Here is a 55733-nt window from a genome sequence, read left to right as displayed (position 1 = left end):
CGTCATCCTCGGCGCCGACGGCGCCGCCGTCGAGGTGCCGCACGGCTCGAAATCGGCCCTGGCCCACCGGATCTGGGACGAAGTGGCGCGCCGATTCACCAACTGAGACGGCTGTCTTGCATCCTGATCGTGCTGCACTGTGTAGAGAAACTCATCGGAACAAGAGTGGAGAAGAGACCGTGACAGGACGCCTGTTCACCTCGGAGTCGGTGACCGAGGGTCACCCCGACAAGATCGCCGACCGGATCAGCGACACGGTCCTCGACTACCTCATGGCCAACGACGACAACGTCGCGGACCTGCGCGTCGCCGTCGAGACGCTGCTCACCACCGGCCTGGTGGTCGTGGCGGGCGAGGTGCGCACCAATGCCTACGCGCCGGTGGCCGACCTGGTCCGCGCCGCGATCCTCGAGATCGGCTACGACTCCTCCGAGAAGGGCTTCGACGGCACCACCTGTGGCGTCCAGGTCGCGATCGGCGCGCAGTCCAGCGACATCGCCCAGGGCGTCGACTCCGGCATCGAGCAGCGCGTCGGCGCCTCCACCGACGAGCTCGACGCCCGCGGCGCGGGTGACCAGGGGCTGATGTTCGGCTACGCGTGCGACGACACCGACGTGCTCATGCCGCTGCCGATCGTGATCGCCCAGCGCTTGTCGGAGAAGCTCACCGAGGTGCGCAAGAACGGCACCATGCCCAACCTGCGTCCCGACGGCAAGACCCAGGTCACCATCGAGTACGACGAGGACGACCGTCCGGTCCGCATCGACACCGTGGTCCTGTCCACCCAGCACTCCGAGGACACCGACCTCGCCAAGCTCGAGGCCGAGATCCAGCAGCACGTCGTCGACCCGGTGCTGGCCACCATCGACCTGCCCTCCGAGGGCTACCGGCTGCTGGTCAACCCCACCGGGCGCTTCGTCGTCGGGGGTCCGATGGGCGACGCCGGCCTGACCGGCCGCAAGATCATCGTCGACACCTACGGCGGGATGGCCCGCCACGGCGGCGGAGCGTTCTCCGGCAAGGACCCGTCCAAGGTCGACCGCTCGGCCGCCTACGCCATGCGCTGGGTCGCCAAGAACGTCGTCGCGGCCGGCCTGGCCCGGCGCTGCGAGGTCCAGGTCGCCTACGCCATCGGCAAGGCCCAGCCGGTCGGCGTGTTCGTGGAGACCTTCGGCACCGGCATCGTGCCCGACGAGAAGATCCAGGAGGCGGTCCTGGAGGTCTTCGACCTGCGCCCCGCCGCGATCCTGCGCGACCTCGACCTGCTGCGCCCGATCTACGCCAAGACCTCGGCCTACGGTCACTTCGGCCGCGAGCTGCCCGAGTTCACCTGGGAGCGCACCGACCGCGCCGACGCCCTCAAGGCCGCCGCCACCGCCTCCTGACCCCGGTTCCCTCCGATTCCCATCGAGTCGAGGTGAGTCGGATCAGATCTGCGCCGACTCACCCCGATGTCTGCGTGCGCTGGTAGACAACGCCTCGTGAGTGCCGATGACTGAGGGTCGTACCGAGCCCGCGGAGCAGGCCGAGCTGCTCCCGGGGATGGTGCGCGCCAGCGTCAAGCAAGCCCAGGCCAAGGCGCGGGCCACCCGGGCACGCAAGGCGGCCGAGGTTCCGATCTCCGACGTCGAGCCGGTGGCGCGGGTGCTCGTCGACGTCCCGCTGGCCCATCTGGACCGCCCGTTCGACTACGCCGTCCCGGCCGCGTTGGCCGACGACGCGGTGCCGGGAGCGCGGGTGAAGGTGCGCTTCGCCGGCCAGGACGTCGACGGCTTCGTCCTCGAGCGCAGCTCCACCACCGATCACACCGGGCGGCTCAGCCCGCTGCGCCGGGTGGTCAGCGCCGAGCCGGTGCTCACCCCGCAGATCGCGGCGCTCGTGGCCGACGTCGCCGAGCGCTACGCCGGCTCCCGCTCCGACGTGCTGCGCCTGGCGATCCCGCCGCGACACGCGACCACCGAGAAGCAGCCCTCCCCGGCACCGGCCGAGCCGCCGGTAGCGGCGCCGAGCCAGAGCCGGTGGACCGGCTACGACCGGGGCCCCGCGTTCCTGGGCCACCTCACCGACGGCGGATCGCCGCGCGCGGTCTGGTCGGCCGCCCCCGGAGACGAGTGGCCCACGCTCATCGCCGAGGCCGCGGCCGCCACGCTGCGGTCCGGTCGAGGGGTGATCGTCTGTGTGCCCGACGGCAAGGACGTCGCCCGGGTCGACGTCGCCCTCGCCGAGACCCTCGGACCCGATCGGCACGTCGTCCTCACCGCCGATGCCGGTCCGGCCCGGCGCTACCGCGACTTCCTCGCGTTGAGCCGAGGAGCCAGGCGTGTCGTGGTGGGCACCCGAGCCGCGGCGTTCGCACCGGTGACCGATCTCGGGCTCGTCGTCATCTGGGACGACGGCGACGACCTGTTCGCCGAGCCACGTGCCCCCTACCCACACACCCGCGAGGTGCTGCTGATGCGCGCCGAGCGGGAGGGCGCGGCCGCGCTGGTCGGCGGCTTCTCCCGCAGCGTGGAGGCGGCCTATCTCACCCCGGCCGGCTGGGCGCACGAGCTCACCGCGCCTCGTGATCGACTGCGCCAGGCGGCGAGGATCGCGATCGCCGGAGCCACCGACTTCGAGCTCGCCCGCGACCCCCAGGGGGCGGGGACGCGGATGCCGAAGCAGGTGCACGAGGTCGTCAAGGCGGCGCTGACCGACGGTCCCGTGCTGGTGCAGACCCCGCGTGCCGGCTACGCGCTCGCCCTGGCGTGCGAGCGCTGCCGCACCCCGGCGCGGTGCGACACCTGTGCCGGTCCGCTTGCCCTCACCTCGCCCACCACACCGCCGGCCTGTCGCTGGTGCGCGACTCCCGCCGTCGGGTGGACCTGTCGCGAGTGCGGCGCCGCGGGGCTGCGGGCGCCGGTACTGGGAGAGGCCCGCACGGCCGAAGAGCTCGGTCGGGCGTTCCCGCGGGTGCGGGTGCGCAGCTCGGCCGGCGACCACGTGCTCACCGACGTGCCCGGCACCCCGGCCATCGTGGTCGCCACGCCGGGCGCCGAGCCGGTCGCGGAGGGTGGGTACGCCGCCGTCGTCCTGCTCGACACCTGGCTGCTCCTCGGCCGTGACGACCTGCGCGCCACCGAGGAGGCCCTGCGCCGCTGGAGCAATGCGGTGGGCCTGGTCCGCCCCGGCGGACGGGTGCTCGCCGTCGGGGACCCCGCGCACCCGGCGCTCCAGGCTCTGGTGCGCTGGGATCAGTCCGGGTTCGCCGCGCGCGAGGCCGCCGACCGTGCCCAGGCACACCTACCGCCCGCCACCCGCCTGGCCACGATCACCGGCGAGCCCGGCGCGCTCGACGACGTCCTCGCCCTGCTGGCGCCGCCCGACCATCTCGAGGTGCTCGGCCCCGTCCCGGCGGCCGACGACGAGGAGCGGCTGGTGCTGCGCACGCCTCGCGCGCAGGGCGCCGACCTGTCGCGGGCCCTCGGTGAGCTGCAGCGGATCCGGTCGGCCCGCAAGCTCGACGCCGTCCGGGTGCGCGTCGATCCGCCGTCGGTCTGAGAGGCACCGCCGGCCGCCGGCATCGCCTGCGCCGCTCGACATCGCCTGCGAGGCGGGCCGGTCGCGGATCCCGACCCGGTCTCAGCCAGCAAGACGCCGTCGGTGACTGGACGGCCGAAACCTGAACTTGTCGACCGGGATATCGGCCGCCAAGTTCAGGTTTCCCCGGTCGACCGGGGAAATCCCGCCCCGGCCACCCACCGCCCAGGCCGTCAACCGAGCGCCGACACTAGGATGAAAGCCCGTCCGCCGAACCGTTCTAGGAGACACGTGGCGATCCAGCCCATCCGGCTCTTCGGCGACCCGATCCTGCGCAAGCCCGCCCTCGAGGTCGTCGACTTCGACAAGGAGCTGCGCACCCTCGTCGGGGATCTCACCGAGACGATGCTGGAGGCGCCCGGTGCCGGGCTCGCGGCACCGCAGATCGGCGTCGGGCTCCGGGTCTTCACCTGGAACGTCGACGGCGAGGTCGGCCATCTCATCAACCCGGACCTGACGCTCTCGGAGGAGATCCAGGACGGCGACGAGGGCTGCCTGTCGCTGCCGGGTCTCACCTACGACTGCCGGCGGGCGCTGTCGGTCGTGGCGCGCGGATGGAACATGCACGGCGAGCCGGTGACCATCGAGGGCTCCGAGCTGCTGGCGCGGGCGATCCAGCACGAGACCGACCACCTCGACGGCATCTTGTTCATCGACCGCCTCGACACCGCCGCCCGCAAGGCCGCGATGAAGGAGATCCGCGAGTCGGAATGGTTCGGGCTGGAACGACCCCAGGTCAAGATCAGTCCCCACGCGACGCGGGGCCTGGGCATCTGATGCGCGTGGTGTTCGCCGGCACGCCCGAGGTGGCGGTGCCGTCGCTGGAGGCGATCGCGGCCTCCGAGCACGAGCTGGTCGGAGTCGTCACCCGCCCCGACGCACCGGCCGGCCGGGGTCGGCGGCTCGTCGCGAGCCCGGTCGCCCAGCGCGCCGAGGAGCTCGGCGTCCCCGTCCTCAAGCCCGACCACCCGCGCGATCCCGCGTTCCAGGATCACCTGCGCGCCCTCGCGCCCGAGTGCTGCCCGGTGGTGGCCTACGGCGCGCTGCTGCCGCAGTCGGCACTGGACATCCCGCCGCTGGGCTGGGTCAACCTGCACTTCTCGTGCCTGCCCGCCTGGCGGGGCGCAGCTCCCGTGCAGCACGCGATCTGGGCCGGCGACGAGGTCACCGGCGCCACCACCTTCCGCATCGTCAGGCAGATGGACGCCGGCCCGACGTTCGGCGTGATGACCGAGCGGATCCGCCCCACCGACACCGCCGGCGACCTGCTCGGCCGACTGGCCGAGGGCGGCGCCGGGCTGCTCGTCAGCACCCTGGACCATCTGGCTGCCGGGGACATCGAGGCCCGCGAGCAGCCCGCCGACGGCGTGAGCCTGGCGCCGAAGATCACCGTCGAGGACGCCGAGGTCGACTGGTCCGAGCCGGCCGTCGCCGTCGACCGGCGGATCCGCGCCTGCACCCCCGCGCCGGGCGCCTGGAGCACCTTCGCGGGGGAGCGGATCAAGCTGGGGCCGGTCACCGTCGCCGGCTCCGATCTCGACCTGCCGCCGGGCGAGCTCGCCGTCGGCAAGCAGGAGGTGCTGGTCGGCACCGCCACGACTGCCGTCCGGCTCGGCGAGGTGAAGGCATTCGGCAAGAGGCAGATGGACGCCGCCGACTGGGCCCGCGGCGTCCGGCTGCAGTCCGGTGCGCGGTTCGGGGACGCCGATGCCTGATCCGACGGCTGACCGGCCCGCGACCCCCGACGACGTCGACGCGATCTGCGCCGCCCTTCCCGACACCGAGCTCGGCACCTCCTGGGGCGACGTCCCGACGTGGAAGGTCCCCGCCGGAGAGAAGGGCAAGGGCTTCGTGCTCTACCGCCAGCCCCACTCGACCGCGATCGACCCGGCCACCGGCGAGCCCTACGACGACCTGCTCGTGATCATCACCCCGACGCCGGCCGAGAAGGCCGCCCTGGTGCAGGACGCCGACAACCCGTTCTTCACCATCGACCACTTCCGGAACTACTCCGCGGTGCTGGTCCAGCAGTCGCGGCTCGGCGAGATCACGCGTGCCGAGCTCGCCGAGATCATCACCGACGCCTGGGCCACCCGGGCGCCCAAGCGGCTCTCGAAGGCGTACTTCTCAGGAGCCGGCGGATGACCGGGCGGCCCGCGAAGCCACGTCCACGGGGGAGGACGAAGGCGCGCGGGCCCGTCGACACCCCACGCCTGGCCGCCTTCGAGGTGCTCAAGACCGTCCGGGTCGACGACGCCTACGCCAACCTGGTGCTGCCCGCGGTCATCACGCACTTCTCCCTCGACCCGCGCGACGCCGCGTTCACCACCGAGCTCGCCTCCGGCACGCTGCGCCGCCGCGGCACCTATGACGCCATCCTGGCCCGCTGTGTGGACCGCGGGCTCGGCAAGGTCGAGGCCAAGGTTCTCGACGCACTCCGGTTGGGCACCCACCAGCTGCTCTCGATGCGGGTGCCGGCCCACGCGGCCATCAGCACCACCGTCGACCTGGTCCGTGGCGTCGGACACGAGGGGGCGGCGGGTTTCACCAATGCCGTGCTGCGCAAGGTAGCGGCCCACGATCTCGACGCCTGGCTCGCCACATTGGCCCCCGACGACAGCGATCGCTCGATGTCGATCGCCTACAGCCATCCGGAGTGGATCGTCGGTGAGCTGAAGCTGGTCGCCGGCGCAGAGGTGGGGGCGCTGCTCGCGGCCGACAACGAGCCGCCCACGGTCACGCTGGTGGCCCGGCCGGGACGCTCGACCCCGGCCGAGCTTCCAGGCGTTCCCACCCGGTACTCGCCGTACGGCGTGGTGCTCGACGGCGGCCGCCCCGACGCCGTCCCGGCGGTGGCCGAGGGCCGCGCCGGCGTCCAGGACGAGGGCTCCCAGCTGGTCGCACTCGCACTGGCCCGGGCCGAGGTCGCCGACGACGCCGGTCGTTGGGTCGACCTGTGTGCCGGCCCCGGCGGCAAGGCGGCCCTGCTCGCCGCCCTGGCCGTCGAGCGCGGGGCTCGCCTGCTGGCCCTGGAGGTCGCTCCGCACCGGGCTCGGCTGGTCACGCGCGCTCTCGACGGCGCCGCCGGAGTCGCCGGCGTCGCCGTGGCCGACGGCCGGCGGCCGCCCTTGGCGCCCGGATCGGTCGACCGGATCCTGCTCGACGCCCCGTGCACCGGTCTCGGCGCCCTGCGGCGTCGGCCCGAAGCGCGCTGGCGTCGTCGGCCTGAGGACCTTCTCGACCTGGTGCTGCTCCAACGCGAGCTCCTCGGCCGCGCCCTCGACACGGTGCGCCCGGGCGGGGTGGTGCTCTATGCCACCTGCTCGCCGGTCCTGGCCGAGACCTCGGGCGTCGTGCGCTCGATCCTCGACACCCGCGCCGACGTCGTCCTCGAGGACGCCGCAGCGCTGCTTCCCGAGGTGCCCGACGCCGCCGGCCCGCTCCCCGGCACCCTCCAGCTCTGGCCGCACCGGCACGGCACGGATGCGATGTTCCTGGCTCTGCTGCGGCGCACGGCCTGACCATCCCCCTCTTTCCGAGTTCGGCAGCCTGACGCGCACCGGACCACTAGCCTGCCGCGGTGGGTAGACGCTTGGGCGACGCAGCCACACTCGCGTCGCTGGTGGCCGTGCGCCTGGCGATCTACTCGGTCGTGGGCCTGCTCGCCGTCGCCGTCGTGGCCTCCCTCCCGATCGCAGTCATCGCCTTGCGCGGGCTCGACGTCCCCTCCCACATGTTCGGGGCGATCGGGTTCGCCCTGGCATCGATGAGCTACGGCGTGGTCGCGGAGTGGCGTTCTCGCCGGATCGAGTGGGCCGGTGTCGTGGTGTCCGACGACTCGGATCTGTGGGCCGAGGTGGCCGCGGTTGCGGAGGCGGTCGCCGCACCGGTGCCGGACGAGATACGCATCGTCGCGCACGATGAGATTCGAGTGGTCGATCTGGGTCGCGTCGGCGGGCTGCTCCCAGGGCGGCGGCGACTGTTCCTCGGCTCGGCGCAGTTGGCTGTTCTCGATCGCGATCAGCGACTTGGCGTGATAGCTCGCGAGCTCGCGTTGTACAGCACACGCTCGGGCCGCCTCCGGCCTGAGATCTATCGTGCCCGCCTCTCGCTCACCTACGAGGAGCGCCCTCCGGTCAACGCCAGGTCGCGGTGGTGGAACCGGGCAGTCGGCCAGATCAGACGACTCGGGGCGACGGTCTGTCGCGAGCAGGAGGCGCAGGCTGAACGCCTCGCGTCCGAACTCACGAGCAGCGACTCCTTACGCTCCGCGCTCGAGGTACGACCAGTCGTCAGCCTCGTGTGGCCGGGCTATGTCACGGGGCAGATGAGCTCCGGCTTCCATCTGGGCATACGTCCCGCCCATGCGTCGCGGGACTTCGGCGACTACTTCGCCGCGATGACCGAGGATGACGAAGCAGACCTCGACGCTGCTGTGGCGGCTCTGGACGCCGGGAGCGGGGTCGACACCACTGAGGCAGGCCCTTACTCAGCGCCCGCGTCGTGGTCGGACCTCGAGCTCGGTGAACTACTCGATGCGGCCGACGAGGAGTGGGCACGTGGCACGGTGCTGGAACCGGTGGCTCTCCCTGAGTTCGTCCATCAGATCGCGCTGGATCGTGCACGGCATGCCGCAGCCCATCTCTACTGGCCGATCGCTCAGGCGGCCGCGGTCTTGTCGTGGGGTGGTGCCCGGGCGCTGGTCGAACGTCTCACCGGTCCGGACGCGTCCGAGGCCGACATGGAGGAACTCGCCACAGACCTGTTGACGGCGGCGCTCGAGGTCGCCTTCGTCGACCGTGCAGGTGCGAGGTATCACTCGTCGTGGGAGTCTCCCGTCGAGTTGCGCGACTCGGGAGGACAACGACTCGACGTACGCTCCTTGGTCGCAGCGAGCGCTGCGGCCGACGCCGGTGTCGCACCCCGGAAGGCTCTGGCGGCGGTCATCGCCGATCTCGGCCTGGACGAGGTGGTCCCGAATATCGGGCCGCTCTTCGCGGCTCCCGTCGTGCTCAAGGACGGGTTCCTCAGCCTGGCCTACATCGGACGGTCCCGCGTCTTCGCCGTCACCGTCGATGCCTTGGTGATAGCCCGGGTGCGCACCGGGCTGCGAATGACCGAGGAGGCGATCCTCGCAGGTGTTGATCGCGCGGGCCCCGAAGCGCTGATCGCAACGCCCGGGGCGCGGGTGATCCGTTGGGTGGAGGTGAGCGAGGTCCGGTGGACCAGGTGGCGGCGCAGGATGCGGGTCAAGTCTGCGCTCGGCGGCATCGTCAGACTCCCCTACACCGGCGCCCCGTATGGCGACCTTCACGAGGCGTTGCGGCTGGTTGTGGGTGATCGACTGGTGGTCGGCCGCTTCCTTGGTCGAACTGCCCCACGACGGCGTCGAGCGCGAACGTGAGGTCGAGCATCCGATCCGGTAGCGATCGGTGTTCCCAACCGCCTGCGCGGCACGACGAGCAGACCTACCCTTCGCCCATGAGCGGATCGCGATGGGACGGCGCAGTGCTCGCGGTGCTGGTGGCCGCGAGGGCCGGCGGTTTGGTGCTGCTCGGCATCCTCTGCGTCGCGATCTCCGTCGCGATCTCGGTGCTCTACCGCGACGACTACCTCGCCGGCCTCCTGAGGGGTCTGGTGCTGACCCTGGCCTTCGCGGCGATCGCGCTTCTGGTCGGGCGCCGCGACCGTCAGGCCGACAACGAGCACCCGCCCGGCCTGCTTGCGGAGGACCAGGCGGAGCTGAGGGCGGTGGCTGCCGAGGCGGCGACCGCCGTCGACGCGGTCGCACCGGACGAGATCCGAATCGTCCCAGGCAGCGCGGTCCGGGTCGAGGACGACGGCGTGCTCGGTGGTCTCAGACAGGGCCGGCGCCGGCTGCTGATCGGTGCGGCAGCGCTGGTGGTGCTCAGCCGCGATCAGCTACTGGGCCTGACCGCTCACGAGTTGGCGCACTTCAGCACCGGAGAGGGACGACTGCGCCCTGTCATCTATCGGATGCGCGACCGGATACTCCGGGCCGAGGAGCCGATCATCGGCGACCGCCTCGCGCTGGCTGTGTCCGCCAGGGTCTGCGCCCGGCAGGAGATCTGGGCAGATCGCTCCGCGTCCGAGCTGGTGGGCAGCGAGATGTTCGCGTCCGCGCTCGAGGCGCACGTGCGGATCTCCCGTGCGTGGGTCGAGTACCACCGTCGATTCCTCCTAGCCGGCCAGGAAACCGGACTCCGACCACTTCCGGCGGCTCTGGCCTTCGGGTCGTACTTCGCCTCGACGTCCAGCCCGGCCGACGACCCGATCGGCCAGGACCCGAAGCCTGCGAGACCCCGAGTCGAGTCGCACCTCCCGTTGGGAGATCGGGTGGCACAGGTGCGGTCGTGGGGGCTGCCCGGCCGGGTCGGTGGTGAGGCCGGCGCATGGCGGATGCTCGGCGACGCCGACCGAGTGCTCGGAGACGTCGATGAGCTTCTGTTCGGCGGGACGGTTCTCGCCGCGACCCCGTGGGCGGAGTTCGTGCACCGGGTCGGCCTCGACCGAGCCCGTCGCGACGCCGTCGATCTGCGCCAGTCCCTCGGAGACGCCGCGACCATTCTGGAGCAGGGCAGCGCGCGGATCCTGGTCGAGCATCTCGTGGGCACCGGCGTCTCCGATGCCGTCTCCGAGGCTGTGGCGACCAACATGCTGACCGGTGCCGTCGAGGCGGAGTTGGCCGGCCGGTGTGGCGCGTCGTACCGACTGTCGTGGATCGGCGGGCCCGAGCTCCACGACGTCGAGGGTCGTCGCCTCGACGTCCGCTCGCTTGTCGCTGCGTGCGCATCGAGGAGCGCGCTGCCCACGCAGCACGCCACGCTGGCCGCCGTGATCGATGGTGCGGGGATCGCACACGTGATTCCCGACCCGAGTCGGGCCCCGGTACGTCCGGCCGTGCTCAAGTCGGGTTTCCTGAGCCTGGCCTACTCCGGCCGGTCCAGGGTGTTCGGCGTCACCGAGGCGGGGCTCGTGGTCGCGCCGATCCCGCGCGACCTGCGGACGCGAGGCATCGACCTGGTCGGCCTGATGGAGCTTCGTCCCCTGCGTTCGCTCGAGCGCGTCGACCGTGCTGGTCCCGAGGCACTGCTGCACGGTCGTGGGGCGAGCGTCACGAGCTGGGACGGCGTCAGCGAGGTACGCGTACGCCCACGCGTCCGGCGCGTCCGCGTCCGACTGGACACCGGCCGCACCCTCAAGCTCGCCTACATGACCAAGCCGCACGGCGACCTGCGGGAGTCGTTGCGGGTCGTGGTCGGCAACCGGCTGCGTTAGTGCCGCGTGGCGACAGTTCCTGAGCGCTTCGCGCCACCACGGCACGCACCCCGCGGCACCGGGAATCCGCAGGGGACGGCCGGCACGACTGCGGATCCCCGGCACCCTGATGCATTCACCTTGAAGACGCCAACCGTCCAACAACTTCCGACCGGCGCCACGAGACACCTCACCCGGCCTGGTCGTAGGTCTCCACGATCGCGACGTCGAGGGGGAAGGTGATCGGGTTCGGGCGATCGGGTTCGCCCTGGCGTCGATGAGCTACGGCGTGGTCGCGGAGTGGCGTTCTCGCCGGATCGAGTGGGCCGGTGTCGTGGTGTCAAGGTGCCCCGCACGACGCTCAGATCTGCCGCAATGCCCTTCCGTACCGCGCCCGGGGTGGACTCGTATGAAGTCGACGGCCTGACGACAGAACTCCTCGGAGTAGTTCGTCCTGGCCCTGGTTCGTCGATCATCCGGCCTCTCCAGCAAGTGCTGGATTCAGCTGTCCAAGAACCGGGGTCATGCCCTGTGGCCCGTCATCTATGGTCGCGGCATGCACTACGAACTCGCAGAGGTGAACATCGCACGGCTCGCCGACGATCTCGACAGCCCGCGCCTGTCCGACTTCGTCGCACAGCTCGAGCCGATCAACGCGCTTGCCGATGCCGCCGACGGCTTCGTATGGCGCCTGCAGACCGAGGACGGTGACGCCACCAGCATCGTCGCGTTCGCGGACGAACAGCGGGAGGGCGTGGGCGTGATCACCAACCTGTCGACGTGGCGCGACATGGAGTCGATGACGGCCTACGTGTACCGCTCGGCGCATGCCGAGGTGATGCGGCGGCGCCGCGAGTGGTTCCTGCCCATCGCCGAGGGGTACCTCGTGTGCTGGTGGGTGCCCGCCGGTCACCGCCCCTCCACGGCCGACGCCGAAGAGCGGCTGGCGCACCTACGTCGGCACGGCCCGACCCCCTACGCGTTCACCATCAAGCAGCACTACCCGGCCCCCGGCGCCGTCGCGGCGGATCGTGAGCTCGGTCCATCGCGCGACTGGCAACCCTGCCGGGCCTGAGTCCGGCCCTGCTGTTCGGCTCGGTGATCGGCTTCTGAAACCGGTGCTCAGCGCAGCATCAGCGTGAGCGAGGTGTGCGTCCGCCCACTCGTCCGGCGCCTCCGCATCCGACTGGACACCGGCCGCACCCGCAAGCTCGCCTACATGACCAAGCCGCACTGCGGCCTGCGGGAGTCGTTGCGTCTCGTGGTCGGCAACCCGCTGCGCTCGACACCTCACCCGGCCTGGTCGTAGGTCTCCACGATCGCGACGTCGAGGGGGAAGGTGATCGGGAAGGTCCCGAACATCAGCCGCCCGGCCGACTCGGCGGCCTCGACGACGAGGTCGCGCACGTGCTCGGCGACCTCGGCGGGGGTGTGCACGACGATCTCGTCGTGGAGGAAGAACACCAGATGGGGGCGGCCGCGGCCCGGCGCGAGCGACGTCGAGCCACCGACAGGTGCCAATGCCTCCAGGCGACGGCGCAGGCCGGCCATCCAGCACAGCGCCCACTCGGCCGCCGTGCCCTGGACGACGAAGTTGCGGGTGAAGCGGCCCCAGTCGCGTGCCTGGCTGCGGGCTCGGCGCTCGTCGGAGTCGGAGGCATCACCCTGTCCGGCGCGGTCCTGCACCTCGCGCCAGGCCGAGCCGGGTGGGGGAGAGGTGCGCCCGAGCCAGGTCCGCACCACCTGTCCGCGCTCGCCGTCCGCGGCGGCGCGATCGACGTAGCCGACGGCCTTTGGATAGGCGCGCTTGAGGCGTGGGAGCAGGAGGCCCGCCTCGCCCGAGGTGCCGCCGTAGAGCGCCGAGAGCATCCCGATTTTGGCGTGGTCGCGGGTGTCGACGACCCCGGAGTCGACCAGCCCCTGATACAGGTCGCCGCGACCGGCGGTGGCCAGGGCGACGTCGCGCGCCATCGCGGCGAGCACGCGCGGCTCGATCTGGGCGGCGTCGGCGACGACGAGCCGCCAGCCGGGATCGGCGACGACGGCGCCCCGAACGGACTTGGGGATCTGCAGGGCGCCCCCACCGCTGGTGGCCCAGCGGCCCGTCACCACACCACCGGGCACGTAGTCGGTGCGGAACCGGTCGGCGCGGTCCTCGCGACCCGGCGCCACCCAGGCGTCGAGCCAGGCCCAGCCGTTGGCCGCGAGCAGTCGCGCGAGCGACTTGTAGGCGAGAAGGGGCTCCACGACCGGGTGGTCCAGACGCCGCAGCTCCCACTTCGACGTCGACTCGACCGAGAGGCCGGCACGACGTAGCGCCTTGAGCAGTGCCACGGGGGAGTCGAGGTTGAGCCGGGGGGCCTGGAGGAGATCGGCGATCTCGGTCGCCAACCGGTCCATCTCGCGCGGCCGGAACCCGGCTGGCGGACGCGGCCCGAGCCGGTCGGCGAGTATCTCGTCGTGACGGGCGCGGGACCACGGCATCCCGTCGGCGCGCATCTCCGCGGCGATGAGCGCGCCGGCCGACTCGGCCGCGCAGAGCAGTCGGAGCCGCTCGGGGTCCCTCACCTGCGCGATCCGCCGGGCCTGGTCGGCGACCTCGGCCGCCAGGTCGTCGAGGGTGGCCTCGACGCGAGGCAGGTCCAGCAGGGTGCCCTCGGTCTCCTCGCGGCGCTCCAGCCAGACCGGGACGACGTCGCCGGGCTCGATCCGGTCGAGGATCGTGCGGGTCAGGCGCAGGTCGAGGCAGCGTGGCACTCTCACGCCGCGGGCGAGCAGCGGCGGATACAGCGACGCGGTGTCGGGCCAGACCCAGCGAGCCTCGGCCCATTCGCCGTCCGCGCGGACGGCGAGTTCGTCCCAGCTCAGCGAGGCTCGTTCGGTGGGCGAGCCGAGGACGCCCGCCTGCACCCCTGAGGAGTCAGGGGCCAGGAGGACGTCCACAGCTCATTGTGACCTCAGCGCCAGACGGCAGACTTGGAGGCCAGGCGGTACTTGCCCTTGGGGCCCTTGAAGGAGATGCCGACCGCGCCCTTCTTCGAGGTGCAGACCTTGTAGGCGCGGCCGACGACCCACTGGCCGTCGGGGAGCGCGACGGGTCCGACGGTCTGCTTGCCGGCGGTGCCGGTGATCCGCTTGACCTTGGCGATGGTCATGCCCTTCTTGAGCTTGCGGTACTCCTTCTTGGAGACGCAGCCCTTGGCGGCGGCACGGTCGGAGTGCTCGACAGCGCCGGCGGTGCTCACCGGCGCGAGGGCTCCGACGGTGGCCAGAGCGGTGGATAGGACGAAGGCTGCAGCGGTGCGCCGCATCGACACGATGACTCCTGAGATGTTGGTGATCGGAGGGAACTTCCGGGCGAGTTCTAGCACGGATCACTCGCGCGCTCCGAAAGCCGGAACCGCTATGTCACCGGGATGTGTCGAGGACCACGGACTTGCCGGGCGATGGCCGTTTCGAGGCCTAGCCACGTCCGCGCCATACGGAGTTCACTCGCGGCGTGCCGGTAGCCCCGCCGTGGTGGGCGGGGGTGTCGCGGCGGGGTGGTCAGGGCTCGGCGTAGGTGAGGGCGACGGTGCCGGTGTGGTCGCGGCGGTAGGTCTGGCCGGACGGCGTGGTCCAGCGGTAGGAGCCGGGGTGTTCGATGAGGTAGCGCCACGTGCCGTGGGTCTTCGCGCGGTGGTGGCGACGACACAGCGGGGCGAGGTTGCACGAACAGGTCGCGCCACCGCGACTGTGGGGGCAGACGTGGTCGAGGTCGCAGCGGGTGGCCGGCTTCTGGCAATGCGGGAACACGCAGGTCAGGTCGCGGAGCTCGATGTGCCGGCGGAGCCGGTCGGGGGCTTCGTAGGCCTCGACGTGGACGGTGTCGTTCAGGTCGATCACGGGACGGATGAACACCTTCGCCGCGCTGCCGACCCAGGTGCGGATGGTCTCGAGGGTGACCGGGGACCGGGTGGTCTCGCAGCGGCCGACGTCGGGTGAGTCTTGGTGGAGGTGGACGATCACCGACGGGCCGGGAAGGTCGAGGGCCTGGTCGCCGCGAGCAAGCTCACCGAGCACTATCGACCGTCGGACATCCAACGTCTCTTCGGACCCGGCCTCGGCCAACCGTTTCGCGCCGGCCCGCAGGGCGTGTTCGAGGTCGTGGGCATCCGGTGCGGCGAGGACCGCGTCGACCGGGACATTGCCGTGGGAGTCGGTGAGGTGGAGGTCGACGAACACGCGGCGCCGGTCGGTCGTCTCCTCTTTGGCCTGGTCGGGGGCGTAGCGCAGGATCGCCTCCTCGACCAGGCGGCGGATCTGGGCGAAGGAGATCTTCGTGACCGCCTGGGCCAAGCGCTGGTCGACGTAGGCGGCCCCCTCGACGGGCAGAGCGATGGTGGCCTCGGCGATCTTGCGGGCCTTCCACACCACCAGCCGTCCCGCGGTGACCGCCGCCCACAGCCGCGGGAGGCGGTAACGCAGCTCCAGCGCCTGACCAAGATAGGCGCACCCGCTCTCCGAGGACAGCCCCAACGCGACAGCGAGATCGTAGGCCGCGAACTCATCGACCACCGGACATCCCGGCCCACCGAGATGCAGCGGGCACTCCCCGAACGACATCCGATCCGGATCCCCAGCACACTCGATGGTGTGCTCGCCCGCCCACGCCAGCACCGCGTGGAGCTTGGCGACCTCTGCCTCGCGTACCACCGTCTCCGCGGCACGGACCGCGGCGAGGGCCGGGTCGACGTGGCGGGTGGCTGTGGGCATGTGTGATTCTACCGCGATCTGCGTTGATTCGCTAGTGTGTTCTAGTTCGGACGTGTTGGGGTTCTCGGTGGTCCCGTTGGCTATGTGGGTGCCGGGGTTTCGTCGGCGCTCGCTTGCGCTCGCTTGCTAAACCTCCGGCCGGGGCGATTCCTCGGAGGTTGAGCAAGCGGCGCGCGTGAGGAACGAGCGCGGGCCGCGCCGACGAAACCTCGTGACCGCCCTCGGGAGCGCGAGCTGGGTGAGTCGGGTACGGGCGAGTGGGCGGCCGCGGAACGGCAGGGGTGGCCGCGCAGGCGGCGGCGCGGGCGGAGCCCGTGCCGGCAGCGCGCCGGACCAGTCGATCGAAAGAGGCTCGCAGTCAAGGACGGACGAAGTCCGCCACGCAGTGGCGCGAGCGCAGCGAGCGTCCTTGACGGCGTGACTCGATCGGCTACGCGCGCGGCCACCCACCACCCAGGCGAGTCGATGCACCGAGGCAACAAGAACCCGCCACAGTCACGCAATCGGTCGCCGGGGTTTCGTCAGCGCTCGCTGACGCTCGCTGGCTCAACCTCCGGCGGGCGAGAGCGCGGCCTAGTCGGCGAGCGCGTGCCGCAGGTACCGATCCGGAGCCTCCAGATAGGCCCGCCAGTGCGTGACCAGCTCCAGGTCCTCCCACGCGGCGCGGCGCAGGCCCCACTCGCCGACCTCCAGGATCGTGGCGCCGGGGAGCGAGGCGAGGACGGGGGAGTGGGTGGCACACAGGACCTGAGCCCCGTCGGCGGCGAGCTCGTGGAGGCTCGACATGAGGCCGAGGGTGGAGGAGAACGACAACGCGGCCTCCGGCTCGTCCAGGCAGTAGAACGCCGGGCTGTCGAAGCGGGTGCGCAGGACGGCGAGGAAGGACTCGCCATGGCTCATCTCGTGGAAGGCCGGGTCGCCGGATGCGCCCTGCGCCTCGATGTAGGAGTACCAGCCGTGCATCGTCTCGGCTCGCAGGAAGAAGCCCCAGCGGGACGCCCCGAGGCCGCGCTGCAGACGCAGCGAGCGTCCCAGCGGCGACTCGGTCGCCCGGGTCGAGTGCCGGCTGTGGGTGGAGCCGCCCTCCGGTGAGAGCCCGTAGGCGGTGGCCACCGCCTCGACGAGGGTGGACTTGCCCGAACCGTTCTCGCCGACCAGGAACGTGACGCCGCGGGGGAGGTCGAGACCCTCGCGAGCCAGCTGGGCGACCGCCGGGATGGTCATCGGCCACTCGCCTCGGATGAGATCCTCGCGAGGCTCGACGTCGACACGCACCACCGGAGGCTGGTCGAAGTCCACGTCGGTAACGCTACTTTGGGCCGGTGACAGCCAAGGCGCCCGCCGTCGAGATCGACGTCGACGACCGCGTCGTGCGGGTGAGCAACCCCGATCGCGTCTACTTCCCGGAGTCCGGGGCCACCAAGCTCGACCTGGTCGAGTACTACCTCGCCGTGGGACCCGGGATCCTCAACGCGCTCTACGAGCGACCGACCATGCTGCACCGCTTCCCCAAGGGTCTCGCCGGCCCGAAGGTGCACCAGAAGCGGCTCCCGGCCGGCGCACCGCCGTGGATCGAGACCGTCGAGCTGCACTTCCCGCGCTGGAACCGCACCGCCGACGAGCTGTGCCCGACCGAGCTGGCCAGCATCATCTGGGCGGTGCAGATGTCGACCGTCGAGTTCCATCCGTGGAACAGCCGGCGTGCGGATCCCGAGAAGCCGGACGAGTGGCGCATCGACCTCGACCCGGGCCCGCTGTCGGACTACGCCCAGGTGCGCCGCGTCGCCGGCGTCGCCCACGAGATCCTCGACGAGCTGGGCGCGGTCGGCTACCCCAAGACCAGCGGCGGCTCCGGGCTGCACATCTACGTCCGCATCCGTCCCGACCACGGCCACAAGGTGGTACGCCGCGCGGCCCTCGCCTTCGCCCGCGAGGTCGAGCGGCGTGCGCCCGACGACGTCACCACGGCCTGGTGGCGCAAGGACCGAGACCCGCACCACCTGTTCGTCGACTACAACCAGAACGCGCGCGACCACACCATCGCCGCGGCCTACTCCGTCCGCGGCTTCCCCGATGCCCGGGTCTCCGCCCCGGTGCGGTGGGAGGAGATCGACGACTCGGTGCCCCAGGACTTCACGATCTTCACCATGCCCGACCGGTTCGCCGAGCTCGGCGACCTGCACGCCGAGATCGACGATCCCGAGCGCACCTTCGACCTCGCGCCACTGTTGGAGTGGGCCGACCGCGACGAGCTCCCGGAGGCCGACCAGGCAGGCGATGCGGAATGAGCGACGCACGGCTGATCCTGCTCAACGGAATGCCCGGCTCGGGCAAGTCGACCCTGGCCCGCCGCTACCTGGCCGACCTTCCCGGCGTCCTGGTGGTGGAGGCCGATGCGCTGCGCGGCTGGATCGGCGGCGACCCCTCACACCACGCCGAGGCCTCGCGGCACCTGAGCCTGGCGATGGCGCGGGCCCATCTGGAGACCGGCTACGACGTCGTCGTCCCTCAGCTGGTGGCGCGGCTGGACCAGCTCGCCCGCTTCGAGGACGTCGCGGTCGAGACCGGCGCGCAGTTCGTCGAGGTCGTGCTGCACGGCACCGTCATCGACTCCCGCGTGCCCGAGGCCGCCGTGGAGCACCTGGTCGAGTACGCCCACGGACTCGCCGACGTGGTCGCCGCACGCCCGCACACCTACCGGCTGGTCACCCGGCACGGCGACGTCGAGGACGCCTATCGGGAGCTGATCGACGTGCTGGAGCCGGACGTCCCCGCCTGATCCGGCTCGCGGCGGCGCCGTAGGGTGGATGCCCGTGGGCCTCCAGATCACTCCGAGCATCCTGAACGCCGACTTCGCCGCCCTCGGCGCCGAGGTCGCCCGCATCCCGAACGCCGACTGGGTGCACGTGGACGTGATGGACAACCACTTCGTCCCGAACCTCACCTTCGGGCCGACGATGGTCGAGGCCCTCTCGAGAAGCACGACCCTGCCGCTGGACGCCCACCTGATGATCGACGACGTCGACCGCTGCGCCGCCGACTACGTCGAGGCCGGTGCCGGATCGGTCACCTTCCACATCGAGGCGGCCAAGGCGCCGATCAGGCTGGCTCGCGAGATCCGGCACGCCGGCGCGCGCGCGAGCATGGCCCTCAAGCCGGCCACTCCGATCGAGCCCTACGAGGACCTGCTGCCCGAGCTCGACATGATCTTGCTGATGACCGTCGAGCCGGGCTTCGGCGGGCAGCGCTTCCTCGATCTGGTGCTGCCCAAGGTCCGGCGTGCTCGGGAGGCGGTGGAGCGGCACGGGCTGGAGACCTGGGTGCAGGTCGACGGCGGCGTCTCGCTCGAGACGATCGGGCGCTGCGCCGAGGCCGGTGCAGACGTGTTCGTCGCCGGGAGTGCGGTGTACTCCGCCGCCGACCCCGACGCGATGGTCGTGGCGCTGCGCGAACGCGCCGAGGAGGCCGTCGCGGGGAGCGGAGCATGACCGCGTACTCGCGTGGCGCCGCGCTGTTCCGGGCGGCGACGTCCGACCTGACCGCCTACGACCTCGACCTGCCGGTGCCGTCGTGCCCGGGCTGGACGGTCTCCGACGTGGTGTCGCACGTGGCCGACAACCATGCCGCGGTGATCGAGCAGAACGGCATCGAGGCCGGCGCCGACCTGTTCGACACCTACGAGGAGCACCTGACCCGGCAGCCCCGCGCGATGATCGAGGCGCTCGAGCTCACGCTGCACGCCTGGGACGTCGCCCGGGCCCGCGGCATGCGCGCCGACCTCGACGACGTCACCCTCGACTTCCTCACCGCCTTCGCCGTCGACGCCGGGGAGCAGCTCTACCTGGACGGCGCCTTCGAGATGCTGCTCGTCGCGCCCGACGCCGACCGGCAGGCGCGCGTGCTGGCGCTCTACGGCAGGGACGCCCAGTCGCCGTAAATCGTGTAAAACACCCAAGTTACTTGACTTAATCGCCCGGCATGGGCACAGTTGCGGGCGTGGAGCGCCTGGCGAGGGACGAACGATGGACGGCGGTGGCCGGCGACCCTTGGGTGCTCGGATGTGCCGCGGCCGGAGCGGTGATCCTGGCCGCTTCGACGATCTCGATGGCCCCCTGGCCGCTCTGGCTCGGCTGGGCCTACCTCGCCCTGATCTCGGTAGTCGATGCCCGACCGTCCACGTGACACGCCCCACGCCCGGCCGGCAATCCGATATGGCAAACTGCACACGACGAGTGAAGATTCGCTCGCGTGCTCTGGGGTCGGTGAAAGTCCGAGCCGGCGGTGACAGTCCGCGACCCGCTCACAGCCAGTGAGCGGCTGACCAGGTGGAACTCCTGGACCGACGGTGAAAGTCCGGATGGGAAGTGCACGCAGGTGGACCCGAACGCACGCCGAGCGTGCCGAGGGTCCCCGTCGGCCCCGGAGTCCGTGAGCCCGACCGGACCGGAGGGGCGATGACCGACCGCGATGCAGCCGAGCGCGAAGCCATGGCGCTGGCGCTCCGGCTCGCCGCGACGCCCGGCGTCCCGCTCGGACCGAATCCCCGCGTCGGCTGCGTCCTGCTCGACGACGACGGCGAGGTGGTCGCGACCGGCCACCACCGCGGCGCCGGCACCCCGCACGCCGAGGCCGACGCGCTGGCCGCCGCCGGCCAGAGGGCGCGCGGCGCCACCGCCATCGTCACCCTCGAGCCCTGCAACCACACCGGCCGGACCGGCCCGTGTGCGCGGGCGCTCGTCGAGGCGGGAGTGCGTCGCGTCGTCCTCGCCGGGCGTGACCCCAACCCCGTCGCAGCCGGGGGCGTCCAGACCCTGCGCGCGGCCGGGATCGACGTCGAGGAGGGCCTGCTCGGCGAGGACGCCGCCCGGCTCAACCGGGCCTGGCTCTTCGGTCTCCAGCAGGGCCGCCCCCTGGTGGTCTGGAAGTTCGCGACCACGCTCGACGGGCGCAGCGCCGCCGCGGACGGCAGCTCTCGCTGGATCTCGGGCCGTGCCTCGCGGCGCGACGCCCACCGGCTGCGCGCCGAGGCCGACGTGATGCTGGTGGGCACCGAGACCGTCACCGTCGACGACCCGCTCCTGACCGTCCGCGACGCCGGCGACGCACCGCTCGACGTCCAGCCGCTGCGGGCCGTCATGGGCCTGCGCGACCTCGACCCGCATGCTCGCGTCCTCAACGGCGACGCCGAGACCGTGCACCTGCGCACCCGCGACCCGCACGCCGCGCTGTCCGAGCTCTTCGACCTCGGGCGCCGCCAGGTGTTCCTCGAGGGCGGTCCGACCCTCGCCGCGGCGTTCCTGCGCGCCGGCCTGGTCGACGAGATCGTCGCCTATGTCGCGCCGGTGCTGCTCGGCGCCGGACGGCTCGCGGTCGGGGACCTCGGAATCACCGGGATCGAACGAGCGTTGCGCCCCGTGGTCACCGACATCACCGTGCTCGACGGCACCGAGGGCGAGGAGCCCGACGTGCGCATCACGCTGCAGATCACCACAGACCCGACCAGCCAGACCCCACAGGAGAGCTGACGTGTTCACCGGCATCATCGAGGAGCTCGGCACCATCGAGTCCGTCACCGACCAGGGCGACGCGATCCGGCTCACCGTCCGCGCCGACGTCGTGCTCGACGACGCCGGCCTCGGCGACTCCATCGCGGTCAACGGCTGCTGCCTGACCGTTGCCGAGCGCACCGACCACACCTGGACCGCCGACGTGATGCAGGAGACCCTCGACAAGACGTCGCTCGGCGGGCTCGGGCCCGGCGCCGTCGTCAATCTCGAGCGCGCGGTCACCGCCGACAAACGACTCGGAGGACACATCGTGCAGGGCCATGTCGACGGCGTCGGCACGATCGTGTCGCGCACTCCCAGCGAGCACTGGGAGATCGTCGAGGTCTCGCTGCCCGGCGGACTCGGCCGCTACCTGGTCGACAAGGGCTCGATCGCCGTCGACGGCGTCAGCCTCACCGTGGTGGAGGCCGGCCGGGACAGCTTCACCGTCAGCCTGATCCCGGAGACCCTCGCCCGCACCACCCTCGGCACCCGCGAGCCGGGGGAGCGGGTCAACCTCGAGGTCGACGTCCTCGCCAAGCACGTCGAGCGACTGCTCGCCTGGCGGGACGGAGACGACGGATGAGCCCGCTCGAGTGGCTCCTGCACGGGACGATCCCGGTCGGTGACGGCGCGCTCGCGGTCCGCGAGGTGGTCGGCAACGGCTTCGGCCTCGCCAGCGCCCTGTTCGGCATGCGCCGGGTGGTCTGGGCCTGGCCGGTCGGGCTCGTCGGCAACCTCCTGCTCTTCACCGTCTTCGTGTCCGGCGAGCTCGGCGGGGTCGCCGGCGAGCCGCTGTGGGGTCAGGCCGGCCGGCAGCTGTTCTTCGCCGCGGTGAGCCTCTACGGCTGGCACACCTGGTCGCAGGCGCGCCGCCGCGGCGGCGCCAGCGACGGCGGCGCGATCGCGCCGCGGTGGGCCACCGGCGCCGAACGGCTCCAGCTCCTGGCTCTCGGTCTCGTCGGCTATGTCGCCGCGTACGCCGCCCTGACCCGCATCGGGTCCTGGGGAGTGGCCACCGAGGCGTGGATCCTCACCGGATCGATGCTCGCCACCTACGGCATGGCGCGGGGATGGACGGAGTTCTGGGTGATCTGGCTGCTGGTCGACGTCGTCGGCGTGACCACCCTCGTCCAGGCCGGCTACTACCCGACCGCCGGCATGTACCTGTTCTACGCGGCCTTCGTGGTCGCCGGCCTCGTCACCTGGTGGCGGGCGAGCCGACGGGTGCTTCCCGTCGTCCCTGCCACGGGCCTTTCATCTGCTTCACGAGAGGGAGTACCCGCATGACCGACTCATCCGGCGTCCGGCTCGATCCGGTCGAGCGCGCCATCGCCGACATCGCCGCGGGCAAGGCCGTGGTCGTCGTCGACGACGAGACGCGCGAGAACGAGGGCGACATCATCTTCGCCGCGAGCAAGGCGACCCCCGAGCTGATGGCGTTCACCATCCGGCACTCCAGCGGCGTCATCTGCGTCCCGATGCCCGGCGCGATGCTCGACCGGCTCGAGATCCCGCTGATGACCCCGCACAACAAGGACCGGCTGCGCACCGCCTACACGATCTCCGTCGACGCGCGCGACGGCGTCACCACCGGGATCAGCGCGGCCGACCGTGCCCACACCGCCCGCGTGCTCGCCGACTCCGCCACCGAGCCGTGGGAGATCACCCGGCCCGGCCACGTCTTCCCGCTGCGCTACCGCGAGGGCGGAGTGCTGCAGCGGCGCGGCCACACCGAGGCCGCCGTCGACCTGGCGACCCTGGCCGGGCTCACGCCGGCCGGCGTCCTGGTCGAGGTCGTCAACGACGACGGCACCATGAAGCGGGCCCCCGAACTGCGCGAGTTCGCCGATGAGCACGGGCTGGCGATGATCTCGATCGAGGACCTCGTGCGCTACCGGCGACGCACCGAGAACCTCGTCGAGCGGGTCGCCGAGACCCGGCTCCCGACCCGCCACGGCGAGTTCACCGCCTACGGCTACCGGGTCACCGTCGACGACTCCGAGCACATCGCCCTCGTGTACGGCGACCTGTCGGGTCCCGAGCCGGTGCTCACCCGGGTGCACTCCGAGTGCCTGACCGGCGACGTCTTCGGCAGCCACCGCTGCGACTGCGGCCCACAGCTCGACGAGGCGCTGGAGCGGATCGTCGCCGAGGGCCGCGGCGTCGTGGTCTACCTGCGCGGCCACGAGGGGCGCGGGATCGGCCTGGTCGCGAAGCTGCAGGCCTACCAGCTCCAAGACGGCGGCCGCGACACCGTCGATGCCAACCTCGACCTCGGGCTGCCGGCCGACGCGCGCCACTACGGCACCGCCACGCAGATCCTCAAGGACCTCAAGGTCGAGCGGGTCCGGCTGCTCACGAACAACCCCGACAAGGTCGAGAACCTCGAGCTGTACGGCATCGGCGTCGACGAGCGGGTGCCGCTCACCCCGCACCCCAACGACCACAACCTCGCCTACCTGCTCACCAAGCGCGACCGGATGGGCCACCACCTGCCCGACCTGCAAGCCGACCCGCAGCCCGACCTGCCCAGCGACACCCGAGGAGCCGACTGATGTCCGGACACGGAGCACCCACCGACGAGCCCGTCGACTGCGGCGACCTCAAGGTCGCCGTCGTCGCCGCCAGCTGGCACACGACGGTGATGGACGGACTGCTCGCCGGCGCCGACCGCGCCCTGGCCGACTACTCGGTCGAGTCGCCGACCATCGTCCGAGTGCCGGGCACCTTCGAGCTGCCGGTCGCCGCCTCCGCGCTCGCGGCGCGCGGCTACGACGCGGTGATCGCGCTCGGCGTCGTGATCCGCGGCGGCACCCCCCACTTCGACTACGTCTGCAATGCCGCCACAGACGGCCTGGGCCGCGTCGCCCTCGACCACACCGTCCCGGTCGGCTTCGGCGTCCTGACCTGCGACACCGAGCAGCAGGCCCTGGACCGCGCCGGCCTCGAGGGCTCCTCGGAGGACAAGGGCTACGAGGCCACCGCCGCCGCGCTCCGCACCGCCCAGCTCCTGCGGGGCCTCTCGGACTGATCGCCGAGTCGGCACTTGTGTTGAGCACAAACGCCGACTCGGCGTCTTGGGGATGGACCACGGTGCGAGTCGCGGGCGTCGCGGACCGTAGGGTGAGGCATCGTGAAGACGTTCGACGCGCTGTGGGCAGAGCTGACCGAGAAGGCGCGCACCCGACCGGAGGGCTCCGGCACGGTGGCGGCACTCGACGCCGGTGTCCATACGATCGGCAAGAAGCTGGTCGAGGAGGCCGCCGAGTCCTGGATGGCGGCCGAGCACGAGGGCAAGGAGCGCGCGGCCGAGGAGCTGAGCCAGCTGCTGTACCACGCCCAGGTGCTGATGATCGCGACCGGCATCGACCTCGACGACGTCTACCGCCACCTCTGAGCAAGAACCGAGACCCGAACGATGACAGCCCAGACCTCCCACCAGACCCTGAAGATCGCGATCCCGAACAAGGGCTCGTTGGCGACCGCCGCCGCCGACATCCTGCGCGAGTCCGGCTACCGGCAGCGCGAGGACTCCAAGCAGCTCACCCTGGCCGACCCCGACAATGGCGTGGAGTTCTTCTACCTGCGTCCACGCGACATCGCGCTGTACGTCGGCGAAGGCACCCTCGACGTCGGCATCACCGGGCGCGACCTACTGCGTGACTCCGGTGCGAAGGCCGAGGAGGCGCTGACGCTCGGCTTCGGGCGCAGCACCTTCCGCTTCGCCGGCCCGCGGGGCCGCTACGCCGAGATCGCCGACCTCGCCGGCACCCGCATCGCCACGTCGTACGTCGGCATCGTGCGGACGTTCTTGGAGGAGCGCGGGCTCGACGCCACCGTCGTGCGGCTCGACGGCGCGGTGGAGTCGAGCATCCAGCTCGGCGTCGCCGATGTCGTCGCTGACGTCGTCGAGACCGGATCCACGCTGCGGCAGGCCGGACTCGAGACCTTCGGCGAGTCGATCCTGGAGTCGGAGGCCGTGCTCATCACCCGGGTCGGCGGCCCGCGGGACGGCGGGCCGCACAGCGCCTTCGAGATCTTCCGTCGGCGGATCGAGGGCGTCCTGGTCGCCCGCAGCTACGTGATGATGGACTACGACATCGCCGACACCGACCTCGAGGCCGCCATCGAGCTCACCCCCGGCATCGAGGGCCCGACGATCGCGCCCCTGGGTCGCGAGGGCTGGTCCGCGGTCCGGGCGATGGTGCCGCGGGCCGGCTCGCAGCGACTGATGGACGATCTCTACAACCTCGGCGCCCGAGGCATCCTCCTCACCGATATCCATGCCTGCCGCCTCTGAGCCGGGCGGCGCGGCGCAGCCGGCGGTGACGCTGCCGGTGACCTGGCGTCCGCTGGGCCCACGCATCGCCGGCATCGCCGCCGTCGCCGCTCTGCTGGCGATCGGGGGACTGTTGTGGTTCGTGGGCTTCGACCAGCGCACCCGCGATGCCGTCACTCCGCTGCAGCGCGGCACGGTGATCGGCATGTTCGGGTTGGGCATCGCCTGCCTCTGGGCGCTGGCCCGGTGCCGGGTCGAGGCGCGCGAGGACGGGCTCGTCGTCGTCAACGGCTACCGCAAGCGCACCTACGAGTGGCCCGAGATCGTGGCTGCCCGGCTGAACCCGGGCGCTCCGTGGGTCGTGCTCGACCTGGCCGACGGCACCACGGTCTCGGCCATGGGCATCCAGGGATCCGACGGCGCCCGCGCGAAGCGGGCGGTCCGCCAGCTCCGCGCGATCCTCGACCGCGCGGAGCCCACGCCCTAGTCCGGACCTACCAGTTCGGCGTGACGTCGGGCAGGTTGCGCGGCAGCCGGGTCCCGGGCTTGGTGTAGATGTAGGAGACGCCGCCGGTCGAGCCCTGCCAGACCTTCTCGAAGTTCTCGCGGGTGTAGACGTGGCGCACGGCGTCGTTGCTGCTGGACGCCGGATCGTTGAGGATCGGGTCGCCGTCGGCGGTGAAGCCGACGATCACCATCAGATGGCCGTCGGTGTCGTAGCCCGCCTCGGGCATCTCCTCCAGGTCCCACGACAGCGAGGTGATCACGGGGATCCCGGCGGCGATGAACCTCTCGGCCTCGGCGAGCGAGCGCAGGCGGGTGACGAACGAGTCGAGGCCGTAGCTGTGGGCGTAGGCGGCGTTGAACGGCCAGTTGCCGGCGCCCTCGTAGGTGAAGTCCCACGTGTGCATGGCGGCGTAGGCGACCTGTGGGTCACCGTTGGGGGCCACGATGTCGGCGACGTCGCGGGCGCTGGGGGAGTGCTTGCGCCCCCAGTACCGCATCACCATCGACGACGAGGTCGGCGAGCACCACACCTGGCCGCCGCCCCCGAACTCGGGATACTCGCCGCGGTGGATGTTCTGGGAGTAGCGCGGCACCCGGAGCTCGACGTGGCGGCCGAGGGTGAACTCGCTGGTCGGCGGGGCGTCGGGCACCAGCTCGCTGGTCATGGTGGTGAGCGCGTCGAGGCTCGGCTTGGTGCGGGCGCCGACCGGGCGCAGCAGGGTGACCCTCGACTGGAAGGCCACCGGCTCGCGGCCGGTCTTGCTGCTGAAGGTGTCTGTGTAGACCGTCCCGTCGCCGTCGCGCTGGCCGTCGAGCGAGGTGCGGTGAATGTCGCCGGCCTCGAAGTCCATGCCGGAGGTCCAGCGCCCCAGCACGTACCACTTGGTCCAGGTGCCGTCGGCGTGCCTGCCGCGGAAGGAGGTCTCGACCCAGGTGCCGGTCGGCGTGGTGGCGTTCCAGGACGAGATCGCCTCGTCGGCGCTGTAGCCCAGTGGCACCACCGGGGAGGTCCAGGTGCCGGCCTCGTAGACGCGGCCGGCGCCCTCGCCCTCGGCGAACGGGTCGACGTAGGGCACCTCGGAGAGGTTCTTGACCCGGTCGAGCTCGAGCCGCCCGCCCTTGACCCGCAGTCCGTCGAGCTCGCCCTGCCGGAAGTCTCGGGCGCCGTCCCAGCGGGTCAGCGTGACGTCGAAGCCGTCGGTGGACGGCGGGGGAGCGGGCCGCTGGAGGGTCGGCGCACCCGCGCCCGCCGGTGGGGCGAGCGTGGCGCCGAGGACCGCCACGGTCCCGAGCGCGACGGACAGGCGCAAGGCTGGAGCGCTGGTCATGAAGGAGCCTCCCGAGGTCGACATGGGCCTCTCTGCTTACCCGATCGCGGCCTCGCCGTCCACCACCACGTCGGCGCGCTCGCGGGTGCGCCGCGTGGCGAAGTGACGGCGTTCGGCGGCCTGCCAGCGCAGCCACTGGTCGCGCAGGTGCTCGCCGTCCCGGGCGAGCCCGCGCTGCAGCCGGACGTCGTGGCGCGCCTCCACCCACACCAGCACGGTGATCAGGTCGGCGAACGCCGGAGCGCCGGAGCCGACCCCCTCGACCAGGAGCAGATCGGAGGGCGGCACGGCCACCTGCTCGGCGAAGGCGGCCCGGTGCCAGTCGTAGCGCCGGTAGTGACCCGAGCGGCCCCGGGCCAGCGGAGTCAGCAGCGGGCCCAGTGCGTCGTCGACCTCGTCGAGGCCGTCCCACCCGTCGTACAGGTCGTCCATGTGGACGACGGGCGCCCCGGTGGCGCGGCGCAGGTCGGCGGCCAGGGACGTCTTGCCGGACCCGCCGGGACCGTCGATGCACACGAGACGTCCGGTCCCCAGGCTCGCCGGCCGGGCGGCGAGCAGGTCGAGCACGAGGTCGACCGCCTCGTGGGGGGAGACGGTCGCGGTCAGCTGATTCCTCGGTTCTTGAGGATCGCCTCGATGTCGGCGAGGTCCTCGTCGATCACCGCGCCACGGTCGGGTGTGCCCGGCGGCGGCAGCGCCCCCGGGTTCTGGGCGGCCGGAGCGCCCCGTCGTTCGCGACGGCTCGGGCGTGCCGCGGGCTGTGCGCCCGCGGAACGACGGTCGACGACCCGCCCGGCGCCGTAGAGCAGGACGGCGATGCCGGCCACCACGATCCCGACCCACACCACGGGGCTGAACACCAGGCGCACGGCCCAGTCCTTGATCGCGTCGCCGACCCTGGTGAACATCTCCAGCGTCTTGGTCAGGTAGGCCGCCAGGGGGAGCAGCGTGATGCCCGCCCCCTTGAGCCCCGCGCCCAGGCCGCGCTTCTGGTAGGCGAACCAGGTCGCGGTGCCGAACACCAGGGTCAGCGCCAGGGCCAGTACGCCGTAGCTCACGTCGTCCATGCCCCCAGCGTGTCACAGGGTGTGGCATCGAGGAGGTGGCCGCGACGGCTCGCGAGCCCCTCAGGCACCGAGCGGCTGCGCGTGACGGTCCGCGGGCCGGCCCTCCCCGAGCAGGCCGCGACGCCGCAGCACCGGCATGACGCCCTCGGCGAACCAGTAGGCCTCCTCGATATGTGGATAGCCGGAGAGGATGAACTCCTCGATCCCGATCCGGTGATACTGCTCGATCAGGTCCGCGACCTCCTCATGGCTTCCGACCAGCGAGGTCCCCGCGCCGCCGCGCACCAGGCCGACTCCGGACCAGAGACCGGGGTGCACCTCGAGTTGACGAGCATCGGTGTAGGTCGTCGCGTCGGCGCGCTCGCGCAGTGCGAGCATCCGTTGCTGACCGGTCGACTCGCTGGCGCGCAGCGCCTCCTGGGCACCGGCCACCACCCGCGGGTCGAGGCCGTCGAGCAGCCACTGGGCATGGCGCCACGCCTCCTCGTGCGTGTCTCGCGAGAGGGTGTGGACGCGCAGCCCGAAACGGAGTCGGCGGCCCTCGGCTGCGGCGAGGCCGCGCATCCAGGCGATCTTCTCCGCGACCTGCTCGGGGGGCTCGCCCCACGTGAGATACACGTCGGCGCCCCGGGCCGCCACCGCGCCGGCCGGCTCCGAGGAGCCTCCGAAGTAGATGTCCGGGACCGGGTCGATGCCACCGGCCACCATCGCGCCCTGGGCCGTGAAGTGGCGACCCTCGTAGTCGAACGGAGCCTGGGTCCACGTACCGCGGACGACGTCGAGGAACTCCCCGGTGCGACGGTAGCGCTCCTGCTTGGAGTCGGTGTCGCCGAATCTGGCCTGCTCGCGCGGCTCGCCGCCGGTGACCACGTTCAGCATCAGCCGACCACCCGAGAGGCGCTGGTAGGCGGCTGCCATCTGTGCGGCCAGCACCGGGTTGATGACCCCGGGCCGGAACGCGACCAGGAACCTCAGGGTGGACGTCTCGCGCACCAGTGCGGCGGTGACCAGCCACGCGTCCTCGCACCAGGTGCCGGTGGGGGTCAGGACGCCGGTGAATCCCAGCCTCTCCGCTGTGCGAGCGACGTCGGCGAGGTAGTCGATCGTGGGCGGTCGGAAGCCGGAGGCCACCGTCTGGGCCAGGCCGACATCGTCGTGGGCCACGCCTTGGCCGGCGCCGAGCAGCGAGCGGCTGTCGCCGGAGGTCGGGAGGAACCAATGCAGGTCGATCACTGGGCCGCCTCCTGGGTGACGCCGTCGAACTGGTCGGTGAACCAGTCCGAGACGTCCAGCTCCTCGGGGATGAGGCCGTTCTCGGTGAAGGTGTCGGCCATCTCCTGCTCGGAGTCCACGGTGTCGGCGACGGGGACGGTCTCGATATTGCGCTTGGTGACAGCAGCCAAGGTGATGTCCTCGGCGAGGCCGGTCTCCTCCGACCAGACCTTGGCCCACTCCTCCTTGTGCTCGGCGCTCCACAGCTGGGCCTGCGTGATGCGAGCCAGGTAGTCCTCGAGGGCTGCGGTGGTGGCCGGATCCTCGAGCGCCGGGTTCGACGCGACCTGGAAGGTGTAGCCGTTGGCGAGTGTCTCACCGGTCGCGATCACCACCGCGCCGGCGTCCTTCTCGGCCTGGGAGGTGTACGGCTCCCAGATGGCCCAGGCGTCCACGTGACCACCCGAGAAGGCGGACAGCGCGTCGGCGGGCTGGAGGTTCTTGATCTGCACGTCCTTGTACGAGATGCCTGCCTCGGTGAGCTGGGCCAGGAGGTTGTAGTTGGCCGAGCTGCCCTCGGCGACCGCGATCGTCTTCCCTTCGAGCTGGGAGACGTCGGTGATGTCGGAGCCGGGCGGCACCACGATGGCGTCGCCGACACCGCCGTAGGTGGCGGCCTGGACGACCTTGAACTCACTGCCGGCGGCGGCGAACAGCGGCGGGGTGTTCCCGACGCCGCCGACGTGGATGGCGCCCGAGTTCATCGCCTCCAGGAGGGGTGGGCCGGAGGTGAACTCCTTCCACTCGATGTCGTAGTCGATGTCGTCGAGGAGCCCGGCGGCGGTCAGGAGGGCCTTCGAGCCGCCCTTCTGGTCGCCGACGATGAGGGTGACCTTGCTCAGGTCGACCGAGCCGTCGTCGCGGACGGCCTCCTCGTTGCCGGTCGCGTCTCCACCGCATCCGGCGAGCGCGGCGACGCCGAGCAGGCCAGCGGCGAGCGCGGTGGCAAGGCGCGCGCGGCGCCGATGGGTACCGGGGATTCGGATGTTCATGCTGCCCCTTGCTTGGTGATCGGGATGCGGTTCGGGTTCGGAGGAGTCGGCTGTACGCCGAGCGCGTGGAGCAGCTCGGCGCGGATGCCGGCGATCTCGGGGTTCGAGGGCGACCGGTCGTCGCGCCGCGACTCGATGTGCCAGGTGTGTGCCATCCGGCCCTGGTCCAGGACGAGGACGCGGTCTGCCAGGGCGAGTGCCTCGTCGACGTCGTGGGTCACGATGAGCACGGCCATCGAGTGACGGCGCCACAGGTCGATGACCATCTGGTGCATCTCGATCCGGGTCAGCGCGTCGAGAGCGCTGAACGGCTCGTCGAGGAGCAGCAGGTCGGGGTTGCTTACCAGGGCCCGGGCCAAGGAGACCCGCTGGGCCTGGCCGCCGGACAGCTCCAGGGGCCACGCGTCGAGCTTCTCCTCGAGGCTCACCTCGCCCAGCGTCTCCTCGGCGCGGGCGTAGCGCTCGGCGCGGAGATCGGTGTTGAGCAGCGCGAGCGCCACGTTCTCGCGGACCCGGCGCCACGGCAGCAGCCGTGGCTCCTGGAAGGCGACCGCCGTGCGGCCCCGGATCTCGACCTCGCCTGCCGGCACCTTGTCGAGCCGGGCCAGGCTGCGCAGCAGGGTGGACTTGCCGCAGCCACTGCGCCCGAGCAGGGCGACGAACTCGCCCGGGGCGATATCGAGGTCGACCGAGCGCAGGACCTGATGGGCCCCGAAGGCACGGCTGTGCGCGCGCACGCTGGCGATCGGGAGGGACGCGGTGTCCTCGGCGGGTAGCTGTCTGCCGCCGCGGCGCCCGGTCGTGGGGGCTGTGGGAGCGGTGACGGGAGTGGAGGTGGGGGTGCGGGTCAGACGCGCCATGCGAGAGCCCTGCCTTCCAGGTAGCGGACGATTCCGTCGGTCGCGAGACCGAGGAGGCTGTAGACGGCCAGGCCGACGACGATCACGTCGGTCTGGCCGAACTCGCGGGCTCGGTTGATCATGTAGCCGAGACCGTTGCTGGCACTGACGGTCTCGGCGACGATCAGCGAGAGCCACGCGATCCCCAGGCTCTGGCGCAGCCCGACGAGCGTCTGCGGCAGCGCGCCGGGGATGACGACGTGGCGCAGCCGCTGAGACCAGGTGAGGTTCATCGACCGCGCGGCCTCGATCGCCTTGCGGTCCACCCCCCTGATTCCGGCGAGGGTGTTGAGGTAGAGCGGGAAGCAGACTCCCATCGCGATCAGGGCGAGTTTGGGCGCCTCGCCGATGCCCATCCAGATGATGAACAGGGGGATGAGGCCGAAGTGCGGCAGCGTGCGCAGCATCTGCATCGGTGGGTCGATCGCGTCTTCCCCGACGCGGTTCAGCCCGGCGATCACGGCCAGCACGAGCCCGATGCAGGCGCCGATGGCGAAGCCGACGGCCACGCGCTGGACCGAGGCCAGCGTGGCCGAGCCGAGCACTCCGTCGCGCGCCAGTTCTACGGCGCCGGCGAAGATCGTCGACGGGGCTGCCATCGTGCGCTCGCTGAGGACGCCGGTACGGCTGAGGATCTCCCAGATGACGATGATCGCGACGGGAGAGACCCATCGGCGCAGCAGGCGCAGCGCTCGCAGCGGCCGTTTCGGGCTCGACGCGCGGCGTGGTGAGCCGTTCGCGGAGCGAGGCCGGCCCGGCTCGGGGAGGGTCGCGTGATCGGTGCCCGGGGGCGCTCCGGTCAGGGCGGTCGGATTCGTGGTCACGGGGGGCATGTCTACGCAACCTGAGCATGTAAATCAAGTAAGACACTCGTCTTAGACATGAATGGCGCGGCCCGAGCGTGGCCGAGGCCGTGGAAGGATCGGGCCTCGTGACGGTCCCTTCCCCCGAGCCCGGCTCCAAGCCGCCCCGCGACCTGCTCGCGCCCGCCTATCCCGACGACACCGGCGAGGTCGATGCGGCGCTGGCGCGGGCGATCGATGCCTACTCGGTCGACCCGGCCACGTTCGGGTCGGTGCTGGCTGCGTTGCAGGACGCCCGCCTGCTCGTTCCCGTGGTGGCGGTGCTCGGCGAGGTCGAGGTCGACGACATGGGATTGGCGCACGACAAGTCCAGCGACATGGCTGCGGTGCTGATCGAGAGTGCGGGCGGACGCCGTGGCCTGCTCGCGTTCTCGAGCACCGATTCGCTCGCTACGTGGAATCCCGAGGCCCGGCCCGTGCCGGTCTCGGCTCGTACGGCCGCGCTCGCGGCCGTGCAGGAGGACGCCGCAGCACTGGTGCTCGACCTCGCCGGACCGGTGCGGGTGGTCGTCGAGGGCGACCACCTACGCGCTCTCGCAGCCGGGTGGACCCTGGTACGCATCGGCGAGGATCTCGGTTGGGTCGATCCCAGGGCCGGCTGACGCGGGCCTGCCCGACCGGGATCGGGTGGCCGGGATTGGGTGGCCGGGATTGGGCGCAGTGGGAATGGTGCCCTAAGATCGTGTGTTGACCGATCAGCGGCCACCCCCGGGTGGCTGCCGATCTACAAGCGGAGACCAGGCTCGATCATCTCCCACCCGCATCGACCGCCCTGCACCACAGGTCGTCGGGTCCGGTCTTTAGGCTCCGGCCTCGCGACTCGCGCACGCCATGCGCGACGAGCAGGGGTCAGGTGGTCCTGACTGGCTTCCGCTGATTTCAATCCAGCGGAAGCCTTCGTTGCTTTTACCCAGCCTCGCCGGGCCTCCGCACCACCTGATGACCTGATGTCTGAACCACTGGAGGACCTATCAGCACCGAGCTCCGCATCAACGACCGGATCCGCGTCCAGGAAGTCCGTCTCGTTGGGCCAAGCGGCGAGACCGTCGGCATCGTGCCGACGGCAGATGCGCTGCGCCTGGCCCAGGAGGCCGACCTCGATCTCGTCGAGATCGCCCCGATGGCGCGCCCGCCGGTCTGCAAGCTCATGGACTACGGGAAGTTCAAGTACGAGAACGCCCAGAAGGCCCGTGAGGCGCGCCGCAACCAGACGAACGTGATCATCAAGGAGATGAAGCTTCGTCCCAAGATCGACGCCCACGACTACGAGACCAAGAAGGGCCACGTCGTCCGGTTCCTCAAGGCCGGCGACAAGGTCAAGATCACCATCATGTTCCGCGGACGTGAGCAGCACCGCCCCGAGCTGGGCTTCCGGCTGCTCCAGCGCCTCGCCGAGGACGTCACCGAGCTCGGCTTCGTCGAGTCGGCGCCCAAGCAGGACGGCCGCAACATGATCATGGTCCTCGGTCCGCACAAGAAGAAGGCCGAGGCCAAGGCCGACCACGCCGCGCAGAAGGCCGAGAAGGAGGCCGCTCGCGCGGCCAACAAGGCCGAGGAGCAGGCCGAGCGCGACGCCGCGCACGCGGCCGGCCCCGTGGCCAAGAAGAAGGAGCGTGGTCGCTCCGAGAACCTTGATCCCGAGATCGAGGCCTGAGATCCCGCCGGGATCGCTCGCGATCCCGCGTGACGACGCAGTACGCACGCACCACCCAAGAGGAGAGACAGTCATGCCGAAGAACAAGAGCCACAGCGGCGCCGGGAAGCGCTTCCGCGTCACCGGCTCGGGCAAGATCCTGCGGGAGAAGGCCGGCAAGCGCCACAACCTGGAGAAGAAGCCCTCCAAGGTCACCCGCCGGATGACCGGCACGGTCGAGGTCGCCAAGGCCGACACCAAGCGCGCCAAGAAGATGCTCGGCATCTGAGTCTGGCCACCCCCGGCTGCGACTGCCAGCCCCTCATCCGCCGCTAACCGGCACCGAGCATTCTGAGCAAGGAGACAACAAGATGGCACGCGTCAAGCGCGCAGTGAACGCCCACAAGAAGCGTCGGGTCACCCTCGAGCGCGCCAGCGGCTACCGCGGACAGCGTTCGCGCCTGTACCGCAAGGCCAAGGAGCAGGTCACCCACTCGCTGGTCTACAGCTACAACGACCGCAAGAAGAACAAGGGCAACTTCCGTCGCCTCTGGATCCAGCGGATCAACGCCGCCGCCCGCGCGCAGGGCCTCACCTACAACCGGTTCATCCAGGGCCTGAACCTGGCCGGTGTCGAGGTCGACCGCAAGATCCTCGCCGACCTCGCCGTCAACGACGTCGCCGCGTTCAACTCGCTCGTCGAGACCGCCAAGGCCGCCCTCCCCGAGGACGTCAACGCGCCCAAGGTCTCGGCCTGAGCTCCAGCTCGAACCCTGACCTGCTGACCTCGGGCAACGCCCGGGTCAAGGAGGCCAGGAAGCTCAGCCGCCGTTCGGTACGCACCGAGCGGCGGCTGTTCCTTGCCGACGGCCCGAAGGCGGTCGAGGGTGCGCTCGGCGTGCCGGGCTGCGTCGTGGAGATCTTCGCGACGCCGGAAGGCGCCGGCCTACTGCCCGCCACCGCCACCGATGGGGCCGTCGAGCAGGTGCCGGTCACCCTTGTGGACGACCGGGCACTCGCCTCGCTGAGCGACGCGGTCACCCCGGCCGGGGTGGTCGCCGTCTGCCGCTTCACCGACCGGCCGCTGGAGCATCTCCTCTCCGCACCCGTTCCGAGCCTGCTCGCGATCTGCGCCGACGTGCGCGACCCCGGCAACGCCGGCACCGTGGTCCGCACCGCCGACGCCGCGGGTGCCGACGCCGTCGTGCTGGCCGGGCACTCCGTCGACCTCTACAACCCCAAGACCCTGCGCGCCAGCGTCGGCAGCGCGTTCCACCTGCCGGTGGCCGTCGAGCCCGACCCCGCCGCTGCGGTCCGCGCCGCGCAGGCGGCCGGCCTCGTCGTCCTGGCCGCCGACGGCGCCGGCGAGCTCGATCTGCACGACCCCGCCGCCGCCGAGGTCCTGGGGCAGCCGACCGCCTGGTTGTTCGGGAACGAGGCGTGGGGCCTGCCCGAGGACCTGGCCGCGCTGGCCGATCACCGGGTCCGGATCCCGATCCACGGCCGCGCGGAGAGCCTGAACCTCTCCACGGCCGCGGCGCTGTGCCTCTATGAGTCCGCGCGCCACCTGGCCGGTGGGCCGAAGGGCCGCGCGACCGAGTCGTAAGGTCTCGGGCATGCCACGCCGAGCCAGCATCCGAGTCGCCCCTTCTGCGGTCGCTCTGGCGGCAGCGATCCTCCGCGCCGGCTGCGGAAGCACCGGCAGCGACGGAGGGACCCAGGTCGACGCGCCCACCCAGGACGTCCCGACCGAGACGATCAGGAGCTCCTTCGAGACCCAGGCGGCCAGGGCGTACGACACTCTCGGCCTCGACCGGTCGACCGACTACTCCAACGGGGCTCGTCCCCCGTGCTTCGCCTTCGACGACGAGGCGGTGACCGCCATCGCCGCGGCGGTCGGCATCGAGGATCCGGTCGACGTCGGCCAGGCGTACCTGGTCGGTCCGCCCGAGCGGGAGCTCCTGACCTGCACGGCGCTGCTCGACGGCGAGGCGCAGTTCGACGTCAGCGTCGGGACCACCGACCAGGACGCCGGCGACCTGGCCGCGCAGCTGGCCGGGATCGAGGACCCGCCGGAGGTTCTCGAAGGCTCCGCGGAGGGACTGGACCCCGAGGCGGTGATCGCCGTCCGCGGTGGCGACCGGATCCAGGTGGGCTATGTCGTCGACGGTGTGCAGATCGGCCTCGGCGCGTCGGCCGATCTGATGAGCGCCGACGAGGCCTTCGCCGCACTCCCCGTGGTGGTGGCCGAGGTGAGCAGGACTCTGGGAGCCTGAGTCGGTGACCGCGCAGGAACTGGCCGACTCGCTGCCCGACGGCGTGGTGGTGGCCGACGGTCAGGGCGTCGTCACACTCGTCTCGAGGCTCGCCGCCTCGATGCTGGACCTGGACGGCGCGCGGGGGCCCGGCCGACCTCTCGCGGAGGTACTGCGTCTGACCGGGAGTGACGCTCACGACTGGGTCGAGCTCAACCGGCCCTTCGAAGGGCTGCGCACGCGCACCGGCGTCCCGGAGCAGTCGTGGCTGCTGCCCGACGGCACCGAGGTGCTCGTGTCGGCCCGGATCGTGCGGGCCGCGCCGCTGGGCGAGATCACCTCGGTGACGATCACCCTGCGTTCGGGCCGTGGCCGCGCCCGCCTGGACCGGGAGCGCTCCGACCTGGTCGCCACCGTCGCCCACGAGCTGCGCTCGCCGCTCACCGGCGTCCGTGGCTTCGTGCAGGCCCTGCTGAGTCGCTGGGACCGGCTCGACGACGACCAGCGCAAGCTGATGCTCACCACCGTCGCCGCCGACGCCGACCGGCTGAGCCGGCTGATCGCCGAGCTCCTCGACGTCGCCCGCATCGACACCGGGCGGCTCCAGATCCATCCGCGACCGGTGGATGCGGGCGAGCTGGTCGCCCGCGCCGTCGAGTCGGTGGCGGCAGGGACGACGCGGACGGTCCGGCTCGCCGTCGCCCCGGACCTCCCGCCTGCCCTCGCGGACCCCGACAAGCTGATCCAGGTCGTGACGAACCTGATCGAGAACGCGGTGCGCCACGGTGCGGGCGACGTCCGGGTCGACGTCGAGCCCACCGCCGGCGCCGGGGCCCTGCGGATCGCCGTCGCCGACGAGGGCGAGGGGATCCCGCCCGACCTGCGCCGCCGCGTGTTCACCAAGTTCTGGACCGACACCGGCGGCGGCTCCGGCCTCGGCCTCTACATCGTCAACGCCCTCGTGCGTGCCCACGAGGGCACGATCACGGTGAGCGATGCCCCCGGCGGTGGTGCGCTCCTGGTGTGCACCTGGCCGGTCGCCCCGGGTCCGGGATTTCCCCGGTCGACCGGGGAAACCTGAACTTGGGGGCCGATATCCCGGCCCCCAGGTTCATGGATGGGCCGCCCAGTCGTCGGGTCGCGGACGCCGGACGCCCCGGCGCGACGCGCTGCGCAGGCCCTCGGCGCCGCACCGCGGGCGGTTCAGACTCGAGCCGGTGCCCACCGCGGATCACGGCCGTACCAGGCCACGAGCCGCTCGGTCGCCGGCGCGTCCTCGGGTACGTCGACGACCGCTGCGAACGGGATGTCGGGCGACTCGCGGATCTCGGCCGGGAGGAAGCGGCGGACGCCGTCGAGCAGCGGGGCGGCCAGGTCGTCGTCGAGGCCGGAGGTGTCGCCGAGGGTCGCGGCGACGTCCCAGGCGTGGGTGCACAGCTCGCTGGCATAGCCGAGGATCGCGCCGGGCGCCGGCATCGGGCCGGCCGGGTGCTGGACGGTGCGTTCGAGCAGGCCGTCCTCGGTGACGGCGGCGGCGAACTCCGGCTGGCGTGCGGCCCAGGCCTCGCTCCAGGCGTTGTCGGTCACGTAGGTCTGCGAGGGCAGGTCGAAGGGGTGTCCGCCGCGGAGCATGTGCGGGACGCGATCGGCCACGGCGACGAGGTGGGCGAGCAGGTCACGCAGCGTCCATCCCTCGCACGGGGTCGGCCGGTCGAGGTCGGCCTCGGTGACCCGGTCGATCAGGGCTCCGGCCTGAGCGGCCGCGGCGAGCAGGGCGAGTGTGGGCTGAAGGTCGGTGTCGGTGGTCATGGCTCCAGCCTCACCCGCAATACCTGACATCAACTGTCAGGTTTGTTTGAGAGAATCCGAAGATGCGCGCCGACCGCCTCCTGCGGCTCCTCCATCTGCTCCAGCGGCACGGTCGGCTGCCGGCAGCCCGGCTCGCCGAGGAGCTGGAGGTCTCCGAGCGCACCGTGCTGCGCGACATGGAGGCGCTGTCGTCCGCCGGCGTCCCGGTCTACCTCCAGCGCGGCCGCGGCGGCGGCTGCTCGCTGCTTCCGGGCTACCGCAGCGACGCGAGCGGACTGACCACGGGCGAGGCTCAGGCGCTGTTCCTGTGGGGGTCCCGCGAGGACGCGCGCGATCTCGGACTCGGCCCCGAGCTCGGCAACGCGCTGGCGAAGCTGGCGGCGACCGCCCCCTCCGACGCCATGGAGGAGGCCGACGCGCTGGCCTCGGTGCTGGTGGTCGACCGGCGGCGCTGGTTCGCCGCCGCCGAGCAGGTGCCGGTGCTGCCCGTCCTTCGCGAGGCCGCCACCGACGGCAGGAGGATCCGGATGCGCTACGCCGCCGCCGACGGCACCGAGGGCACGCGCACCGTCGATCCCTACGGCCTGGTGGAGAACGCCGGGCGCTGGTACCTGCTGGCCGCCCACCGAGGCGCGCGCCGGACCTACCGGGTCTCGCGCGTCCGCGACGCCGTCGTCCTCGCTGAACCCGCACGCCGGCCCGCCGATCTCGATCTGGCCGCCGAGTGGGCGGAGACCCGGCGAACGCTCGAGGTGGGGGACTCGGTGGAGGTGGAGGTCGCCGTCGAGCCCGATGCGGTGGCGGGTTTTCGACGCCTGGCGTCCTTCCAGGTCGTCGCGGACACCGAGATCGTCGAGCTCGACGGTCCAGACCACGACCCGCGAGCTCGTCTGCGCCTGGTGCTGCGGGCACGGCCGATGGCACTCGGGCTGATCCTCAGCCATGGCGGCGACGTCGAGCTGCTCGCGCCTGCCGACCTCCGCGCCGATCTGGTCAGCCGGGCGGAAGGGGCGGTACGGCGGCACGGGACCGTACCGACGGCCGAGTGGTCGCCGGCTGGTGCACCACCGTGTGCAGCTGGCCCTCCCATCGTTTGACGGCGGCGACCAGGACGAAGCTCATGGTGACCAGAAGGGCCCAGGATCCGATCTTCGAGGTGTGCACGATCTCCCATACCTCGAGCTGCCCCGGGTACTTCCACGCGTTCAGATAGGTCGCCAGGTTCTCCGCGATCCACAAGAACACTCCGATCAGCGCGAACGAGAGAGCCAGCGGCATCCGATACCTCGCATCGCCCACGGTGAAGTGCACCCAGGTGCGGCGCAGCACCCACACGCCGAGGATCGCGATCGGGAGCCGCAGGTCCGGGAGCCAGTGGTGGGTGAAGAAGTTCGCATAAACGGCGACCGCGACGACGCTGGTAGCCAGCGCGTCGAAGTCGCTGACCCGCAGGTCGAAGCGCCGCCACGCCTGACAGACGTAGGAGCCGACCGCCGCGTACATGAACCCGGAGAACAGCGGCACTCCCCAGACCATCGTGACGGCGTCCTCGGGATAGGACCACGACCCGACGTGCACCTTGAACAGCTCGAGCGCCAGCCCGATCAGGTGGAACGCAAGGATCACCAGCACCTCACGCCAGGTCTCGAAGCCGATGGCCCAGAACGCCAGCGTCAGCGCCACACACCACACCAGGAGGGCGTCGTAGCGGGCGATCGGCAGCGGGACGACGTAGGCGACCAGGAGCCCGGCGAAGAGTGCCACCGCGAACAGGCACGACTGCGCCTCGATCCAGGCGAACCGCAGGAGCTGCGTGAGCAGGCGCACCCCGCCACGGTACGGTCCGCGCGGGTAACCGGTTCGCAGGCGACGGGGTCGCGTTCCTAGACTCACCACCATGTCCGGACCCAATACCGACTACGACCCCGTGGAGGTCAGCACCTTGAACCCCGACGAGGTCGAGGCGGCGCGCGATGCGGCGCTCGCCGCGATCGACGCGGCGGCCGATCTGGCCGCGCTCAAGCAGGTGCGGATCGACCACGCCGGCGACCGCTCACCGCTCGCCCTCGCCAATCGTGAGATCGGAGCCCTGCCGCCCGCCGCCCGCAAGGACGCCGGACGCCGGGTCGGACAGGCGCGTGGCGCGGTCAACCAGGCGCTCGCCGCGCGCACCGCCGTCCTCGAGGCCGAGCACGAGGAGCGGATGCTGGCCGAGGAGACCGTCGACGTCACGATGCCGACCGACCGCCTGCCCGTAGGCGCGCGGCATCCGCTGACCACGGGCGCGGAGCTGATCGCCGACATCTTCGTCGCGATGGGCTGGGAGATCGCCGAAGGTCCGGTGATCGAGGCCGAGTGGCTCAACTTCGATGCTTTGAACCTGGGCCCGGACCACCCGGCGCGCACCATGCAGGACACGTTCTGGACCGATCCGCCGGAGAACGGTGTCGTGCTGCGCACCCACACCTCCCCGGTGCAGGCACGCACGATGCTCTCCCGCACACCGCCGATCTATGTCGTGTGCCCGGGCAGGGTGTTCCGCACCGATCCGTTCGATGCCACGCACAGCCCGATGTTCCACCAGGTCGAGGGGCTGGCGATCGACGAGGGCCTGACGCTGGCGCACCTCAAGGGGACCCTCGACCACTTCGCCACCGCGATGTTCGGCGAGGGCATCGTCACCCGCTTCCGTCCGTCGTACTTCCCCTTCACCGAGCCGTCGGCCGAGGTCGACCTGGTGTGCTTCGTGTGCCGTGGCGTCGACTCCGAGACCTGCCGCACCTGTCGCGGCGAGGGCTGGATCGAGTGGGGCGGCTGCGGGGTCGTGAACCCCCGCGTGCTGCGCGCCTGTGGCGTCGACAGCGAGCGCTACTCCGGCTTCGCCTTCGGCATGGGCATCGACCGCACCCTGATGTTCCGCCACGGCATCGAGGACCTGCGCGACCTCTTCGAGGGCGATCTCCGTTTCACCACCGCGTTCGGAAGTGACCTGTGAAAGCTCCTGTCTCCTGGATCCGCGAGTACGTCGACCTGCCCGCCGAGATCAGCACCGAGCAGCTCGCCGCGCGCCTGACCGCGCTCGGCCTGAAGCTCGAGGCGATCGAGGCGCCGGGCGACCAGATCACCGGCCCGCTGGTCGTCGGCCGGGTGCTCACCCGCGAGCCCGAGCCGCAGAAGAACGGCAAGACGATCAACTGGTGCACCGTCGACGTCGGTGACGCCAATGGCACGGGCGAGCCGCAGGGCATCGTCTGCGGCGCCCACAACTTCGACGTCGGCGACCTCGTCGTGGTCGTGCTCCCGGGCGGCGTGCTTCCCGGCGGCTTCGAGATCTCCGCGCGCAAGACCTACGGGCACGTCTCCGCAGGCATGATCTGCTCGGCCCGCGAGCTCGGCCTCGGCGAGGACCACGACGGCATCATCGTGCTGCCGCCCGACGCCGGCGAGCCCGGCCAGGACGCCTTCGACGTGCTCGGCCTCGACGACGACGTCATCGAGTTCGAGATCAACCCCGACCGCGCGTACGCCCTGAGCCTGCGCGGGGTCGCCCGGGAGGCCGCGCTGGCCTACGACGCCGACTTCGACGACCCGGCGGCTCGCGCGGTCCCGGCCGCCAACGACGCCGGCTACCCGGTGGTGATCGACGACGCCGAGGGCTGTCCGCTGTTCGTCGCCCGGCTCGTCGAGGGCTTCGACCCCACCGCGCCGTCGCCGGACTGGATGGCCCGCCGGCTCGTCCAGGCGGGGATGCGCCCGATCTCACTGGCGGTCGACGTCACCAACTACGTGATGCTCGAGATCGGCCGCCCGATCCACGCCTACGACGCCGACAAGCTCACCGGCGCGATCGGCGTCCGGCGCGCCCGGGCGGGGGAGCGGCTGACCACCCTCGACGGCACGGACCGCGCCCTCTCGCCGGAGGATCTCGTGGTTGTCGACGACTCCGGCATCATCGGCCTCGGCGGGGTGATGGGGGGCGAGGACACCGAGATCTCGGCGTCCACCACGCGGGTGCTCGTGGAGGCCGCCCACTGGGACGCGGTCTCGATGTTCCGCACCGGACGACGTCACAAGATCACCTCCGAGGCCGGCAAGCGCAACGAGCGCGGTGTCGACCCGATGGTCACCGAGGCGGCGGCCGACCGGGTGGTCGAGCTGCTGACCACCTACGGCGGCGGAGCGGTCTCCGCCGGCGTCACCGTCGTGGGGGAGCCGCCGGTTCCGGCGGTGATCGAGATCGCCGCCGACCTGCCCGAGCGGATCAGCGGGATGAGCATCTCGCCCGAGACGACGATCGCCGACCTGCGCGCAGTGGGCTGCGCCGTCGAGCCGACCGAGGTCGACGGCGATCCGCACGACCAGGTCCTGCGTGTCCTGCCGCCACCGTGGCGACCCGACCTCACCGACCCCTACGACCTCGTCGAGGAGGTCGCCCGCGTGGTCGGCTACGACCAGGTCCCCTCCGTGCTGCCCACGCCCGGCGCCGGCCGGGGCCTCACCCGCGAGCAGCAGCTGCGGCGTCGCGTCGGTCGCGCCCTGGCCGGGGCCGGATGCGTGGAGGTGATCAGCTTCCCGTTCGTCGGCCAGGCCGCCTTCGACCAGCTCGGGCTGCCCGCCGACGACCCGCGCCGGCAGACCGTGCTCCTGGCCAACCCGTTGTCGAGCGAGGAGCCCGGCTACACGACCACGCTCCTGCCGGGGCTACTCAAGGCCGCGGGTCGCAACCTCGGCCGCGGTGCGAGCGGCGCCGCCCTGTTCGAGACCGGCACCGTCGCCTTCCCCGCCGCCGACGGCGCCGTGGGGGCACCGATCTACGGCGTCGACGACCGGCCGAGCGACGCCGAGCTGGCGGCCCTGTTCGCCGCGCTCCCGGACCAGCCGCTGCACCTGGCCGCGGTCCTCACCGGCGAGCAGGAGCGGGCCGGCTGGTGGGGCGCTGGGCGCGAGACGACGTGGGCCGACCCGATCGCCCTGGTTCGTCGCCTCGGCGTCGAGCTCGGCGTCGCGATCGAGACGCGCGCGGCCACCCACGCCCCCTGGCATCCCGGGCGGTATGCGGAGATCCTCGCCGACGGCGACCCGATCGGACATGCTGGCGAGCTGCATCCCGCCGTGTGCACCGCCTTCGGGCTCCCGGCCCGCAGCGCCGCGCTGGAGATCGACCTCGACGCGCTGATGGCGCGCACGCCCGAGACCGCCGGCGCACCCGAGTTCTCCTCCTACCCGCTGGCCAAGGAGGACGTCGCACTCGTCGTCGACGACTCGGTCACCGTTGCCGACGTCGAGGACGCCCTGCGCACCGGTGCCGGCGACCTGCTGGAGTCGATCCGGCTCTTCGACGTCTACACCGGTGACCAGATCGGAGCCGGACGCCGCTCGCTGGCCTTCGCGCTGCGCTTCCGCGCGCCCGACCGGACCCTCACCGAAGAGGAGACCGGTGCCGCACGTGACGCCGCGGTCGCCGTCGCGGTCGAACGCACCGGCGCGTCCCAGCGCTGAATCCAGGCTGAGCTCCGGCGTCGGAGGTCGAGCAAGCGGCTCGGGATCCCTCCGGCAGGCTCAGCGCAGCCAGCCGCGGTTCGGGGCCTTGTCGCGGTACCCGCGCACCGGGTTGCCCTTGCGGTAGCGGGTGTAGTCCCAGGTCTGCACCTGCACGCCGACCTTCTTGCGGATGCGCATGCAGTTGCGGGGCACCAGGACCTCGATCGCGTTGATCCGCGGCCGCCCCTTGCCGGTCAGCGAGGGGCAGTTGACCCGGCTGATCGCGTCGGATCCGTTGACCCGCAGCAGGACGAAGCGCTGGTGGCCGTCGCCGTCGTTGCGGAAGTCCCAGATCAGCCGGTAGTCGGCGGCTCGGCCGCCCTTGGTGTCGTAGCTGATGTCCATGCCGTTGAACTTCGGGCCGACGTCGTAGGTGTTGCTGTAGGCCTGGACGGCCACCCAGCCCCGGTAGGCGGGGTAGAGCACGATCTGGTGGGTGTCGTACTGCGATCCGGCGTCGCCCACGCGATCACGATGGATGGAGCGCGCCGCGATCGGCGGGCCGTCGCGGTCGATGCGGCCCAGGGTCGGGGCGTCCTCGGCCGTGGCGGCCCCGGTGCCGGTCGCGGTGAGAGTGAAGGTTGCAAGGGTGAGGGCGAGAACGGCGGTGAGGGCGCGGCACATTGATGACTCCTGGACGGCGAGGGTGTGGGCTGGACCTGCCCGCAGACCCTACGTGCGAAACCGCCATGCCGGATCAATCCAGGTCAGGACTCACCGCGGCCTCGAATCTCTCCAGGGCGAGCGGGTCGCCCTCGAGTGCGATGCCCTCGCGGTCCCGCCGCTTCCACAGCCAGGCGTCGAGGTCGCAGGCGCGGCCGGTGATGACCGCATCGGGAGCGCCGCCCGGATCACCGACCAGCAGCACGTGCGGTCCGTCGTAGACCCGACCGGTCTCCGGGTGGGTGCCGAGCAGCGTGCACGGCTGGGCCCAGAGGCTGGTGCCGGTATCGGTGAGGTCGATCCGGACGTGGTGGTCGGCCGCCTCGATCCGTGCCCACGCGGGCGGCTCGCCGCCGTACATCACCTCGAGGAGCTCCGCGACGCCGTCGGCAGCCAGGACCGGATCCAGGACCGACTCGACGTCGACGGTCTGCTCGGCGTCGAGCCGGTGGATCAGCGCCTCGTGGGCCTGGCGCCGGAAGGTGAAGCCGACCGTCTGCTCCGGGGCCCAGCTCCACGCGGGTTCTGCAGGGTCGGCCTGCTCCAGCGTCGCGACGAGGGCCGCGGCGCTCTCGGCGTGCTGCTCCACGAGACCGGCCAGACTCCCGGCCCGCTCTCGGCGGCCGTCCTCGGGTGGCCCGCCGGGCCTGCGCGAGATCACCTCGTTCCAGAACCAGAGCACCTCGGCGTGGTGCCAGAGCAGGTCGGCGGCGGTCCAGCCGGGGCAGGCCGGCACGGGTGCGTCCGGGTCGGCCGTCGTCAGCGCCTCGCGCAGCCGCGCCGAGTCGGCACGGAGATGATCGAGGTAGGTCGCGTGGTCCAGTCGCGTCATGGTCGGAACCTAGGCGCCGCCACCCCCACCGCGCACCCGCATTCTGGACCCGTAGGTGGGTTCTGCATAGGTTCTGCATAGGTGCATAGGTTGGGGGGCGGCGGCGACCCGGTCGGCTTGTTACCGACCGTAACAAGTGGACACCGCCCTGCATGAACATTCAGAGACATGTATGATCATGCACATGACGACGAAGACCCGCGTGGCGGTGGCCGGCGCCAGCGGCTACGCCGGCGGGGAGGTGTTGCGGCTTCTTCTCGGTCATCCCGGGGTGGAGATCGGCGCGCTCACCGGCGGCTCCAACGCCGGCGAGGTCCTGGGCACGCTCCAGCCGCACCTGCTCCCGCTCGCCGACAGGGTGCTGGAGCCCACCACCGCCGAGACCCTCGCCGGCCACGACGTCGTGGTGCTCGCGCTGCCGCACGGCCAGTCGGGGGCGATCGCGCACGCACTCGGCGAGGACGTCGTGATCATCGACTGCGGTGCGGACTTCCGGCTCGAGGACGCCGCGGAGTGGGAGTCGTTCTACGGCAGCCCGCACGCGGGCACCTGGGCCTACGGGCTCCCCGAGCTTCCCGGGCTCCGCGACGCGCTTCGCGGTGCCGCCCGGATCGCCGTCCCCGGCTGCTACCCCACCGTGTCCTCACTCGCCCTCGCGCCCGCGGTCGCCGCCGGCCTGATCACGCCCGACGTCGTCGTGGTCGCCGCCTCGGGCACCAGCGGTGCGGGCAAGGCCGCCAAGACCCACCTGCTCGGCAGCGAGGTGATGGGCAATGCGAGCGCCTACGGCGTCGGGGGAGTGCACCGGCACACCCCCGAGATCACCCAGAACCTCGCCGCGCTCACAGACCAGCGGGTGCGGGTGAGCTTCACCCCGATGCTGGTGCCGATGTCGCGAGGAATTCTCGCGACCTGCTCGGCACCGTTGGCCGCAGAGGTCAGCGCCGACGACGCGCACGCGGCCTACGCCAAGGCCTATGCCGACGAGCCGTTCGTGCACGTCCTGCCCCCGGGTCAGTGGCCACAGACCCAGTCGGTACTCGGCTCCAACGCCGTCCAGCTGCAGGTCACCGTCGACGCGGCGGCCGGTCGCCTCGTCGCCGTCGGCGCGATCGACAACCTCGCCAAGGGCACCGGCGGCGCCGCCGTCCAGTGCCTCAACCTGGCGCTCGGCCTCGACGAGGCCCTCGGCCTGTCGACGGTGGGACTGGCGCCATGAGCAAGGAGACCGCAGTGACGCCCACGCCGCTAGAGATCGAACAGTTCCCCGAGAAGCTCGCGGTGCTCCGACTGGCGCCGGGCGCCGACGTGCCCGACTGGGCAGAGGCGTCCTCGATCCTCTCCGTCACCGCCACCGCGGCAGCCACCACGCTGGTCTGCGCCGGACGCAACGTCCCGAAGAAGGTGCCCGGCGTACGCGGCCTGATCGGCTTCGCCGCGAACGGCGACGGTGCCGACGCCGGAGTCCTGGCGGGCCTGCTTGCGCCGCTGGCCGAGGTCTCGGTGCAGGTGCTCAGCGGCATCGACCAGATCTGGATCCTGGTGCCCGCCGACGACGCCGACCGTGCGGCGGAGGCCTGGCGACGACAGGGGCACACCGTCGCCCCCGCCGTCCCCGAATGACCCCTCACCCAGACCAGGAACCCTCATGAGCATCACCGCCCCCGCCGGCTTCAGTGCCGCCGGCGTCGCCGCCGGACTGAAGTCCACCGGCGCCCTCGACCTCGCCCTCGTCGTCAACCACGGCCCCACCTTCGACTCAGCCACCGTCTTCACCGCTAACCGCTGCAAGGCCAACCCGGTGCTGTGGAGCCAGGAGGTCGTCAAGGACGGCGTCGTGCACGCCGTCGTCCTGAACTCCGGTGGTGCCAACTGCTACACCGGCGCCGACGGCTTCCAGACCACCCACGCCGTCGCCGAGAAGGTCGCGGAGAACCTCGGCATCGGCGCGGTCGACGTCGTCGTCTGCTCCACCGGCCTCATCGGCCTGGTCAACTCGCGCGAGGCCCTGCTCGCCGGCGTCGATGCGGTGAGCAGTGCTCTCGCGACAACGCCGGAGGGTGGCGACGACGCCGCCCACGCGATCATGACCACCGACTCGGTGAGCAAGCAGGCCGTCGTCGAGGGCTCCGGCTGGCGCGTGGCCGGAATGGCCAAGGGCGCCGGCATGCTCGCCCCACAGCTCGCCACGATGCTCGTCGTGCTGACGACCGACGCCGTCGTCCCAGCCGCCGACCTCGACGCCGCCCTGCGTGCGGCCACCCGGGTCAGCTTCGACCGGCTCGACTCGGACGGGTGCATGTCCACCAACGACACCGTCACGCTGATGGCGAGCGGCGCCAGCGGCATCACCCCGTCGCTGCCCGACTTCACCGAGGCGCTGACCCAGCTCTGCACCGACCTCGCGATGCAGCTCCTGCGAGACGCCGAGGGCGCCGACCACGACATCGCGATCACCACCCTCAACGCCGCCACCGAGGACGACGCTGTCGCGGTCGGCCGCAGTGTGGCCCGCAGCAACCTGTTCAAGGCGGCGGTGTTCGGCAAGGACCCCAACTGGGGTCGCGTCCTCGCCTCGATCGGCACCACCGACGCCGCCTTCGACCCGGCCGACCTCGACGTCGCCATGAACGGCGTCTGGGTGTGCCGCCAATCCACGCCGGCCGAGGACCCCGCCGGTGTCGACCTCTCCGGCCGCGAAGTCACCGTCACCATCGACCTCAAGGCGGGCACCGAGCGGGCCACGGTCTGGACCAACGACCTCACCCACGCCTACGTCCACGAGAACAGCGCGTACTCGTCATGAGCCATGCACCCGAGAAGCCCGATCCCGCCAAGGCCCGCACGCTCGCGGGCGCCCTTCCGTGGCTGAAGGCCTACCACGGCAAGGTCGTGGTGGTGAAGTACGGCGGCAACGCGATGACCGACGACGACCTCAAGCGCGCCTTCGCCGAGGACATCGTCTTCCTGCGCCTGGCCGGCTTCAAGCCGGTGGTGGTGCACGGCGGCGGCCCGCAGATCTCCTCGATGCTCGATCAGCTCGGCATCGAGTCGGAGTTCCGCGGCGGCCTGCGCGTCACCACCCCGGAGGCGATGGACGTCGTGCGGATGGTGCTGGTCGGCAAGGTGCAGCGCGAGCTCGTCGGACTCATCAACGAGCACGGTCCGCTCGCCGTCGGACTCTCCGGGGAGGACGCGCAGCTGTTCACCGCCACGCCCACCAACACCGTCGTCGACGGCGAGGAGGTCGACCTCGGGCTCGTCGGCGAGGTGACCCAGGTCCGGCCCGAGGCAGTGCTCGACATCATCGAGGCCGGACGGATCCCCGTCGTCTCCAGTGTCGCGCCGGACGCCGCAGGCCTGGTGCACAACGTCAACGCCGACACCGCCGCCGCCTCGCTGGCCGTCGCGCTCGGCGCCGAGAAGCTCCTCGTGCTCACCGACGTCGAGGGACTCTTCCTCGACTGGCCGGCCTCCGAGGACGTCATCGGCGAGATCAGCCCGGAGTCGCTGACCGCGATTCTGCCGAGCCTGGCCAGCGGCATGGTGCCCAAGATGAAGGCGTGCCTCGAGGCGGTCGAGGGCGGCGTGCCGCGTGCCACCGTCGTCGACGGGCGCGAGCCGCACGCCGTGCTCCTCGAGCTGTTCACCAAGGAGGGCGTCGGCACCCAGGTGCTCCCCGGCGTCGAGACCAAGACCAGGAAGGCGAGGGACGCCGGTGAGTGACCACAACGACCGCTACGCCGCGGCGCTGATGAACGCTTTCGGTCCGCCCAAGCTGACCCTCGCACGGGGCGCGGGCGCGCGCGTCTGGGACACCGACGGCAACGAGTACGTCGACCTGCTGGGCGGCATCGCGGTCAACGCGCTCGGGCACGGGCATCCGGCACTGGTCGAGGCGGTCTCGACGCAGCTCTCGACGCTCGGCCACGTCTCCAACTTCTTCGCCACCGTTCCGCAGATCGAGCTCGCCGAGCGCCTTCTCGCGCTTCTGGGCCACGGCGAGGGCAAGGTGTTCTTCACCAACTCCGGAACCGAGGCGGTCGAGGCCGCGTTCAAGCTCACCCGGCGTACCGGACGCACCCACGTCGTCGCCGCCGAGGGCGGCTTCCACGGTCGCAGCATGGGCGCGCTGGCGCTCACGTCCAAGCAGGCCTACCGCACGCCGTTCGAGCCGCTGCCCGGCGAGGTCACCTTCGTCCCCTACGGCGACGCCGAAGCGCTGGCCGCGGCGGTCACCGACCGCACCGCCGCGGTGCTGCTCGAGCCCATCCTGGGGGAGGCCGGGGTCGTCGTTCCCCCCGAGGGCTACCTCGCTCGCGCACGGGAGATCGCCACCGAGCACGGCGCCCTGCTGTGGTTCGACGAGATCCAGACCGGCATCGGGCGTACCGGACGGTGGTTCGAGCACCACCGCAGCGACGTCGTCCCCGACGTCGTCACGCTCGCCAAGGGACTGGCCGGTGGCTTCCCGATCGGCGCTTGCGTCGCGCTCGGCGCTGCCGGCGACCTGATCCAGCCCGGCAACCACGGCTCGACGTTCGGCGGCAACCCGGTCGCCTGCGCCGCCGCGCTCGCCGTTCTCGACACCATCGAGTCCGAGGACCTGCTCGACCACGTCACGGTGCTCGGCCAGAAGCTGCGCGACGGACTGGCCGCCGACCCGCGGGTCACCGAGGTACGGGGAGAGGGCCTCCTGATCGGGCTCGACCTCGCTGGCGACTGCTCTGCCGAGGTCGCCGCCGCGGCGCTCGCGCACGGCTTCATCGTCAACAACCCCACGCCGTCGCGGGTCCGCCTCGCGCCCCCGTTGGTGCTCACCGACGACGACGCGGCGGCGTTCCTCGCGGCCTGGCCCGCGATCCTCGACGCCGCCGACGAGGCCCGGGCAGCGACAGGAGAGGACACATGAGCACTCGACACTTCCTCCGCGACGACGACCTCACCCCGGCCGAGCAGGCCGAGCTGCTCGACCTCGCCTCGTCGCTCAAGCAGCTGCCCTACTCCCGGCGCCCCCTGGCCGGCCCACAGTCGGTGGCGATGATCTTCGACAAGCCCACCCTGCGCACGCAGGTCTCGTTCGGAGCCGGGATCGCCGAGCTCGGCGGGAACCCGATGCTCGTCGAGGGCCGGCTCGCGGGCATCGGCGTGCGCGAGTCGGTGGAGGACGTCGCCCGCGTGCTCGGCCGCCAGGTCTCCGCGATCGTGTGGCGCACGTTCCACCAGAGCGACCTCGACACGATGGCCGCCCACGCGGATGTGCCGGTGGTCAACGCGCTCACCGACGACTTCCATCCCTGTCAGCTGATCGCCGACCTGCTCACGGTGCGCGAGCATCGCGGCGCGCTGGCCGGGCTCACCGTCGCCTTCGTGGGCGACGCCGCGTGCAACATGGGCAACTCCTGGCTGCTCGCGGGTGCGACGGCCGGGATGCACGTGCGGGTCAGCGCGCCCGAGGGCTACCTGCCCGAGCAGGCGATGGTCGAACGGGCCAGCGAGATCGGTGCGACCACGGGCGGGTCCGCCGCCGTCGTCCTGGAGCCGGAGAAGGCGGTCGCCGGAGCGGACGTCGTGGTCACAGACACCTGGATCTCGATGGGCAAGGAGGCCGAGGAGGCCGCCAGGACGCAGGTGTTCGCGCGCTGGTCGCTGACCCCCGAGCTGCTCGCTCTGGCCGCTCCTGACGCGATCGTCCTGCACTGCCTGCCGGCCTACCGTGGCAAGGAGATCGCCGCCGAGGTGATCGACGGTCCCCAGAGCGTCGTGTGGGACGAGGCCGAGAACCGGCGCCACGCTCAGAAGGCCGTACTCGCCTTCCTCCTGGAGAACTCGCGATGACCGCCGCGACGGGCAGCAGGATCCCGGTCACCAAGAGCGCACGCCACCAGCGCATCGTCGATCTGGTCACCCAGCACGAGGTGCACTCCCAGGCCGAGCTTGCGGACCTGCTCGGCGACGAAGGGGTGCGGGTCACCCAGGCCACGCTGTCGCGCGACCTGGTCGAGCTCGACGCCGTCAAGGTGCGCACCGCGGCGGGCACGCTGGTCTACGCGGTCCCGGCCGAGGGTGGCGACCGACGACCCCAGGCGCCGGGGGAGACCGCGGCAGCGACCCAGCGTCTCGCGCGCCTGTGCGGAGAGCTGCTGGTCAGCGCCGAGGCGAGCGCCAACCTCGTCGTCCTGCGCACCCCGCCCGGCGCCGCCCAGTTCCTCGCCTCCGCCTTCGACCGGGCCGAGCTGCCCGACATCCTCGGCACCATCGCCGGCGACGACACCGTCCTGGTCATCGGACGCGATCCGGCCGGCGGCGAGTGCCTGGCCGACCGGTTCCTGGCGCTGGCCGACGAGGGCGGCTGAGCCGCCACAACACACGCGATCACCATCCCCAGCTCGAACCACGACTTCAAGGAGCACCCCGAGTGAGCAAGGTCCTCACCTCCCTACCCGTCGGCGAACGCGTCGGCATCGCCTTCTCCGGCGGCCTCGACACCTCCGTGGCGGTCGCCTGGATGCGCGCCAAGGGTGCGATCCCGTGCACCTACACCGCCGACATCGGCCAGTACGACGAGCCCGACATCGCAGGCGTCCCCGACCGCGCCCTCGAGTACGGCGCCGAGCTCGCCCGGCACGTCGACATCAAGCCGCAGCTGGTCGAGGAGGGCCTGGCCGCGCTGGCCTGTGGCGCCTTCCACATCCGTTCGGCCGGTCGTGCCTACTTCAACACCACACCACTGGGGCGCGCGGTCACCGGCACGATCCTGGTGCGCGCCATGCACGACGACGGCGTCGACATCTGGGGCGACGGGTCGACGTTCAAGGGCAACGACATCGAGCGCTTCTATCGCTACGGGCTGCTGGCCAACCCGAACCTGCGCATCTACAAGCCCTGGCTCGACGCCGACTTCGTCACCGAGCTCGGCGGCCGCGCCGAGATGAGCCAGTGGCTGGTCGAGCGTGGCCTGCCGTACCGCGACAGCACCGAGAAGGCCTACTCCACCGACGCCAACATCTGGGGAGCCACCCACGAGGCCAAGACCCTCGAGCATCTCGACGTCTCGCTCGAGACCGTCGAGCCGATCATGGGCGTGCGCTTCTGGGACCCGGCGGTGGAGATCGAGACCGAGGAGGTCACCATCGGCTTCGACCACGGTCGCCCGGTGTCGATCAACGGCCAGGCGTTCAGCGACCCCGTGGCCCTGGTGCACGAGGCGAACGCGATCGGCGGCCGGCACGGGCTCGGCATGTCCGACCAGATCGAGAACCGCATCATCGAGGCGAAGTCGCGAGGCATCTACGAGGCGCCCGGCATCGCCCTCCTCTGGATCGCCTACGAGCGGCTGCTCAATGCGATCCACAACGAGGACACCCTGGCCAACTACTACGCCGAGGGGCGCCGCCTGGGCCGCCTGCTCTACGAGGGTCGCTGGCTCGACCCGCAGGCCCTGATGCTCCGGGAGTCGATCCAGCGCTGGATCGCGTCGGTGGTGACGGGCGAGGTGACCCTGCGGCTGCGGCGCGGTGAGGACTACACGATCCTGCGCACCGAGGGCCCCACGCTCTCCTACCACCCCGACAAGCTGTCGATGGAGCGCACCGAGAACGCCGCCTTCGGCCCTACCGACCGGATCGGCCAACTGACCATGCGCAACCTGGACATCGCCGACTCGCGCGCGAAGCTCGAGCTCTACGCCGAGCAGCCCCACGACCAGGGCCACGTGCTGGTCGAGAACGGCACGCTCTTCGGTGAGATCGAGCAGGGGGGCTCCGACCTGATCACCGCCAACCCTGCCGCCGGCGACGACACCAGCGACGAGGCCCTCGACGCCGCAGCGATGGAGTTCGGCACCGACTGATGGCAACGCCACGCGTCACCGCCCGTCTGCTCCCGGTCAGTCCCGACGGCGCCGTGCTGCTGCTCCAGGAGCTCGACCCCGTCGAGCCGGACCGGCCCTACTGGTCGAGCATCGGCGGCGGCGTCGAGGACGGCGAGGACGCGACGGCGACGATCCTGCGGGAGGCGCACGAGGAGGCCGGGATCCGCGTCGCCCGCGCAGCCTTGGTGGGGCCCGTGCACGCCAGCCGCAACGCCTACTCGTGGAACGGCATCGACTACCTCGGTGAGCACACCTGGTACGCGCTGCCGCTGTCTCGCGAGACCGAGATCTGCTTCGACCACCTCGCGCCGGACGAGGTCGGCACCGTCCTCGGCTACGGCTGGTGGCAGCCGCAGGAAGTGGAGGGTTCGGTCCGGCGACCGGTCGAGTTGCCTACGATCATGAGGGCCGCGGTCGCGGCCGTGGGAGGAGAGCAGTGAGCGAGGTCAGCACGACCAACGAGGGCAAGCTGTGGGGTGGCCGCTTCGAGGGCGGCCCGTCCCCGGAGCTGGAGCGACTGTCTCGCTCGACCCACTTCGACTGGCGCCTGGCGCTCTACGACATCGCCGGATCCCACGCTCACGCGAAGGCCCTCGGGGCGGCGGGACTGCTCACCGAGGCCGAGCAGAACGAGCTCCACCGCGGTCTCGACGTCCTCGCCGACGCGTTCACGTCCGGGAGGCTGCTCCCGACCGACGCCGACGAGGACGTCCACGGCGCGTTGGAGCGCCTGTTGATCGAGGAGGTGGGTCCCGACGTAGGCGGCAAGCTGCGTGCCGGCCGCTCGCGCAACGACCAGATCGCCACGCTCTTCCGCAGCTACCTGCTCGACCACGGCCGCGTGCTCGCCGGGCAGGTCCTCGACCTCGTCGACGCGCTCGCCACCCAGGCGCGGACTCACCTCGGCGCGATCATGCCGGGGCGTACGCACCTCCAGCACGCACAGCCGGTCCTCCTCTCGCACCATCTGCTCGCCCACGCCTGGGCGCTGCTTCGTGACGTCGACCGGCTCGACGACTGGCACGACCGGGTGGTCTGTGACTCCCCGTACGGCTCCGGTGCGCTCGCCGGGCAGAGCCTGGGTCTGGACCCCGTACTGGTCGCCACCGAGCTCGGCTTCACCGGATCCAGCGCGAACTCCATCGACGGCACCGCGTCGCGCGACTTCGTCGCGGAGTTCGCGTTCGTGTGCGCCCAGATCGGCGTCGACGTCTCGCGGCTCGCCGAGGAGATCATCGTGTGGGCGACCCGCGAGTTCGACTTCGTGACGCTGCACGACTCGTGGTCGACCGGGTCGAGCATCATGCCGCAGAAGAAGAACCCCGACATCGCCGAGCTCGCGCGCGGCAAGTCGGGTCGTCTGGTCGGCAACCTCGCGGGCGTGTTGACGACGTTGAAGGCGCTGCCACTGGCCTACAACCGCGACCTGCAGGAGGACAAGGAGCCGGTCTTCGACTCCCTCGACACCCTCGAGGTGCTGCTCCCGGCCTTCACGGGGCAGGTGGCGACCCTCGTCTACCACACCGAGCGGATGGCCGAGCTGGCTCCGCAGGGCTTCTCCCTGGCCACCGACATCGCCGAGTGGCTGGTCCGCGAGGGCACGCCGTTCCGCGTGGCCCACGAGCTCGCGGGTGCGTGCGTGCGCGCGGCCGAGGCCAAGGGCTGCGAGCTCGACGGACTCACCGACGAGGAGTTCGCCGCGATCTCGCCGGCGCTCACGCCGCAGGTACGGCTGGTCCTCACCGCAGAGGGCTCGGTCGCCTCGCGCGACGGTCGCGGAGGGACGGCGCCGCAGCGGGTCCAAGAGCAGCTGGTCGAGCTCGACGGCCTGGTCGCGGCGCATCGTGAGCGACTGGCCTGAGCTGCGCGGTGCGGCGCCGGCGGTGGCACCGCGCCTGCTCGGCGCGATCGTCCGCAACGGCCCAGTCGCGGTCCGGCTCACCGAGGTCGAGGCGTACGCCGGCACGACCGATCCCGGCTCCCATGCGTTCGGAGGGCCGACGCCGCGCACCAAGGTGATGTTCGGTCCGCCCGGACACCTGTACTGCTACCTCAGCTACGGGATGCACGTGTGCGCCAACGTCGTGGTGGGGGAGGAGGGGAGTGCGGCCGCCGTCCTGCTGAGGGCCGGCGAGGTCGTCGACGGCCTCGACGTCGCGAGGCAGCGCAGCCCGCGGGCAAGCGCCGAACGCGACCTCGCCCGCGGCCCCGGCCGGCTCGGACGGGCCCTCGGCCTCACCCTGGGCGACGACGGCGCCGACCTGGCGACCGGCCCGATCACCCTGACCCTCGCTGCGGGGAGTCCCGCTGCGTGCGAGGTGGCGAACGGGCCGCGTACCGGACTGCGCCGGGCCCCCGACCGGCCGTGGCGCTACTGGCTGGCCGGCGACCGCTTCGTCTCGCCGTACCGGCGCCACGCGCGCGCGGAGCCGGAGCCCGACCCGCGGACCGACCGGGTGCAGGGACCCGATTTGGCATCCGGGACCGACGTGGTCTAACGTTCTCTACGTCGCGCAGCGCGGCTCCCGATCCGGGCCATCGGCCCAGCAACAAGCGGAGCTTCACCGTGTGACCGAGGTCACCGGCCGAACTTCAACTTTCGAGTTGACGAGGCGGTCGAGGACTGGTAGTGTTTCACAGGTTGCGCCAGATCGGGTCCCGCAAGGACCTTGAGGGCGTGGACGTCTGATGTTTGAGAACTCAACAGTGTGTCATAGTCGACGGATTAGTTTGTATGCCCTGATCTTTTCGTGAGGTTT

At 71.6% G+C, this 55733-nt stretch carries 59 protein-coding genes, 1 pseudogene and 1 riboswitch (1 of these 61 running past the window's edge); of the genes and pseudogenes, 45 read left to right on the top strand and 15 right to left on the bottom strand.

Going from position 1 to position 55733, the window contains the following annotated elements:
• The 11 genes from coaBC to WMR31_RS16830 form a co-directional block, all read left to right on the top strand.
• A protein-coding gene (gene coaBC / locus WMR31_RS16880) for a bifunctional phosphopantothenoylcysteine decarboxylase/phosphopantothenate--cysteine ligase CoaBC (RefSeq protein ID WP_340540124.1) crosses the window boundary here: on the top strand, positions 1 to 106 show its end. Its footprint begins 1181 nt before the window's first position; 106 of the gene's 1287 nt are visible here — the last part of the coding sequence; its start codon lies off the left edge, out of view; its stop codon occupies positions 104 to 106.
• A gap of 73 nt (positions 107 to 179) precedes the next feature.
• Positions 180 to 1385 (top strand): methionine adenosyltransferase, encoded by a 1206-nt coding sequence (gene metK / locus WMR31_RS16875; RefSeq protein WP_340540039.1) that lies wholly within the window; start codon positions 180 to 182, stop codon positions 1383 to 1385.
• Positions 1386 to 1491: 106 nt separating this feature from the next.
• On the top strand, positions 1492 to 3540 hold the full coding sequence (locus WMR31_RS16870; protein WP_340540038.1) for a primosomal protein N': 2049 nt from the start codon (positions 1492 to 1494) through the stop codon (positions 3538 to 3540).
• Between the two features lie 270 nt (positions 3541 to 3810).
• Positions 3811 to 4356, top strand: a complete 546-nt coding sequence (gene def / locus WMR31_RS16865; protein ID WP_340540037.1) for a peptide deformylase — start codon at positions 3811 to 3813, stop codon at positions 4354 to 4356.
• The gene (fmt, locus tag WMR31_RS16860) at positions 4356 to 5294 is read left to right on the top strand and encodes a methionyl-tRNA formyltransferase (protein WP_340540036.1); all 939 of its coding nucleotides are present in this window, start codon (positions 4356 to 4358) and stop codon (positions 5292 to 5294) included. The genes def and fmt overlap by 1 nt, the downstream gene beginning before the upstream one ends.
• Complete coding sequence (locus WMR31_RS16855) at positions 5287 to 5724, top strand: MmcQ/YjbR family DNA-binding protein (protein ID WP_340540035.1); 438 nt, start codon at positions 5287 to 5289, stop codon at positions 5722 to 5724. Before fmt ends, WMR31_RS16855 begins: the two co-directional genes overlap by 8 nt.
• Positions 5721 to 7100, top strand: coding sequence for an RsmB/NOP family class I SAM-dependent RNA methyltransferase (locus WMR31_RS16850; protein WP_340540034.1), 1380 nt, complete (start codon positions 5721 to 5723; stop codon positions 7098 to 7100). Before WMR31_RS16855 ends, WMR31_RS16850 begins: the two co-directional genes overlap by 4 nt.
• Before the next feature lie 305 nt (positions 7101 to 7405).
• Positions 7406 to 8983: a M48 family metalloprotease gene (locus tag WMR31_RS16845; protein WP_340540033.1), complete on the top strand. Its 1578-nt coding sequence runs from the start codon at positions 7406 to 7408 to the stop codon at positions 8981 to 8983.
• A 77-nt stretch (positions 8984 to 9060) separates the two neighbouring features.
• On the top strand, positions 9061 to 10878 hold the full coding sequence (locus tag WMR31_RS16840) for a hypothetical protein (RefSeq protein ID WP_340540032.1): 1818 nt from the start codon (positions 9061 to 9063) through the stop codon (positions 10876 to 10878).
• Between the two features lie 535 nt (positions 10879 to 11413).
• Positions 11414 to 11932: a DUF3291 domain-containing protein gene (locus WMR31_RS16835; RefSeq protein WP_340540031.1), complete on the top strand. Its 519-nt coding sequence runs from the start codon at positions 11414 to 11416 to the stop codon at positions 11930 to 11932.
• Positions 11933 to 11995: 63 nt separating this feature from the next.
• Positions 11996 to 12166 carry a hypothetical protein gene (locus WMR31_RS16830; protein WP_340540030.1) on the top strand — a complete coding sequence of 57 codons (171 nt, stop codon included), beginning with the start codon at positions 11996 to 11998 and terminating at the stop codon, positions 12164 to 12166.
• Here WMR31_RS16830 and WMR31_RS16825 read toward each other — a convergent pair.
• The 4 genes from WMR31_RS16825 to WMR31_RS16810 form a co-directional block, all read right to left on the bottom strand.
• Entirely contained in the window at positions 12148 to 13800 is a 1653-nt protein-coding gene (locus tag WMR31_RS16825) for a bifunctional 3'-5' exonuclease/DNA polymerase (protein ID WP_340540029.1), read from the bottom strand. The genes WMR31_RS16830 and WMR31_RS16825 overlap by 19 nt on opposite strands.
• 14 nt (positions 13801 to 13814) lie before the next feature.
• Positions 13815 to 14174, bottom strand: coding sequence for a hypothetical protein (locus WMR31_RS16820; protein ID WP_340540028.1), 360 nt, complete (start codon positions 14172 to 14174; stop codon positions 13815 to 13817).
• 229 nt (positions 14175 to 14403) lie between these two features.
• Positions 14404 to 15612: an HNH endonuclease signature motif containing protein gene (locus WMR31_RS16815; protein WP_340540027.1), complete on the bottom strand. Its 1209-nt coding sequence runs from the start codon at positions 15610 to 15612 to the stop codon at positions 14404 to 14406.
• Between the two features lie 573 nt (positions 15613 to 16185).
• Positions 16186 to 16911 (bottom strand): AAA family ATPase, encoded by a 726-nt coding sequence (locus WMR31_RS16810; RefSeq protein ID WP_340540026.1) that lies wholly within the window; start codon positions 16909 to 16911, stop codon positions 16186 to 16188.
• A gap of 23 nt (positions 16912 to 16934) precedes the next feature.
• Here WMR31_RS16810 and ligD point away from each other — a divergent pair, with 23 nt between their 5' ends.
• The 13 genes and pseudogenes from ligD (at position 16935) to WMR31_RS16745 (ending at position 25927) form a co-directional block, all read left to right on the top strand.
• Complete coding sequence (ligD, locus tag WMR31_RS16805) at positions 16935 to 17900, top strand: non-homologous end-joining DNA ligase (RefSeq protein ID WP_340540025.1); 966 nt, start codon at positions 16935 to 16937, stop codon at positions 17898 to 17900.
• A complete protein-coding gene (locus WMR31_RS16800) occupies positions 17897 to 18391 on the top strand; it encodes an AAA family ATPase (protein ID WP_340540024.1) in 495 nt (164 codons plus the stop codon). Before ligD ends, WMR31_RS16800 begins: the two co-directional genes overlap by 4 nt.
• 28 nt (positions 18392 to 18419) lie before the next feature.
• Positions 18420 to 19100 carry a ribulose-phosphate 3-epimerase gene (gene rpe, locus WMR31_RS16795; RefSeq protein ID WP_445321641.1) on the top strand — a complete coding sequence of 227 codons (681 nt, stop codon included), beginning with the start codon at positions 18420 to 18422 and terminating at the stop codon, positions 19098 to 19100.
• Entirely contained in the window at positions 19097 to 19549 is a 453-nt protein-coding gene (locus tag WMR31_RS16790) for a maleylpyruvate isomerase N-terminal domain-containing protein (RefSeq protein ID WP_340540022.1), read from the top strand. Before rpe ends, WMR31_RS16790 begins: the two co-directional genes overlap by 4 nt.
• A 95-nt stretch (positions 19550 to 19644) precedes the next feature.
• Positions 19645 to 19794, top strand: coding sequence for a hypothetical protein (locus WMR31_RS16785; RefSeq protein WP_340540021.1), 150 nt, complete (start codon positions 19645 to 19647; stop codon positions 19792 to 19794).
• 62 nt (positions 19795 to 19856) lie between these two features.
• Positions 19857 to 19986, top strand: a riboswitch (FMN riboswitch).
• An 80-nt stretch (positions 19987 to 20066) separates the two neighbouring features.
• On the top strand, positions 20067 to 21137 hold the full coding sequence (ribD, locus tag WMR31_RS16780; RefSeq protein WP_340540020.1) for a bifunctional diaminohydroxyphosphoribosylaminopyrimidine deaminase/5-amino-6-(5-phosphoribosylamino)uracil reductase RibD: 1071 nt from the start codon (positions 20067 to 20069) through the stop codon (positions 21135 to 21137).
• A 1-nt stretch (position 21138) separates the two neighbouring features.
• Positions 21139 to 21744, top strand: a complete 606-nt coding sequence (locus tag WMR31_RS16775) for a riboflavin synthase (protein WP_340540019.1) — start codon at positions 21139 to 21141, stop codon at positions 21742 to 21744.
• Positions 21741 to 22408, top strand: a pseudogene (gene pnuC / locus WMR31_RS16770) (nicotinamide riboside transporter PnuC); the annotation flags it as partial. The gene WMR31_RS16775 and the pseudogene pnuC, both read left to right, overlap by 4 nt.
• Before the next feature lie 36 nt (positions 22409 to 22444).
• Positions 22445 to 23716, top strand: coding sequence for a bifunctional 3,4-dihydroxy-2-butanone-4-phosphate synthase/GTP cyclohydrolase II (locus WMR31_RS16765; protein ID WP_340540123.1), 1272 nt, complete (start codon positions 22445 to 22447; stop codon positions 23714 to 23716).
• Entirely contained in the window at positions 23716 to 24192 is a 477-nt protein-coding gene (ribH, locus tag WMR31_RS16760) for a 6,7-dimethyl-8-ribityllumazine synthase (RefSeq protein WP_340540018.1), read from the top strand. The genes WMR31_RS16765 and ribH overlap by 1 nt, the downstream gene beginning before the upstream one ends.
• A gap of 102 nt (positions 24193 to 24294) precedes the next feature.
• Entirely contained in the window at positions 24295 to 24558 is a 264-nt protein-coding gene (locus WMR31_RS16755) for a phosphoribosyl-ATP diphosphatase (protein WP_340540017.1), read from the top strand.
• Between the two features lie 21 nt (positions 24559 to 24579).
• Positions 24580 to 25461, top strand: a complete 882-nt coding sequence (hisG, locus tag WMR31_RS16750) for an ATP phosphoribosyltransferase (protein WP_340540016.1) — start codon at positions 24580 to 24582, stop codon at positions 25459 to 25461.
• Positions 25445 to 25927: a PH domain-containing protein gene (locus tag WMR31_RS16745; protein ID WP_340540015.1), complete on the top strand. Its 483-nt coding sequence runs from the start codon at positions 25445 to 25447 to the stop codon at positions 25925 to 25927. Before hisG ends, WMR31_RS16745 begins: the two co-directional genes overlap by 17 nt.
• Before the next feature lie 7 nt (positions 25928 to 25934).
• Here the strand turns inward: WMR31_RS16745 and WMR31_RS16740 are convergent, their stop codons facing one another.
• From WMR31_RS16740 to WMR31_RS16710, 7 genes are read right to left on the bottom strand one after another with little or no spacing between them, the layout of a single operon-like run.
• Positions 25935 to 27275: a C39 family peptidase gene (locus tag WMR31_RS16740; protein WP_340540014.1), complete on the bottom strand. Its 1341-nt coding sequence runs from the start codon at positions 27273 to 27275 to the stop codon at positions 25935 to 25937.
• A 36-nt stretch (positions 27276 to 27311) separates the two neighbouring features.
• Positions 27312 to 27842, bottom strand: coding sequence for a uridine kinase family protein (locus WMR31_RS16735; protein ID WP_340540013.1), 531 nt, complete (start codon positions 27840 to 27842; stop codon positions 27312 to 27314).
• Between the two features lie 35 nt (positions 27843 to 27877).
• A complete protein-coding gene (locus WMR31_RS16730; RefSeq protein ID WP_340540012.1) occupies positions 27878 to 28342 on the bottom strand; it encodes a hypothetical protein in 465 nt (154 codons plus the stop codon).
• A 60-nt stretch (positions 28343 to 28402) separates the two neighbouring features.
• On the bottom strand, positions 28403 to 29575 hold the full coding sequence (locus tag WMR31_RS16725) for an LLM class flavin-dependent oxidoreductase (RefSeq protein WP_340540011.1): 1173 nt from the start codon (positions 29573 to 29575) through the stop codon (positions 28403 to 28405).
• The gene (locus WMR31_RS16720; RefSeq protein ID WP_340540010.1) at positions 29572 to 30606 is read right to left on the bottom strand and encodes an ABC transporter substrate-binding protein; all 1035 of its coding nucleotides are present in this window, start codon (positions 30604 to 30606) and stop codon (positions 29572 to 29574) included. The genes WMR31_RS16725 and WMR31_RS16720 overlap by 4 nt, the downstream gene beginning before the upstream one ends.
• Positions 30603 to 31466 (bottom strand): ABC transporter ATP-binding protein, encoded by an 864-nt coding sequence (locus tag WMR31_RS16715; RefSeq protein WP_340540009.1) that lies wholly within the window; start codon positions 31464 to 31466, stop codon positions 30603 to 30605. Before WMR31_RS16715 ends, WMR31_RS16720 begins: the two co-directional genes overlap by 4 nt.
• Positions 31454 to 32329 (bottom strand): ABC transporter permease, encoded by an 876-nt coding sequence (locus WMR31_RS16710; RefSeq protein ID WP_340540008.1) that lies wholly within the window; start codon positions 32327 to 32329, stop codon positions 31454 to 31456. The genes WMR31_RS16715 and WMR31_RS16710 overlap by 13 nt, the downstream gene beginning before the upstream one ends.
• Before the next feature lie 107 nt (positions 32330 to 32436).
• On the opposite strand from WMR31_RS16710, the gene WMR31_RS16705 reads away from it, so the two are divergent.
• The 7 genes from WMR31_RS16705 (at position 32437) to WMR31_RS16675 (ending at position 37337) form a co-directional block, all read left to right on the top strand.
• Entirely contained in the window at positions 32437 to 32970 is a 534-nt protein-coding gene (locus WMR31_RS16705; protein ID WP_340540007.1) for an SseB family protein, read from the top strand.
• Between the two features lie 368 nt (positions 32971 to 33338).
• Positions 33339 to 34022, top strand: coding sequence for a translation initiation factor IF-3 (gene infC / locus WMR31_RS16700; RefSeq protein ID WP_340540122.1), 684 nt, complete (start codon positions 33339 to 33341; stop codon positions 34020 to 34022).
• Between the two features lie 73 nt (positions 34023 to 34095).
• Entirely contained in the window at positions 34096 to 34290 is a 195-nt protein-coding gene (gene rpmI / locus WMR31_RS16695; RefSeq protein WP_340540006.1) for a 50S ribosomal protein L35, read from the top strand.
• 82 nt (positions 34291 to 34372) lie between these two features.
• Positions 34373 to 34759, top strand: coding sequence for a 50S ribosomal protein L20 (gene rplT, locus WMR31_RS16690; protein ID WP_340540005.1), 387 nt, complete (start codon positions 34373 to 34375; stop codon positions 34757 to 34759).
• Positions 34756 to 35607 carry a TrmH family RNA methyltransferase gene (locus WMR31_RS16685; protein WP_445321645.1) on the top strand — a complete coding sequence of 284 codons (852 nt, stop codon included), beginning with the start codon at positions 34756 to 34758 and terminating at the stop codon, positions 35605 to 35607. The genes rplT and WMR31_RS16685 overlap by 4 nt, the downstream gene beginning before the upstream one ends.
• A gap of 10 nt (positions 35608 to 35617) precedes the next feature.
• Positions 35618 to 36277, top strand: coding sequence for a hypothetical protein (locus WMR31_RS16680; RefSeq protein ID WP_340540003.1), 660 nt, complete (start codon positions 35618 to 35620; stop codon positions 36275 to 36277).
• Between the two features lie 4 nt (positions 36278 to 36281).
• Complete coding sequence (locus tag WMR31_RS16675; protein ID WP_340540002.1) at positions 36282 to 37337, top strand: sensor histidine kinase; 1056 nt, start codon at positions 36282 to 36284, stop codon at positions 37335 to 37337.
• 122 nt (positions 37338 to 37459) lie between these two features.
• Here the strand turns inward: WMR31_RS16675 and WMR31_RS16670 are convergent, their stop codons facing one another.
• Positions 37460 to 38065 (bottom strand): TIGR03086 family metal-binding protein, encoded by a 606-nt coding sequence (locus tag WMR31_RS16670; protein WP_340540001.1) that lies wholly within the window; start codon positions 38063 to 38065, stop codon positions 37460 to 37462.
• A 62-nt stretch (positions 38066 to 38127) separates the two neighbouring features.
• Here WMR31_RS16670 and WMR31_RS16665 point away from each other — a divergent pair, with 62 nt between their 5' ends.
• A complete protein-coding gene (locus WMR31_RS16665) occupies positions 38128 to 39162 on the top strand; it encodes a helix-turn-helix transcriptional regulator (protein ID WP_340540000.1) in 1035 nt (344 codons plus the stop codon).
• Here the strand turns inward: WMR31_RS16665 and WMR31_RS16660 are convergent.
• On the bottom strand, positions 39059 to 39892 hold the full coding sequence (locus tag WMR31_RS16660; RefSeq protein WP_340539999.1) for a DUF817 domain-containing protein: 834 nt from the start codon (positions 39890 to 39892) through the stop codon (positions 39059 to 39061). The two genes, WMR31_RS16665 and WMR31_RS16660, sit on opposite strands and share 104 nt — an antisense overlap.
• A 70-nt stretch (positions 39893 to 39962) precedes the next feature.
• Between WMR31_RS16660 and pheS the strand changes: the two genes are divergently transcribed.
• Complete coding sequence (pheS, locus tag WMR31_RS16655) at positions 39963 to 41060, top strand: phenylalanine--tRNA ligase subunit alpha (RefSeq protein WP_340539998.1); 1098 nt, start codon at positions 39963 to 39965, stop codon at positions 41058 to 41060.
• Positions 41057 to 43564 carry a phenylalanine--tRNA ligase subunit beta gene (gene pheT / locus WMR31_RS16650; protein WP_340539997.1) on the top strand — a complete coding sequence of 836 codons (2508 nt, stop codon included), beginning with the start codon at positions 41057 to 41059 and terminating at the stop codon, positions 43562 to 43564. The genes pheS and pheT overlap by 4 nt, the downstream gene beginning before the upstream one ends.
• Positions 43565 to 43624: 60 nt before the next feature.
• Here pheT and WMR31_RS16645 read toward each other — a convergent pair whose 3' ends face one another.
• A complete protein-coding gene (locus WMR31_RS16645; protein WP_340539996.1) occupies positions 43625 to 44230 on the bottom strand; it encodes a hypothetical protein in 606 nt (201 codons plus the stop codon).
• A gap of 73 nt (positions 44231 to 44303) precedes the next feature.
• A complete protein-coding gene (locus WMR31_RS16640; RefSeq protein ID WP_340539995.1) occupies positions 44304 to 45101 on the bottom strand; it encodes a maleylpyruvate isomerase N-terminal domain-containing protein in 798 nt (265 codons plus the stop codon).
• A 178-nt stretch (positions 45102 to 45279) separates the two neighbouring features.
• Here WMR31_RS16640 and argC point away from each other — a divergent pair, with 178 nt between their 5' ends.
• From argC to WMR31_RS16585, 11 genes are all read left to right on the top strand, one after another.
• Complete coding sequence (gene argC / locus WMR31_RS16635; protein ID WP_445321640.1) at positions 45280 to 46320, top strand: N-acetyl-gamma-glutamyl-phosphate reductase; 1041 nt, start codon at positions 45280 to 45282, stop codon at positions 46318 to 46320.
• On the top strand, positions 46317 to 46724 hold the full coding sequence (locus WMR31_RS16630; RefSeq protein WP_340539993.1) for an ACT domain-containing protein: 408 nt from the start codon (positions 46317 to 46319) through the stop codon (positions 46722 to 46724). The genes argC and WMR31_RS16630 overlap by 4 nt, the downstream gene beginning before the upstream one ends.
• A 25-nt stretch (positions 46725 to 46749) precedes the next feature.
• Positions 46750 to 47907, top strand: coding sequence for a bifunctional glutamate N-acetyltransferase/amino-acid acetyltransferase ArgJ (gene argJ / locus WMR31_RS16625; protein ID WP_340539992.1), 1158 nt, complete (start codon positions 46750 to 46752; stop codon positions 47905 to 47907).
• On the top strand, positions 47904 to 48827 hold the full coding sequence (gene argB, locus WMR31_RS16620) for an acetylglutamate kinase (RefSeq protein ID WP_340539991.1): 924 nt from the start codon (positions 47904 to 47906) through the stop codon (positions 48825 to 48827). The genes argJ and argB overlap by 4 nt, the downstream gene beginning before the upstream one ends.
• Before the next feature lie 28 nt (positions 48828 to 48855).
• The gene (locus WMR31_RS16615) at positions 48856 to 50013 is read left to right on the top strand and encodes an acetylornithine transaminase (protein ID WP_445321644.1); all 1158 of its coding nucleotides are present in this window, start codon (positions 48856 to 48858) and stop codon (positions 50011 to 50013) included.
• Positions 50010 to 50939, top strand: a complete 930-nt coding sequence (gene argF, locus WMR31_RS16610) for an ornithine carbamoyltransferase (RefSeq protein WP_340539989.1) — start codon at positions 50010 to 50012, stop codon at positions 50937 to 50939. Before WMR31_RS16615 ends, argF begins: the two co-directional genes overlap by 4 nt.
• Entirely contained in the window at positions 50936 to 51457 is a 522-nt protein-coding gene (locus WMR31_RS16605; RefSeq protein ID WP_340539988.1) for an arginine repressor, read from the top strand. The genes argF and WMR31_RS16605 overlap by 4 nt, the downstream gene beginning before the upstream one ends.
• 62 nt (positions 51458 to 51519) lie before the next feature.
• The gene (argG, locus tag WMR31_RS16600) at positions 51520 to 52953 is read left to right on the top strand and encodes an argininosuccinate synthase (RefSeq protein WP_340539986.1); all 1434 of its coding nucleotides are present in this window, start codon (positions 51520 to 51522) and stop codon (positions 52951 to 52953) included.
• Positions 52953 to 53414 carry an NUDIX domain-containing protein gene (locus tag WMR31_RS16595; protein ID WP_340539985.1) on the top strand — a complete coding sequence of 154 codons (462 nt, stop codon included), beginning with the start codon at positions 52953 to 52955 and terminating at the stop codon, positions 53412 to 53414. The genes argG and WMR31_RS16595 overlap by 1 nt, the downstream gene beginning before the upstream one ends.
• Entirely contained in the window at positions 53411 to 54835 is a 1425-nt protein-coding gene (gene argH / locus WMR31_RS16590) for an argininosuccinate lyase (protein WP_340539984.1), read from the top strand. Before WMR31_RS16595 ends, argH begins: the two co-directional genes overlap by 4 nt.
• Positions 54819 to 55472, top strand: a complete 654-nt coding sequence (locus tag WMR31_RS16585) for a DNA-3-methyladenine glycosylase (protein ID WP_340539983.1) — start codon at positions 54819 to 54821, stop codon at positions 55470 to 55472. The genes argH and WMR31_RS16585 overlap by 17 nt, the downstream gene beginning before the upstream one ends.
• Positions 55473 to 55733 lie beyond the last annotated feature (261 nt).

The sequence above is a fragment of the Nocardioides epinepheli genome (assembly GCF_037936805.1).
Classification (GTDB): Bacteria; Actinomycetota; Actinomycetes; order Propionibacteriales; family Nocardioidaceae; genus Nocardioides.
The sequence above is the reverse complement of the archived record's forward strand: the minus strand, read 5'-3'. Positions and strand labels throughout refer to the sequence as shown.

What these genes read in the sequence shown, in the direction of transcription:
- WMR31_RS16870 (WP_340540038.1), top strand. Translation starts at nt 1,492, where the DNA reads ATGACTGAGGGTCGTACCGAGCCCGCGGAGCAGGCCGAGCTGCTCCCG.
- fmt (WP_340540036.1), top strand. Translation starts at nt 4,356, where the DNA reads ATGCGCGTGGTGTTCGCCGGCACGCCCGAGGTGGCGGTGCCGTCGCTG.
- WMR31_RS16855 (WP_340540035.1), top strand. Translation starts at nt 5,287, where the DNA reads ATGCCTGATCCGACGGCTGACCGGCCCGCGACCCCCGACGACGTCGAC.
- WMR31_RS16850 (WP_340540034.1), top strand. Translation starts at nt 5,721, where the DNA reads ATGACCGGGCGGCCCGCGAAGCCACGTCCACGGGGGAGGACGAAGGCG.
- WMR31_RS16840 (WP_340540032.1), top strand. Translation starts at nt 9,061, where the DNA reads ATGAGCGGATCGCGATGGGACGGCGCAGTGCTCGCGGTGCTGGTGGCC.
- WMR31_RS16835 (WP_340540031.1), top strand. Translation starts at nt 11,414, where the DNA reads ATGCACTACGAACTCGCAGAGGTGAACATCGCACGGCTCGCCGACGAT.
- WMR31_RS16815 (WP_340540027.1), bottom strand. Translation starts at nt 15,612, where the DNA reads ATGCCCACAGCCACCCGCCACGTCGACCCGGCCCTCGCCGCGGTCCGT.
- WMR31_RS16800 (WP_340540024.1), top strand. Translation starts at nt 17,897, where the DNA reads ATGAGCGACGCACGGCTGATCCTGCTCAACGGAATGCCCGGCTCGGGC.
- rpe (WP_445321641.1), top strand. Translation starts at nt 18,420, where the DNA reads ATGCCCGTGGGCCTCCAGATCACTCCGAGCATCCTGAACGCCGACTTC.
- WMR31_RS16790 (WP_340540022.1), top strand. Translation starts at nt 19,097, where the DNA reads ATGACCGCGTACTCGCGTGGCGCCGCGCTGTTCCGGGCGGCGACGTCC.
- ribD (WP_340540020.1), top strand. Translation starts at nt 20,067, where the DNA reads ATGACCGACCGCGATGCAGCCGAGCGCGAAGCCATGGCGCTGGCGCTC.
- WMR31_RS16765 (WP_340540123.1), top strand. Translation starts at nt 22,445, where the DNA reads ATGACCGACTCATCCGGCGTCCGGCTCGATCCGGTCGAGCGCGCCATC.
- ribH (WP_340540018.1), top strand. Translation starts at nt 23,716, where the DNA reads ATGTCCGGACACGGAGCACCCACCGACGAGCCCGTCGACTGCGGCGAC.
- hisG (WP_340540016.1), top strand. Translation starts at nt 24,580, where the DNA reads ATGACAGCCCAGACCTCCCACCAGACCCTGAAGATCGCGATCCCGAAC.
- WMR31_RS16745 (WP_340540015.1), top strand. Translation starts at nt 25,445, where the DNA reads ATGCCTGCCGCCTCTGAGCCGGGCGGCGCGGCGCAGCCGGCGGTGACG.
- WMR31_RS16740 (WP_340540014.1), bottom strand. Translation starts at nt 27,275, where the DNA reads ATGACCAGCGCTCCAGCCTTGCGCCTGTCCGTCGCGCTCGGGACCGTG.
- WMR31_RS16730 (WP_340540012.1), bottom strand. Translation starts at nt 28,342, where the DNA reads ATGGACGACGTGAGCTACGGCGTACTGGCCCTGGCGCTGACCCTGGTG.
- WMR31_RS16720 (WP_340540010.1), bottom strand. Translation starts at nt 30,606, where the DNA reads ATGAACATCCGAATCCCCGGTACCCATCGGCGCCGCGCGCGCCTTGCC.
- WMR31_RS16715 (WP_340540009.1), bottom strand. Translation starts at nt 31,466, where the DNA reads ATGGCGCGTCTGACCCGCACCCCCACCTCCACTCCCGTCACCGCTCCC.
- rpmI (WP_340540006.1), top strand. Translation starts at nt 34,096, where the DNA reads ATGCCGAAGAACAAGAGCCACAGCGGCGCCGGGAAGCGCTTCCGCGTC.
- rplT (WP_340540005.1), top strand. Translation starts at nt 34,373, where the DNA reads ATGGCACGCGTCAAGCGCGCAGTGAACGCCCACAAGAAGCGTCGGGTC.
- WMR31_RS16680 (WP_340540003.1), top strand. Translation starts at nt 35,618, where the DNA reads ATGCCACGCCGAGCCAGCATCCGAGTCGCCCCTTCTGCGGTCGCTCTG.
- WMR31_RS16670 (WP_340540001.1), bottom strand. Translation starts at nt 38,065, where the DNA reads ATGACCACCGACACCGACCTTCAGCCCACACTCGCCCTGCTCGCCGCG.
- WMR31_RS16665 (WP_340540000.1), top strand. Translation starts at nt 38,128, where the DNA reads ATGCGCGCCGACCGCCTCCTGCGGCTCCTCCATCTGCTCCAGCGGCAC.
- pheS (WP_340539998.1), top strand. Translation starts at nt 39,963, where the DNA reads ATGTCCGGACCCAATACCGACTACGACCCCGTGGAGGTCAGCACCTTG.
- WMR31_RS16645 (WP_340539996.1), bottom strand. Translation starts at nt 44,230, where the DNA reads ATGTGCCGCGCCCTCACCGCCGTTCTCGCCCTCACCCTTGCAACCTTC.
- WMR31_RS16640 (WP_340539995.1), bottom strand. Translation starts at nt 45,101, where the DNA reads ATGACGCGACTGGACCACGCGACCTACCTCGATCATCTCCGTGCCGAC.
- argC (WP_445321640.1), top strand. Translation starts at nt 45,280, where the DNA reads ATGCACATGACGACGAAGACCCGCGTGGCGGTGGCCGGCGCCAGCGGC.
- WMR31_RS16630 (WP_340539993.1), top strand. Translation starts at nt 46,317, where the DNA reads ATGAGCAAGGAGACCGCAGTGACGCCCACGCCGCTAGAGATCGAACAG.
- argJ (WP_340539992.1), top strand. Translation starts at nt 46,750, where the DNA reads ATGAGCATCACCGCCCCCGCCGGCTTCAGTGCCGCCGGCGTCGCCGCC.
- argB (WP_340539991.1), top strand. Translation starts at nt 47,904, where the DNA reads ATGAGCCATGCACCCGAGAAGCCCGATCCCGCCAAGGCCCGCACGCTC.
- WMR31_RS16615 (WP_445321644.1), top strand. Translation starts at nt 48,856, where the DNA reads ATGAACGCTTTCGGTCCGCCCAAGCTGACCCTCGCACGGGGCGCGGGC.
- argF (WP_340539989.1), top strand. Translation starts at nt 50,010, where the DNA reads ATGAGCACTCGACACTTCCTCCGCGACGACGACCTCACCCCGGCCGAG.
- WMR31_RS16605 (WP_340539988.1), top strand. Translation starts at nt 50,936, where the DNA reads ATGACCGCCGCGACGGGCAGCAGGATCCCGGTCACCAAGAGCGCACGC.
- WMR31_RS16595 (WP_340539985.1), top strand. Translation starts at nt 52,953, where the DNA reads ATGGCAACGCCACGCGTCACCGCCCGTCTGCTCCCGGTCAGTCCCGAC.